The organism is Pedobacter sp. MR2016-24 (genome assembly GCF_026239655.1).
Lineage (GTDB): Bacteria > Bacteroidota > Bacteroidia > Sphingobacteriales > Sphingobacteriaceae > Pedobacter.
In genome coordinates this window covers 230,686-288,356 of the sequence record NZ_JAPIVO010000003.1, presented here as the reverse complement: position 1 = coordinate 288,356, position 57,671 = coordinate 230,686, and the positions used below count along the sequence as shown (strand labels likewise).

The following is a 57,671-nucleotide window of genomic DNA, read 5'->3' as shown; positions in this document are numbered from 1 at the left end:
GGACCAAGGGAAGCGTTATTAGGGTAACTGGTGATATTATTGTGCCTGTAGATAAGTCCCTGACGATAGAAGAAGGTGTATTGGTAATTATGGATACACTGGCAAGACCAGAGTTTATTGTGAAAGGAAATCTGTACTCAAGAGGGACAGTAGAAAATCCGGTAAAAATTACTATTGAGGAGAACTATAGAAATGAGGCACATAAATTAGGTAAAATGTGGGGTGGTATCCTGGGTGCACCAACATGTAAGGAATTATTGTTAGACCATACCATTCTTGAATACGGTGGTTCAACTGTCACTGAAGCCTCTATGTCATTAAAATTGGGTCTGTATAAAGCAGCAGCTGGTGAAAACCTGCCCGCGCTTTGGTTTTCTAATGTAAAGGGTAAATTAGTAGTTAATGGTAGTACTATCAGACATTTTCAGGAAGACTGTACTTATATCGAGGGTGGACAAATCATCTTCACAGGAAACAGGTTTTATGCTACTGGCTTAACGGGTGGAGAGGGAATAAACATTAAATCCGGGTGTATAGCAGATGTATCTTATAATTTATTCTATTCAAATAATACCAATGCGCTAAAACTTTCAAACGCGGGAGACCGTGTACCACAGGCACATGTTATCGCTTTTAACAATACGATGTTAAATACTGGCTGGAGAAGACCAACTGCAAAAGGCGGATCGGTATGGGTTGAAGCATCAGTATTTGTAGAAATGTATAACAATCTTTTTGCCAACACACGTTTCGGTATTAAAAGAGATGTAAAGAAACTAGAGGATGCCAGATCTAAATTCAGGAATTCACTATATTATGGCGAGACACAAACCATTGTAAATCAGTTTCAGCCAACTGCTGAAATTGTGGGGGGTGTAAACGATGTGATCAGTGCAACCGTTAAGGCCAATGATCCTTTATTTGTTAACTATCCACTATCCACATCAACAGACAATGTAACTTTTAATGAAGGCTGGGACTTCCACCTACAAGCAGGTTCTGCGGCATTGAATAAAGGTACTAAGGATTTTGTACGTAATTTTCCTAATGGTATCACCATTAATGGTGAACTGTATAGTTCTCCTGAGCCATCATCATATATCGGTGCTTACGGAGCTAAATAGCTAATGTTTTAAAATTATAATATCAAACACATCTTTGGTTCATCACTGAAGGTGTGTTGTTTAAAGATTCATATGTTACATAAAAAAATATTACCGCTTTTAATAATTCCGGTTCTTTTTGCCGGCTGCAGTAAACGCATTAACCCTTCAACTGTGGTAGCTGAAAATGTCGTAGCTATCAAACCCGTATACATCTCTGAAAAAGTAGGATTTGATTCTGATGATCCCGCTATCTGGGTCAACCCAAAGGATGCCTCAAAAAGTCTGGTTATAGGCACGGATAAATCCGCAACAGGCGGGTTGTATGTATTTGATCTGGAAGGTAAAATACAACATGCTTTAGTGGTAAAGGGGTTAAAGCGCCCGAATAATGTAGATATTGCCTATGGCTTAAAACTTAACGGGAAATCAACAGATATGGCTATCACGACTGAACGCATCAGCCACAAACTCCGTATTTTTTCTTTACCGGACATGAAAGCGGTTGATGGAGGAGGCATTGCTGTATTTGAGGGGGAAACCTTGCCTGAATACCGCGATTTGATGGGGATATCGGTGTATACCAGTAAATCCGGTAAAGTCTATGCTATCGTCGGTCGTAAAACTGGTCCTAAAGATGGCTCCTATTTGTGGCAATACCTGCTGACTGATAATGGATCAGGACAGGTGAAAGCTGAGCTTGTCAGAAAGTTCGGTATGTATAGCGGAAAAAAAGAAATCGAAGCCATAGCGGTAGATAATGAACTGGGCTATGTTTATTACTCCGATGAGCAGCATGGTGTACGTCAGTATTATGCCGATCCGGAAAAGGGAAATGCAGAGCTGGCTTTATTTGGCACAACGGGTTTCTCAGAAGATCATGAAGGAATATCAATTTATAAAACTTCTGCCAGCAAAGGATATATTTTAGTGTCTGATCAGGGCGCTAACCGCTTCCGGATCTTTAGCAGGGAAGGTACTGCTCAAAACAAATTTGAGCATCAATTACTAAAAATTGTTAAAGTGGAAGCGAATCATAGTGATGGCTCAGATGTAGTAAATATGCCGTTAAACAGTACCTTTAAGCATGGATTATTTGTGGTGATGAGTGATGACAAAACATTTCACTACTATCGCTGGGAAGATATTGCAGGTAAAGACCTGAAAGTAAAATAATATAAAATGATAAAAAAATATTTGGTCTTTTGCAGTTTAGCTGTACTGTTGTTTTCAGCAGCAGGCTTTGCTCAGGAAAAAAAGGAAAAAGGTGCTGCTACTGAACCAGTAAGACTCATACGCGGACCGTATTTGCAGGTGGCCAGCAGTACGGGTATTATGATTCGCTGGAGAACAGATGTCTCTTCCCGGAGTAAAGTAAATTATGGTACAGTCCCGGGTAAACTTGACCGGTCGGCCGAGGACCTTAATCTCCTGACAGAGCACAAAATAAGCTTAACAGGGTTGAAGCCTTATACTAAATATTACTACAGTATTGGTGAATTGAAAACTGTACTTCAAGGCGATGAACATAATTCATTCGTTACCCTGCCTGAACCGGGTAAGCCAGGACACTATCGCATTGCAGCTTTAGGTGATTGTGGTGATAACTCTATTAATCAGCGTAATGTGAAAAAAGAATTATTGAAGTATCTGGGTGATGGAGAGCATGCATTAGATGCCTGGATACTATTAGGTGATAACGCCTACCAGGATGGCACTGATTCTGAATTCCAGAGTAAATTCTTCAATATTTACAAAGATGACCTGTTAAAAAAGTATCCCATGTATCCTGCGCCTGGAAATCATGATTACCATGATACGGACCTGACCGCTAAACATGCACAGGAAACACATGAAACAGCATATTACCAGAATTTCTCGATGCCTGCTGAGGCTGAAGCTGGTGGTGTGCCTTCTCATACACAGGCTTTCTATTCCTTTGACATCGGTAATATCCATTTTTTATCTCTGGACTCTTATGGCAAAGAAGACAAATCGTACCGCTTATATGATACAATCGGTCCGCAAGTACAGTGGATTAAAAAAGACCTTGCTGCCAATCAAAATAAAGGCTGGGTAATTGCTTTCTGGCATCACCCTCCTTATACGATGGGTTCTCATAATTCTGACGAAGAAGAAGAGCTGGTAAAGATCAGAGAGAATTTTATACAGATTATTGAGCGTGCTGGCGTTGATGTTGTGCTGAATGGTCATAGCCATGGCTACGAACGCAGCAGACTGATGAAAGGACATTATGGTATGGAAAACACCTTTGATCCAAAAAAACACAACCTGAGTTCCTCGTCTGGAAAGAATGACGGCAGCAAAAATTCCGCCCCATATACTAAAACTTCAAAAAACAACAATGGAACGGTGTACGTACTGAGCGGCTCTGCAGGAAAACTAGGAGGGAAACAAGCCTCTTATCCGCATAATGCAATGTATTTTTCTGACGCTGATCATGGAGGCTCATGCGTGCTGGACGTAAAAGGTAACCGGTTGGAATTGAAATGGATCTGCGCTGATGGCCTGATCCGCGATCAGTTTACTATGGTGAAAGAGCTAACGAAAAATGCCTCAAAATAAGCTGAAAGTATTTTTATTATGTACGCTATGGCTGACTTGTATCTGTATTGTACTCGGTCTTAAAACTGAAGAACATAGTCCGGGTATCAAAAATGCAATACAATATTTTAAAGAAAATGCTATCCTATTCAGCAGTTCTTCACTTGAATTAAAAAAAGCGGTATCTCTATTAGACAAGGGAGACACCGCTACTCTTTTCAGGGCTAAGATGGCACTAAAAAAGAGCAGGAGCAGCTACAAAAGAATTGCTTTTTTTATGGATTACTTTTTCGCAAGTTCTGCTATGATTTATAACAGACCTGCAAAGGTTGAGGTTGACGAGCCCTACATGGAATATCAGGAGCCAGCGGGTTTTCAGGTAATAGAATCACTTCTTTTCGATAGTCATCCCTATCAGCAAAAGGATGAGCTCATCGCACAGTGCGACGTAATTTCTTACTCTGCTGCAGATCTGAACTCCTTATTGTATCGTTTTTCCGGAACTGATGCAGAACTGCTGGAAAGCGTGCGCCTGGAATTGATCAGCATAATTACTTTGAGTATTACAGGTTACGATGCCCCGGAATTAAAAAGTGGAATTGTAGAGTCATACCAATCCTTATATGCGATCAAAGCTGTTTTGAAACCTTTTTTGGCTGATCGCTCCAGCGGTGAAATTCAACTTACATCCAATATTAACGCCACACTTGATTACCTCCGGGCGCATCCTGATTTTGATAGTTTTGACAGAATGGAATTTATGACTACATATGCTTTGCCGCTGCAGGAAAAGCTAAGCAGATTCATTTCGTCGCTGAATATGAATATCAACCGTAAAAGCGCACTCAACTATGAGGCTAAAAACATTTTTAGCGGGGATGCAATACCGGTTAGTTCATTTTCTGGCCTGAAGGTAAAAGATAGCATATTGGCAGCATTAGGTAAAAACCTGTTTTTTGAAAAAAGACTTTCAGGCAATCTTCGGAGGAACTGTGCAGACTGTCACCGTCCCGACCACTTTTTTGCAGAGGAATTGAAAACCAGCCGCACTTTTGATGGCAATGGAAATGTGCAGCGCAATGCACCAACACTGTTATACAGTGCCTTTCAGTATTCACAATTTTGGGACGGCAGGGCGAAAACCCTGCAGGAACAAGTCAAAGCAGTAATCGCTGATCCACAGGAAATGAATGGCAATCATCAGGTAGTAATTAACCTGTTAAAGAAAGATGAGCAATATTACCGGCAGTTTTCTACTGCTTTTCCAGAGACAAAGGAATCTGTCAATATAGATTACCTCGCTGATGCATTGGCTGCCTATATTGCTACGCTCACCCCTTATAATTCTCCCTTTGATCAATACATTTCCGGAAATAAAGAAGCAATGTCGTCCTCACAACTTAAGGGTTTCAATTTATTCATGGGTAAGGCACAGTGTGGCTCTTGTCATTTTGCACCATTGTTCAATGGATTAATACCTCCTTTTTATAAATTAACAGAATATGAAACATTAGGTATTCCGGCAAATGATGACTTCAAACATTTGAAGAATGATATGGATCCCGGCAGGTTTGGTTATTTCCCCATCAGTTATTATCAGGCTGCTTTTAAGACGCCTACGGTTCGTAATACAGCACAGACGGCACCTTATATGCATAATGGTGTATTCAACAGTCTGGAGAAAGTATTGGAATTTTATAACCAGGGTGGTGGAGCGGGGCTTAAAATGGATGTTCCTCAACAGACACTAGCTTCAAAACCGTTGCATTTATCGGATCAGGAAGTTAGAGAGATTATTGAATTTATGCAATCTTTAACAGATAAAGTGGAATAAAATGGTAAGGGTTGTATATTTGTATCAGTTCCTCTAATCTGAACGAATGACCTGTTTTACCGTTAATGACATAGTAAGAAAATCACTGATTTTTCTAGCCTTTCCCCTCATATTCAGCTGTACGGCACAAAAAAATGTCAGCATAAAACAGACGGAGACAACCAATATTGGTCATCTTAGATTTATTAATGAATACACGGTGCCCCACAACCTTATTTTTCAGCACACCACAGTAGGCGGACTCTCCGGTATCGATTACGATGCGGTGCGCAATATTTACTACCTGATCTGCGATGATCGTTCACATTTGAATCCCTCCAGGTTTTATACGGCACAGATTTCATTTTCTGCCGCAGGAATTGATAGTGTAGCGATTAATGGCGTTCATTATTTAAGACAGAAAGATGGTGCCACTTATCCTGAAATGACCAGGCATGCCACAAAAACAACTGATCCTGAGGCCATGCGTTTCAATGCAAAAACAGGGAAACTGTACTGGACAAGTGAGGGGGACAGAGTTATTAATACGAAGGATACCATCCTGATAGATCCTACCATAAATGTGGTGAATACTAACGGCTATTATGCAGATTCTATTCCACTACCGGCAAATCTGAGCATGCAACTGGCCGATCATGGACCGAGGAGAAATGGCGTATTGGAAGGTTTAACTTTTGCCAATAACTACCAGAGTTTATATGTCAGTATGGAGGAACCTATGTTTGATGATGGACCGCAAGCTGCGCTGATTGAAAACGAAGCCTATGTAAGGATTTTTAAGTTTGATGTTAAGTCCGGGAAGAATGTTGGACAATATGCTTATAAACTCAATCCGATTCCTTTTCCCTCACCAGATAATGGAGATATGAATAACGGAATTCCTGATATATTATGGCTTGGCAATGATAAAATGCTGGTTACTGAAAGAGCCTATTCTGCCGGTAAAGGAGGTTCTAATATTAAGGTTTTTGAAGCAGACTTTAAAGGCGCTGATAACATCATTGATGTCAGCTCGCTTATTAAAAATCCTGTTACTCATCCGGTAAAAAAAAGATTGGTGTTAAATATGGACGACCTGGGGATGTATATTGATAATATAGAAGGAGCGACGTTTGGCCCTGTGCTACCTAACGGACATCAGAGTATAGTATTTGTTGCTGATAATAATTTCAATCCGGAGGAGAAAGCGCAATTCCTGCTTTTTGAGGTGATACCAGATTAAAATAGTTCCAGCTGATCGGGATCTGCATGTCTGCTGAATAATGCATTTCCAAAATTACTAAGGGAGATACCTAACAATCGTACGCCTACATCGACAAGCTCTTCCTTTAGCAATAAGCTTTTAGCGGCGTTAATAATTGCATGATAGTCAGATATAGGTTGTGGTAAAGACTGATTTCGGGTGATCTGTTTAAAGTCGCTGAATTTTATTTTCAATGTTAGCGTCCTGCCTTTCAGGCTGTTTTTTTGAAGACGGCCGGCAACTTTTTCTGCTAACAATTCCAGTTCTGTAAACATTTCTTCTGTGCTTTCGAGATCCTGTGAAAAGGTATCCTCAGCACCCAATGACTTTGTCAAACGGTGCGGCTGAACAGCCCTGTAATCTATTCCTCTTACAATATTGAAATAGAATTTGCCAGTTTTTCCAAATTTCCTGATGAGCTCCTGTTCTGAAAGTTTTTTAAGATCCGCTCCATTGTGCAGACCCATTTTCTTCATCTTATCAGCCGTTACCTTTCCCACACCATGAAACTTTTCGACAGGTAGTTTCTCCATGAAAGCGGCTATTTTAGAAGGGCCAATAAAGGTCAAACCGTCAGGTTTGTTCATATCTGAAGCTATTTTAGCAACAAATTTATTGCTCGATACGCCCGCGGAGGCAGTAAGATCTAATTCCGTTTTTATCGCATCCTTTATCTGCTTTGCAATTTCAAGAGCGGAGCCGATATTTAATTTGTCTTCTGTTACATCCAGGTAAGCCTCGTCAAGAGAGAGTGGTTCTATCAGGTCGGTATAGCGACTAAAAATCTCGCGAATGTGAACCGAAACGCTTTTGTAGGCATCAAATCTCGGGCGTACGAAAAGCGCATGCGGGCATAACTGAATTGCCCTTCTTGCTGACATTGCAGAATGGATACCAAATACACGGGCCTCATAACTTGCAGTGGCAACAACTCCCCGGCCATCTGGAGATCCGCCCACAACCAGTGGTTTCCCCTTGTATTCAGGGAAATCACGCTGCTCAACAGCCGCATAAAATGCATCCATATCGATATGGATTATTTTACGCTGAGGAGGGGGACTATCGTTTACAAGCATATGGATTTTTTAGTTTTACAAATCTCAGAATTATAGCGCAGATTTTTATGAGATTCTATCCTTATATTTGATCCTGATTAAATTATTAACGCTCGCAGATGGCCGAAAAACAAGTATTTCAAACCGCAAGAAAAAGTCGTTGGATTACTTTTCAGTGGTTAACCTGGAGTATCATTATCATATTTATTATTGCTTCGGCCTGTGTAGCTTACACGTTATTGTCTAACCATTACCCGGCACTGCCTGTCATTAATTCTGCTTCAACTTTAAGTAAGAAGCAGATAGAACAGATTAAACGGTCAACTCCATACAAGGATTTCAGCATTTCTAAAAAGAAACTGTTAAAGATCCGGAACGACCAGAAATTACATCGGTTGAAACATCCCAATAACAAGGTAAGGATTAACGCTGGTTTTTATGTGAATTGGGATCCGCAATCCCTCACCGATCTGAAAGACCACATTAAGCAGCTGGACATGGTGCTCACCGAATCCTTCTTTATTAAAAACGGTGCCGATACGCTGATTGACCAGGTTGATAAGGATGCATTGAAAGTTATCCTCCAAAATAAGAAAACTCCAATCGCTATGGTATCTAACTTTAGTGAGGATCATTTTGATGGTGATGCAATTCATAAGTTATTAATAGATAAAGATTTACAGAACCGTTTTATAAAAAATTTAATATCAAAGCTCAAACATTACAGGTATCAGGGAGTTAACATCGATTTTGAAGAGATCAAAGAACGTAGTGATGCACCCCTGGCTCAATTTCAGCAGAATCTTTATGAGCAGCTGCATCGTGCCAACCTGATTGTTTCGCAGGATATTTCGCCTGATAATGATGATTATAATCTTGATTTGCTGAATAAATACAATGACTATATTTTTGTGATGGCTTATGATCAGCATAGTGAAAATAGTAATGCCGGGGATGTATCACACCAGGAATGGGTAGAAGAGCAGCTGGATAAAATATGTGCAAAAATATCTTCTGATAAGGTAGTTCTGGCTCTGGCATGTTATGGATATGACTGGCCTGTGAATGATGTAGGCACTACGATCACCTATCAGCAGGCAGTTGCAAATGCAGCCAGATATAAAAGCAGGATCAATTACAATAAGGTATCTGCTAACCTGAATTATAATTATACAGATGAATCTGGTATGGCACATCAGGTGTTTTTTACCGATGCCGTAACTAATTTTAACCTGATAAGAAGGGCTGACGACTGGGGCATTGCGGGTATTGCCATCTGGCGAATGGGTGCGGAAGACCCGAGATTATGGACCTTTATTTCTAAAAACCTCAGTATCGATTCAGTACGTAAAAGTGGTGTTGATTTAAAGCGGTTAACGCATATAGGCTTAAATGACAGAATTGATTATTCCGGAGAAGGTGAAATCCTGGATCTTGTTTCTGTTCCAAAAGCTGGTAAGATTGACGTTAAGATGGATACGTCTGACTATTTTATTTCTGCTCAGGATTACGTAGATCTGCCAACAAAATATAGTATCAGAAGATACGGACATGCAGATAAAAAGATAGTGCTGACGTTTGATGATGGCCCGGATCCGGTATATACTCCCCAGATCCTGGATATTTTACAACGCGAGAAAGTTCCCGGTAGTTTTTTTGTGGTGGGTATTATGGCAGAGCAGAATATGGGTTTATTACTGCAGGAGTTTAAGATGGGTTACGAAATAGGTAACCATACTTTTTTTCACCCAGACATGTCTAAAGCTGGACCTGAACGTGTGAAATTTGAATTAAATGCCACAAGAAAACTTATTGAATCCATCACCGGGCATAGTACTATTTTATTCAGGCCTCCTTATAACGCAGATGCTGAACCAAGTACTTCGGCTGAGATCCTTCCCGTAGCGCAAAGCAGGGCTGAAAATTATATCAATATTGGCGAGTCTATCGATCCTGAAGACTGGCAACCTGGCATTTCTGCGGATGAGATTTTTAAGGCTGTAGTGAAACAGCAGGATCTGGGTAACGTATTATTACTGCACGACGCAGGGGGGAACAGGTCAGCCACTGTTGAAGCCTTACCAAGAATTATTAAATACTTTAAAGACAAGGGCTATAAATTTGTAACTATTGGTAGTCTGATAGGGAAAAGTAAGGCTGAACTGATGCCTGCGGTGACAGCTGATGGAAATGGTTTCGTCAGCTCGGGAGATACCTTATTTCTGCGGGTGTTCTCATATGGTACATTATTCTTAAATTATGTATTTATTCTTGCCATAATCCTGGCAATGCTGAGAAGCATTTTTATTGCAATCCTCGCCGTAAAACAAAAGATATCAGCGCGAAAAGAGAAAGGTCTGCTGCTTAAAAACCCTGATTATAAGGTGAGCATCATTATCCCTGCATATAATGAAGAGGTAACTGTGGTGCAGACAATCAATAGCCTTTTGAAAACAACGTACAAAAATGTAGAGTTTATTTTTGTTGATGACGGTTCAAAGGACAGCACTCTTGAAAAGGTAAATGATGCATTTGCGGGCAATAAAAATGTCCGTTTGTTCACCAAGCCTAATGGAGGCAAAGCATCAGCACTAAACTATGGAATTTTGCAGTCTTCGGCAGATTTCGTGATTTGTATTGACGCAGATACCCAACTTAAATCAGATGCAATAACCGAACTGATGCGTTATTTCTTTGAGGATGACATTGCTGCTGTCGCAGGAACGGTAAAAGTGGGAAATGCAAACAATATGATTACCAATTGGCAGTCGATAGAATACATTACTGCTCAGAACATGGATCGCAGGGCTTTTGATATTTTAAATACGATAACTGTTGTACCAGGTGCCATTGGAGCTTTCAGAAAAGAAGTCCTTTTAAATGTGGGCGGTTTCATGACGGATACACTGGCGGAGGATTGCGACCTGACAATGCGTATCCTAAGGGCTGGCTATACTGTTCGTAATTGTGATAGTGCAGTAGCTTATACGGAGGCTCCTGAGACGGTCGATATGCTATTGAAACAGCGGCTCAGGTGGAGCTTCGGGGTGATGCAGAGCTTCTGGAAAAACAAAAATACGCTTTTCAACAAAAGGTACGGCTATTTTGGAATGGTGGGTATGCCCAATATCCTTATTTATCAGATTATCCTGCCGATATTTTCCCCGCTGGCCGACTTTTTCATGCTGCTTTCAATCATTACTGGTTTGTTCTCTTTATCTTCCGTAAATTCGCTGACGCTAACTGGAATAGGTAGTTTATTTAGCCTTAACAACGGTTTTGGACAGGTCTTTTTTTATTATTGTATGTTTATACTTGTAGACCTCTTATTTGCTGCAATAGCTTTTAAGATGGAGAAAGCATCCTATAAAAAATTGATTTATGTGATTCCACAAAGATTCTACTGGCGACAGTTGATGTATATAGTCCTTTTCAGGTCACTGAAAAAAGCGCTTAAAGGAGAGTTGGAAGGCTGGGGAGTGCTGAAACGGACCGGAAATGTGAAAACCGAAAACTTTTAATGGCAAGTTCGTAAAGAATCAAATACTTTAGACAATATAAGTTCAAACAACAAGATAAATAAAAAATAACATACAGAAAGACAAAAATATGAGCGAGAATAATTCAAAACAAACATTTTCAGATTTTAATGAGTTTTATACAAAAGGCGTAGAGCCTTTAAAAAAAGCAAATCCATCTTTTATCAGGTTAGATGGAAAACTTAAAGGTAATACCAGGGTTGTATTCGGATACTTTATGTACCAGAATAAAAAATGGAAAGTAAACGCAGATACACACATTGACAGAATCAAAATTGCATTTGATCAATTAGCAAAAGGGAATGACCCCTTCGTCATCAAAGCATTGAGAGATAACCGTGGCGAATACCTTGCTATTAAAGGTCAGCCAGTAAGGGACAGTAAGTTTTACGTATTTGCCTAAGCTTTATAAATGTTGAGATGGGAGGGTAGTTGAATAAATCAGCTACCTTTTCTTTTTTCTCAATGTGATTAATGTAACCTCTGGCCAGATGCCGATTCTGCCAGAGAATCCTAAAAAACCAAAACCACGGTTGATATTCAGTACCCTGCCATTTTCTGATTTAATTCCTGCCCAGTGTGCATAACGGTATTTCACCGGACTCCATTTGATCCCGAAAGCTTCCAGTCCGAATTGCATTCCATGTGTATGACCAGAAAGTGTAAGGTGGATTTTCGGAAGGAAAGTTTTTACCTGAGCTTCCCAATGTGAAGGATCATGTGAAAGTAAGATCTTAAAATCCTGGTCTTTTACGCCCGTCATCGCCTTCCTGAGATCACCTCGTTCTCCAAAACCAATGCCCCAATTTTCTATGCCCGCGAGGATAATCTTCTGGTCACCTTTCACAATTTCAACATGTCTGTCTAATAATAAGTCAAAACCAAGTTCTAAATGATATCTTTTCAGTTGCTGCAGGTTGGCTATCTTATCAGTCTCCGCAGGCCATTGTACGTAATCTCCATAATCATGATTACCTAAAATTGAAAACTGACCATAGGGTGCTTTAATCTGGGAAAACAAACTGATCCAGGGCAGAATCTCTTCCGCTTTATTGTTGACCAAATCTCCCGTAAATACAAACAGATCAGCATGCTGACTATTAATTAGTTCTATTCCCCGTTTCACAGCAGAAGGGTTGTTGAAACTGCCGGAATGGACATCGGATATCTGGCTGATCGTAAATCCGTCAAATGCATCGGGCAGGTCATCAAATTCCAGTTCATGTCTGATTACCCTATAATTATATTTACCGAATACCATTCCGTATAAAAATATACATACGGTAAGAAAGAACATAAAGAATGCGAATTCCACCCAGTAATAACTCCTCATCCCATTGTTGAAAATGCTGTAAATATCTCCTGGAATAAGGATTAGAGAGACTACCAATTCAGCAGCTAATAAAATAAGGGTGATATGAACCACAGATTTAAAAAACAAATCCATTCCATTTGATGCCATTCTGCGAAGCGCGAGAAAAAAAGATGCGGCTAATGCAGTGAGGACAAGCCAGAAACCAGGTACAATGAAGTGATTTGAAGTCAACACCAATAATCCGGATAACACATACCAGTTTAATAAAAAAATAAAAAGCGCTATAATAACAAAAGGTAAAAGGTTGATTTTTCTTTTCATGCGTATGAGGACAACGTAGCGTTGAGTTGCAAACTTATAATTTAAATTGGAGAGTGTCTGCTTCAGGCTGAATAATGACAAAACGAATAAGATTGAAGTCCGATTTGATATCTTTTCTTATCCTGTCAATGGCTTCATTGATCTCCGCAGTATCCTGATGTGCTTTAAAGGCTACAATTAGCATAAGTATAACTTCTTCCGGAGATTGATAAGTGGATAAAATATGTAATACTTTCAGGACTGCCGGATCTTTTTCCGCCAGTAAAGTTATTTTTTGCTTGGATACTTCTGAGATTCCCTCTCCAAGTAACAGACTTCTGCTTTCCCTGGCCAGAATTAAAGAAACGGCAACAAGCAGCAGTCCGACTAACAGCGATGCCACACCATCGAGTTGCGGAATCTGGTAATGGTGGCTGAAAACCATACAAATAATAACTGTTATCAAGCCTAAAACAGCAGCACCATCTTCAAAAAGTACCAGGAAATTGGAGGGGTCTTTACTGCGAACAATTGCGGTCCACCAACTGTCTTGTCCACGTACCAGGTTAAACTCTTTTGCGGCAATAACAAGAGAAGCACCCTCAAAAATAACAGATACTGCAAGTACTACATAATTCCAGGTAGGGTCACCCAATGGCTCGGGCGCTACAATATGGATAATACCCTGATAAATTGAAATCCCTCCCCCTAATCCGAAAATCAGGATTGATACAATAAATGAATAAAAATATAACTCCTTGCCATAACCGAATGGTCGAAGCGCATCCGCTGGTTTTTTACTCCTTTTTAATCCGAAAAGCAACAGCAGCTGGTTTACCGTATCTACCATGGAGTGTATACCTTCAGAAATCATTGCTGCACTGTTACTAAATGCTCCCGCAACGAATTTTGTAATGGCAATAAGAAGGTTTGCTGCTAAAGCACTATATATTGATTTGTTTGAACTAGCCATATGTAGCGAGCACTAGTCAAACCTCATACCAAAATCAAACGATTTTGCTGTTAAAAAAAGGTCCTTAATGTAAGTATGGCTGTGCGTATTCTTGTTTTTACAGTTCCTATTGGTAATTCCAATTCTTCGGCTGCCTCAATATGGGTATACCCTTCAAAATAAACAAGATTTAAGATTTTGACCTGAATTGGCGTCAGGAAAGATAACAAAGCCTTTATATCAATGATTTCCGGATTATACAGGATCTGATGTGTCTGGTCAATTTCTATAATAAGGTTTTGGAGATTTTCGTTTTTTGCACTGTTTAATTCTCCACGACTTCTTAACTGATCTATAGCGGTATTTTTTGCTAGTCTTGCCATCCAGGTAAATAAGCGGCCTTTAGCAGCATCGTACTGACCAATTGATCTCCATATTTTTAAAAAAGATTCCTGCAGTACATCCTGTGCAACATCTTCGTTTTTAATCACCTTACAGATGATCCCCAGCAAAGCAGGTGCATAAAGCTTATATAGTTTCGCAATTGCAGATGCCTGTCCGATTTTGAGAGATCGTACTAGTTCTGTTTCGAAACTGTTTTGTCGCTCCGGTAATGGTATAGGAGTCATTTCGGTTGATGTGCCTGGCAGAGCGTTCATATTGCAAGAGTGGTTGGTTAACTGTCTTGAAAACAAATTTCAAGCCCCAACACCACTTTATTCCTGACAGGAATGCGAATTTTTAATTAAACTATCTGACTGGAAACTAGAAACTTTGTCTTCTTTTGAAACCTGAAGAATAAAAGGATTGAGGCGGTGAGTAAACCAAATGTTAATCCATACCAGATGCCATTTACGCCTAGTTTTAAGGTGATACCTAATAAGTATGCAAGAGGTATTCCAATGATCCAATAGGCTATAAAAGTGATAAGGGTCGGAACATTTACATCTCCGATACCTCTCAATACACCAAGACCTACCACCTGAGTACCATCAAAAAGCTGGAAGAAGCCTGCAATAATCAGCAATTGTGCAGCAATCTGTACAACAGCCGTATCTTCTGTATAGATAAATGGAAGAATATTGTTTGCGCAGATAAAAAATATGGCCGTAACAGACATGAATGCGATAATCACATGATAACTCGCTATAGCAGAACGTCTCAAATCCAGCAGGTCATTTTTACCCAGATAAGTTCCTGTTTTGATGGTTGCAGCTGATGCAATCCCGCTTGCCAGCATATAGGTCGTTGAAGCCAGATTGATCGCTACCTGGTGTGATGCCTGTTCCACTGCACCAATGGTACCGATAAGAATTGCGGCACCACTAAACGCGCTGATTTCGAAAGAGTATTGCAATGCCACGGGTGTTCCGATTTTCAGGATTTTTATACTCCTTACTTTATCTGTCAAAGTTAAACTGAAAGTTTTCAGGTACTTCTTAAAGTTAACAGACTTGAAAACGTAGAAAGACATCACCGTGGCCATTAACATACGGTCTATCAATGTACTTATTCCAACACCTTTAACGCCCATAGGAGTGATGCCAAACATTCCTTTTACCAGGATTATACCGACTATGATATTGATTGCATTACCCCATATGGAAATATACATTGCCTGTTTGGTAAAGCCCAGACCTTCGGCAAACTGTTTAAATGTCTGGAAGATCATCAATGGTAAAATTGATAATCCAAGATAAGAAAGGTATGGTTTAGCATAGGCAACAACATCCGGCGACTGCCCTATATGGTCTATAATTAATAATGTACCGAAGTGTATAAACAAGTAAAGTACAATTCCCATGAGAATGTTAATAAGCAGACTATTGGAGAGCAGTCTACCGCATTCATCATAGTTTTTACGTCCGTTTTCCTGTGCAATTAGTGGCGTTAAGCCATAAGAAACACCCAGCCCCAAAACAAGAACCAGCATGAAAAGACTATTTACCAGAGAGACTGCCGCAAGTTGTACGGTTCCGGCAAAATGGCCAACAATTACACTGTCTGCAAGATGTACCAGCGTATGGCCAAGTTGCGAAACCACTATCGGCATTGCCAGTCTGAGATTATCTGCGTAGTAAGGTTTATATTTTGTGTATAGTGAGCTGAACATGATTTTTTTAATGGGGGCGTAAAGGTAGAATATTTAAGGCTCTAAGAGGCTAAAATATTCTTCTTTTTCTGATAAGTTAGGACGAAGGAGTCCTGCCAGGATGAGGCTGACCAATATTTTCTGTGCCTGTTTATGCGAACACCTGGTTAGTTTGCAAAATTGTTTCAGCGTTATTCTTCCTTCCTCTGCTAAAAACTGCATTAGTTTTTTCTCATGATCAGAATAGGTAATCAGCTGTCCAGTATGCGTATTGTCTTTTTTTAATACATCTACAATAATTTTGCTGGCCAGGATACTTTTGTCTTTCACCCTAAAATAGGCCCACCATTTTTTATTTTCATCCAGCGCATAGTGTGGCTTTGTATCACTTTGTGCGATTGTTGCTACCAAAACAAGTTTACTATCTACGTATACTTCTTCAAATTCCGGCTCTATTGCCGGTTTGCAAAACTGGTGTGCAGATTTTATGATCATATATTTTTCTTCTTCCTCCGATTTCACCCCTTTAATACTTCCATCATCTGCTACGCCTATCAATAATCTTCCCCCCCGGTTATTGGCAAAAGCAACCAGACTCTTTGCTATTTTCTCATTGTTGGAAATGGTTTTTTTAAAATCAAGCGTTGTTCCTTCACCTTGCAAAATTAGTTTCCTGATATTCATGTCCCGTTGTGTTAAAAGCGAAAATTAGATCTAATAAGCTACATGGCCTTTTTCGCCACTATGGAGATTTCTTACATACACCTCATTCATAATTGTAGCACATATTTCTCCCTGTTTATTTACGATTTCCATCGGATATGCCTTCACAAATTTTCCTGTGGTATTTAACGCTTCAATGGCATCATTCAGCATCTCATCAGTTACGTTAATCGTAAAATAAAGATGAGAACGTCCCGGTTTGAGGTATTGTATACTTGCACTTTTCAGCCACACTCTAACCTTAAAGCCTTCCCTCTGGAGTAACTGGTCAAATAATAAGGCATAGAAGGGATCTGTTGCAGCGTAAATCGTTCCGCCGAAAATTGATCCGTTGTAATTTTTATTAAATAAACTTTTATTAATTTTCACGTCGACACCTCTGAATCCCCTGTGAAAGCGGCGTACCCGGATTCTTTGGAAGAGCAGGGGCGGATACAAACAAAGCGCCCATTTTAATGTTTTTTCTGATACGATCATGCCGTTTAAATATCAGAAAGATTATTCGAAAAATAACAGGATATGCAGAAACTTAAAGTAATATTTAAGTAATTTGCTGTATGTATATATATGACACCTTAACAGCTGCAGTAGAAGATCTTGATAAAAGAGGTTATGAGTACGATTTTAATCTTGCAGAGGATTGTATAGTATGTAAGTCGCTGGATTTGCAGTTAATGCCTGAAGAATTTGAGATTGAGGAATTCTATCGTTTCGAAGGAATGACCGATCCGGGAGATAGTGCAGTAATTTATGCAATTTCCTCGCCTGTAGGTAATCTCAAAGGAGTGTTGATTGATGCCTATGGAGCCTATTCAGAAAATATCTCGCCTGAATTGCTGAATAAATTGAAGATGCATCAGGATTAAAAATTAAATTTATTTAATTGGATAGGTGGATATAAAACCGGCCGCTGAATTATTACGTTAGTTACCACAACAACAAAATATTATATCTAACGAATAAATTCAATTATGAAAAAGCAATTTCTTAACGTGGCAATGTGTTTGTCTCTACTGGCATTAGTATCTGCCTGCAACTCTTCAAAAAGTACTTCTGCAACAGATAGTACAATGACTGATACAAGCATGACCATGGCTGATACCACCACAATGAATACTCAGGAAGGTGTAATGGTTGGCGGAGCGCTAATGGTGCCAACTAAAAATATTGTAGAAAATGCAGCAGAGTCTAAAGATCATACCACATTGGTTGCTGCTGTTAAAGCGGCAGGTTTAGCCGAAACATTGAGCGGTAAGGGACCATTTACTGTGTTCGCACCTACAAATGAAGCATTTGATAAATTACCTGCCGGTACAGTAGATAAGTTGTTGAAACCAGAGATGAAAAAAGATCTTTCGGGAGTACTGACTTACCATGTGGTAGCAGGAAATTACAAAGCTGCAGATTTAAAGGATGGTTTAGAGCTGTCGACAGTGCAGGGACAAAAAATAAAATTTTCTTATAAAGGCGGTCAGTGGTATGTCAATGATGCTAAAATCACGATTACAGATGCAGTTTCAAATAACGGTGTTACACATGTTATAGACGGTGTATTAATGCCGAAAAAATAATCCCGGAATAATTAGTTAATTTTTTTTTGAGCAGCCCCGGTTTAGGTTCCGGGGCTCTTTGGTGATAGGTGTAAGTTTACGAGAGCTATTCCAGGAGAAGACAAGTTGTTATATTGGTCACACATTGGTTTGCCATTGACCAGACATTGGTTTGGTATTGGTCTGATACTGGTTTGGTTTAACGAACTAATGTTACTTAAATGCCATGTTATTATAAGGCGAAGATATCATCTTGACCTTAGTTTACGATTAATCTGATACACGGTAGGACAGTGCAGGCTGATAATCATTTTTCACTGAAAGGGTAAAACCAACATATATAATTCAAACATTGTTATCTTTCAATGTGTTATAGGGCAAAACAGAAAACTATGAAAAAGATAATCTTAAGTCTTGCGTTAGCTGGTTCACTGATGATAGCCGCAACAGCATGCAACTCAACCAAAAATGTGTCCAATTCAACAGATAGCACAACTGTAGATACCACAAGTACAACAACACCTGCAGATACTACCGCTACTGACACGACAAAAACAACACCACCTGATACTACAAAAACACCAGCAATGTAGGATTGTTGGGATAACGAATCAGAAGGCCGTCATCACGACGGCCTTTCTTGTTTTAGTGTAAAATTGAAGAAACATTATTCCATCACGGAGCAGGTTATTTTTATAAAACCTAACTTTGGATACAGATGATGGAAGAGATGTTAAAAGATAAAGTTGTAGCAGCATACAAAAAGATCCAGGATGAGATTTGTCAAAGTTTGGAGTTAGCAGATGGTAATATAAAGTTTGAAGAAGAACTGTGGACAAGAGCAGGTGGTGGTGGCGGACGTACCCGTATTTTTCAGCATGGAAATGTGATTGAGAAAGGTGGTGTTAACTTTTCTGCCGTTTATGGCAAATTACCTGACAAAATCAAAGAAGCTTTCAAAGTAGAAAATGACGAATTTTTTGCCTGTGGTGTTTCCATCGTTATCCATCCCGTTAATCCTTTTGTACCTATCATACATATGAATATCCGGTATTTTGAAATGGATGAGCAGACAAGATGGTTTGGAGGCGGTATTGATTTAACTCCTCATTATGTAATTGATACAGATGTAAGATATTTCCACCATATCCTTAAAAATACATGTGACGAATTTGACGCGTCCTTTTACCCTAAATTCAAAAAGCAGGCAGATGACTACTTTTTCATCAAACACCGAGAGGAGACAAGGGGAGTTGGCGGTATTTTCTATGATCGTTTGAAACCCGAAAATACAGGGCTGGACTGGGATCAGCTTTTTGACTTTTCACTTGCTGTAGGTAACTCATTTATACCGGCTTATACAGAACTGATAGATAGAAACAGGGACACAGCATATTCCGAAAATGAACTGGAATGGCAGTCGCTCAGAAGAAGCCGTTATGCAGAATTTAATCTTGTATATGATTCTGGTACAAAGTTCGGTTTAGAGACAAATGGAAGGATCGAATCTATACTAATGAGCTTACCGCCAATGGCTAAATGGGTATATAATCACAAACCTGCTGAAAACAGTTTAGAAGCTATATCTCTGAGTAAGTTGATAAAAGGTATAGACTGGGCTTAATTTTTTTCCACAATACCCTAAAACAGCAATATTTTCGTAAATTCGCAAGGTTATAACATTACCTTATTAAAATCGTTTTTAACGAACATTACATTATATGGCAGAAGATTTAGAAAATCAGGATAACGACAAAATAATTAAGATTGATATAGACGAGCAGATGAAGTCTGCTTACATCGACTATTCGATGTCTGTTATTGTATCAAGGGCATTACCTGATGTACGTGACGGATTGAAACCAGTGCACAGACGTGTACTATACGGTATGCTCGATTTAGGGCTTGCCAGTAATAAGCCTTATAAAAAGTCTGCCCGTATCGTCGGTGAAGTATTAGGTAAGTATCACCCGCATGGTGACTCATCAGTATACATGACCATGGTAAGGATGGCGCAGGAGTGGAGTTTACGCTATCTGCTCGTAGAAGGACAGGGTAACTACGGTTCAATAGATGGAGATTCTCCGGCAGCAATGCGTTATACTGAAGCCAGATTTCAGAAAATTGCTGAAGACATGCTGGCAGATATCAATAAAGATACTGTAGACTTCCAGCTGAATTTTGATGATTCCCTGCAGGAGCCGACAGTATTACCTGCTAAGGTTCCGAATTTATTAATCAATGGTTCATCAGGTATTGCGGTAGGTATGGCAACAAATATGCCTCCTCACAATATTACGGAAGTAATCGGTGCAACCATCGCCTACATTGAAAATAACGAAATCACTATTCCTGAGTTGATGAAATTTGTTAAAGGACCAGATTTTCCTACTGGTGCTATAATATATGGATATAACGGTGTTCAGGAGGCTTTCGAAACCGGAAGAGGACGTATCGTAATGCGTGCTAAAGCGGAAATCGAAACTGTTAAAGACAGGGAAACAATTATCGTTACCGAAATTCCTTACCAGGTAAACAAAGCCATGATGATTGAGCGTACTGCTGAATTGGTTGGTGAGAAGAAACTGGAAGGTATTTCCAACATTAAAGATGAGTCTAATAAAGATGGTATCCGTATTGTTTACGAAATCAAACGTGATGCGAATGCTGCTATAGTGCTGAATAACCTGTTTAAACAAACTGCACTGCAAACTTCATTCAGCGTAAACAACATTGCTTTGGTTAAAGGCCGTCCGCAAATGCTGAACCTGAAAGATCTGATCAGGTATTTTGTTGAGCACAGACATGAAGTAATTGTACGTCGTACCAAATTTGAACTGAACGAGGCGCAGAAACGTGCCCATATTCTCGAAGGTTTATTAATTGCGTTAGATCACCTGGATGAAGTAATTAAATTAATTCGCGGCTCAAATACTCCGGAAGAAGCAAGAACTGGTTTAATGGAGCAGTTTGGCCTGAGTGACATTCAGGCACGTGCGATTCTTGATATGACATTGCGTCGTTTGACAGGTCTGGAAAGAGATAAGATCAAAGATGAGTACAATGAGTTGATGAAAACCATCGCTTATTTACAGTCTATTCTGGATGACGAGAGCCTGCGTATGCAGATTATCAAAGATGAGCTTTCTGAGATGCTGGAGAAATATGGCGATGAGCGTAGAACGCAAATCGTACATTCAGCGGAAGATATGAGCATGGAAGACTTCATTGAAGATGAAGAGGTAGTGATTACTATTTCCCATGAAGGATATATCAAACGTACACCAGCTACAGAATACCGTACACAGGCAAGGGGTGGTAAAGGGTCAAAAGGAAGTGATTCCAGAAATGAAGATTTCATTGAGCACTTACTGATTGCTTCCAATCATAACTACATGTTGTTCTTCACGGAGACAGGACGTTGCTTCTGGTTAAGGGTTTATGAAATTCCGGAGGGCTCGAGACTAAGTAAGGGTAGAGCAATCCAGAATATCATCAATATTCCTAAAGAAGAGAAAATTAAAGCTTATATTAAAGTAAAAAATCTTAAAGACCAGGATTACCTTGATAATAACTATATTATCATGTGTACTAAAAAAGGAACGATTAAGAAAACTTCTCTTGAAGCTTACTCAAGACCAAGGGTAAATGGAATCAATGCAATAAACATCAATGAGGGTGATCAGTTGCTTGAAGCAAGTTTAACCAGCGGATCGAGTGAAATTGTAATGGCACTGCGCTCTGGTCGTGCAATCAGGTTCAACGAATCTACTGTAAGACCTATGGGCAGAACAGCTACAGGAGTGAGAGGGGTAACTCTGGCCCATGATAAGGATGAGGTTGTTGGCATGATTGCTGTTGATGATCCAACAGCGACGGTAATGGTAGTTTCAGAAAAAGGTTACGGTAAACGTACTGACATTGATGATTACCGCGTTACTAACAGGGGAGGTAAAGGTGTTAAAACCATTACGATCACTGAAAAGACCGGAGATCTTATTGCTATAAAGAGCGTCACAGATGCGGATGACCTGATGATCATCAATAAATCTGGTATCGTTATCAGAATTGTACTGAGCCAGCTAAGAGTAATCGGAAGAGCTACGCAAGGTGTTAGACTGATCAATTTAAAAGGAAATGATGCAATTGCATCTGTTGCTAAGATTGAACATGAAGACGATCCTGAAGAAGAAGTTGCTGAAGACTTAATCGTTGATGGAATAGTTGAAGAAGGTGCTGAAGGAACAGTTGCCGAAACTACCGAAGAAGCCGAAGAACAGGATGAGGAATCGGATGATGATACTGAAGACGAGTCAGATGACGACACTGAAGAAAAAAATTAATATAAGTAAACAAAAATCAATATGAAAAAAGTACTTTTAAGTATGTTATTATTAGGTGCTGCCACCTATGCTAACGCTCAAAAGGGTGAGGTTTCCAAAGCGAAGAATGCTTGGGCTCTTGCTAAATTTGCAGGCGCTCAAACCCAGCCATTAGAAACGACTTTAAAAACTCTAGCAGAAGGATTGAAAAATACTGATAATGCTATTGCCAACGAAAAGTCTAAAACTATGCCTGAAGCATGGTCTTACAGAGCACTATTTGCTTCCAGGATTTCATTTGTAGATTCGCTGAATGTTCAGAATGCATTAGCTAATGACAAAATTGCTGAAGAAGCAATTGTTAAAGCTAAAGAATTGGATACTAAAGGGGCTGAAAAAGAGAATATCTCTGAAGCAGAACTGACATTATCAAATGCAGCCAGAAACAGAGCTATCTTTGCTTACAATAAAAAGGATTATAAATCTGCTTTAGAGTTTTTCAATCAGGTAACTGCTAAAAACCCTACAGATACAGCAAATTTTGTAAATGCTGGTGTTACGGCAAAACAAATTGAGAACTATCCTGAAATGGTTAGAAATTTCAAATCTGCTATTCAGTTAGGTTATAAAGATGGTGAATCATTATACAGTGAGGTGATCTCTACAACTTTTGAAAAAGTTAAAGACACAGTTGCTGGTACTGCTTTACTGGAAGAAGCAATTGCTAAATATCCTGAAAATCCATATTTCGTGGGAATGCAGACTGACCTTTATATTAAAAAAGGAAACATCGCGAAATCTCAGGAATTATTGGCTAAACTAATTGCTAAAGATGGCAAAAATGCTGCTTACCAGTATGCAATGGGAGATACCTACTACAAACAGGCGCTGGACTTGCAGGGTAAAAGAAATGCAATTGATGCTAAAAAGAAAAAGGAATTTGATGCCATAACAACAAAAATGACCGGATTTATTGATCAGGCATTACCATATTACAAAAAAGCATATGAGTTAGATCCCAAAATGACTTCGGCATTGGAAAATCTAAAGATTATCTATGCATTTAAGGATGATAAGGTAAATTATGAAGCAACAAAAAAATTGCTTGATGCTGCTAAACAATAATCTTTAATATCATGATATTAAAAGAGGGATATTTTTATCCCTCTTTTTTTTTGTATAAATTTGTACCAAAGCCTAACCTCTGAAATATGATAGATAAGAAATATATTTTGCCCGCTGCTCTTTGTGTAATCATGAACGTACAGTCTGCTTATTCGCAAATCACACAATTGCAGATTGCCCGAAATAGCGTCGGTAAACTTCAGATGGCCATTGCAAATAAAAAAGATCAAAACACGCAGATGGCAATTCTGGGAGAGGGGATCAAAGCCAGCGAATCTGCAGAAAAGGATAAAAAGACCAGAAAATGGCCGGAAACATGGGCTATCAAATCATACTTAAGTTCTTATATAGCGATTATGGATCCAAATGAATCTAATGCTGATAAGTATTTTGACCTTGCATTAAATGCGATAGACTCAGCAAAAAGATTTGATAAATTTGAAGACAACTCAGGTTTAATTGCAGCTTCTAATTATAATATAAATATTAAAAAACAGCAGAAGGGAAATTCTGCATATGAAGCTAAAGATTTTGAAGCAGCCTATAATTATTTGAAACAGGTTAGTGATTTTTTTCCAAAAGATACCACATTAGCTATCAACACAGCTTTAAGTGCACAAGGTCTGAAAAGAGATGATGAAGCTTTGACTTATTATAAACGTGCAAAGGAGAACGGAGCCAGAAATCCTGTGATCTTTCAACGTATGGAAAATATTTATGTAGGTAAACTGGATAAAGAAGCAGCACTGAAGATTGTACAGGAGGGTATTGCGTTAAATCCCTATAATACCATGTTAAACAATGATTATATCAATATGTTGCTAGATAACGGAAAGTATACGGAAGCTAGACAAATTATTGAGAGCACACTGAAAGTAGATACCAGAAGTAAGTTGCTGTATTATTTGTACGGTTATCTGCACCAGCAAAACGCGAATCTGGGTACCGCAGAACTAGCTTATAACAAATCGCTTACGCTTGACAAGAATTATTTTGATGCATTATATCAGCTGGGATTAGTATACGTAAATCTTGGTAATCAGGCCTTGAATGCAGATGCACGTGATGCAGCCAAATTCTCATCATCTTTAAACCGTGCTGAAATCATATTATTACAGGCACACCAGGTAAAACCGAAGGATAAGGCAACCATCAATCTTTTAATAGAAATCTATACCAGGAAAAACAGATTTGATAAAGTTCAGGAATTTAAAGCTCAGCTGGACGAATTTTAGTACATAGGGAAAAACCAAAGAATAACCTCCAAAGAAGAGGGTATACAATAACGTACTTAACATAATATTAATTATGTTGTATTATTTATTTATCTTTATAGACCTTCAAATCATACTACCAGGTGTTTCATCATAATGGATCGAAGCCGTTGTTGCTAATTATATTAATATGATTTAATAGCAGATATGCTTTTTGATTAGTGAAAATAAAGTTAGATTTACTTATCAAATATAATTATGGCTTCTCAGAAAAAATCCGCAATCGGTTTTATCTTCATCACACTTTTAATAGATTTTACAGGCTTTGGTATTATCATTCCGGTTCTCCCAAAATTAATTGAGGAACTTACAGGTGGCGGTTTAAGTTTGGCCGCAGTTTACGGTGGCTGGTTAACGATTTCATATTCTGTAATGCAGTTTATCAGTGCACCGGTGCTCGGCGGACTGAGTGATAAATTTGGTCGCAGACCGGTTCTATTAGCATCTCTATTCGGACTTGGTGTCGATTATATATTTCTGGCTTTTGCGCCAAGTATTTTCTGGTTGTTTATAGGCCGTATTGTTGCAGGAGTTACAGGTGCAAGTTTCACAACCGCACAGGCATATATTGCTGACGTGAGCGAGCCTGAAAAACGCGCTCAGAACTTTGGTTTGGTCGGTGCAGCATTTGGCATTGGCTTTATTGTAGGCCCGGTCATTGGCGGTTTATTTAGCCATTATGGATTAAGGATTCCATTTATAATTTCTGCAGGCCTGGCATTGCTGAACTGGTTATATGGTTATTTCATTTTACCCGAGTCTCTGGCCAAAGAAAACAGGCGCTCTTTTGAATGGAAGCGCGCCAATCCGGTAGGCTCCCTCCTGCGCATCAGAAAATTCCCGGCCTTGATTGGCTTACTTTCTACGATGCTGCTTTTATACATTGCAAGCCATGCTGTACAATCCACCTGGACCTATTATACGATGGAAAAGTTTCGTTGGAGTGAAGCATGGGTAGGTTATTCACTTAGTTTTGTCGGCATCGTTGTGGGAATCGTTCAGGGAGGTCTGATCAGAGTAATTATTCCTAAAATCGGTCAGGTCAAAGCAGTTTACTATGGACTGGTTTTATATGTAATCGGTTTCCTGCTTTTTGCCTTCGCTTCTGAGGGCTGGATGATGTTTGTATTTATGCTGCCATACGGACTCGCCGGCATATTTGGCCCGGCAATGCAGGGGATCATTTCAAATAATGTCGAAGCAAATTCACAGGGAGAAATTCAGGGTGTAATCGCAGGCCTGATGAGCGCTGCTGCCATTATAGGTCCTTTAGTAATGACTAATCTATTTGCCTGGTTTACGGATAAAAATCATGGCATTTACTTTCCGGCTGCCCCTTATTTGCTTGCAGCAGGCTTAACGGTAGCAGGTATATTTGTCTGTTCTGCCAGTTTGAAAAAATATCATTCCTGATGGTTTATCGCTGATATTTCCTGCATAAATTCAATGAATACTTAGATTTCCGGTCAGATTATTGTTATGGCAAAGAAAGATCTGTTGTCGATACGAATGAAAATAAATTATACATGTTAAACCGCCCGATCAGAAGCATTCAGGATTTTTTATTAAGCACTTACTTTGCAGACGGATTACGTATAACGGTTGGTGTTTTGTTTCCTTCTTTGATTTTAGCGCAATTCGGATTGCTGAAGTTCGGCATGACGCTTTCACTTGGCGCATTATGTGTGAGTGTTGTGGATACACCAGGCCCTGCTGTGCACCGTAGAAATGCGATGCTGTTAACTACAGCACTCATCACAGTTCTTTCAGTAGTAGTCGGCTTAACTAATAAAAGCCAGTATTTTGTAGGGATTCTTCTCGTCATCTGCAGTTTTTTATTTTCTATGCTATTTCTCTATGGTACCCGCGCCGCAGCTATCGGAACAGCAACCTTGCTGGTAATGGTATTGAGTATAGATGATATAAGGCCCTGGAATGACGTGTTGATTTATTCGGGACTGATTTTTATTGGCAGTATCTGGTACGCTTTTCTCAGCTTTTTCTTCTATACATTGAGACCATACCGTATCGTGCAGCAAACGCTAAGCGAATCTGTACATGAAGTGAGTGAATTTTTAAGGTCGAAAGCTAAATTTTACCACCAGAATGTAAACTATGATGATAATTATGCTGAACTGCTGCAACTGCAGGTTCAGGTGCATGAAAAGCAGGATGCTGTGCGTGAACTGTTATTCAGAACACGGGAAATTGTAAGGGAATCTACGCCGGAAGGCAGATTTTTATTATTGGTATTTGTAGATATGGTTGATCTTTATGAACAGGTAATGTCTACATATTATAATTATCAGCATCTTCATGATCAGTTTGATAGTGTAGGCATATTATCTCGATACGAACTGGTGATCAACAGGATTGCAACTGAACTGGATGAGATTGCCTTCGCTTTAAAAACAGGATGGACCCCTCGCCCACCGACTTATTTGATTGAGGATGTAGACCGCCTTAAAAAGGAAATTTTAGCGCTGGAAAAGGATAATACCGATGGAAAATATAATACGCTGGGTATCATTGCCTTGAAAAATATCGAGGTTAATATCGAAAATATTCTTTCACGTGTTAAAACCATCAACGGATATTTCAATAAAAAAGAAAAAAAGAACCTGAAAAATAGAACTATTGATACAGAGCGTTTCATTACCAGACAAAGCGTTGATAAAAAGCTATTTTTCGATAACCTCACTTTCAGCTCATCAACTTTCAGGCATTCGCTGAGAGTGTCTATAGTGATGCTGATTGGATTTCTTGTGGCAAGAATTATGGATTCTTCACATAGCTACTGGATCTTGCTGACCGTATTGGTTATATCGAAACCAGGCTTTAGTTTAACTAAAGAGCGAAATTACCAGCGTTTGATAGGAACAGTAATTGGTGCTTTTATCGGGATGGGAATACTGGTATATATTCAGGACAGACATACCTTATTTGCAATTCTGCTTTTTTGCATGATCGGAGCCTATAGCTTTCAGCGTAAAAATTATGTAGTAAGCGTACTATTTATGACACCATATATCCTGGTGTTATTCGACTTTCTGGGAATGGGAAGTTTGTCCGTGGCACGTGAAAGGATTTACGATACGCTTATTGGATCTGGTATTGCGTTGCTGGGAAGTTACACTTTGTTTCCTAACTGGGAACACCAGAACCTGAAGGATGCGATGTTAAAAACACTGGCTGCTAACGTAGCCTATTTTGAACAGGTAACTTTTCTTTATTTTAATAAAGAGTACGATATGACCAGTTATAAACTGGCAAGAAAAGAAGTATATGTTTCTTCGGCTAACCTGGCTTCCCTATTTACGAGAATGTTCTCAGAACCAAAAAGCAAACAGGTACTGATGAAGGAGATGCATCAGTTTACTGCGTTAAATCACTTGTTATCATCCTACATAGCCACCTTATCACTTTACAACAAAGAACACTCATTCGTGGTTTCCAATCTGGAAGATTTAAAGCCGGTGATGAACAATACCATCTATCTCCTTAATTTATCCTCGCAGTACCTGGTTAAAAATAATGGGGAAATCAGTAATGTTCCGCTGATTAAAAGTGCGGATAACAACAGGCAGCTCAATTCCGATGAACTCCTCATCATCGAGCAATTTGACTTGATCCAAAAGGTGGCCTATGACATCTTCAAACTGTGTGAGAAGATTAAATTGTAAAACTTTAAGCGGTTTTTTGTGTTGTACTGATATAATAAAATTATAATGGAAAAGCTATATACAGCTGTAGTTACAGCAAAAGGAGGTCGTGACGGACATATTAAGTCGAGTGATAATACTATTGAATTTGATATCAGAACCCCTAAGGAAATGGGTGGTCAGGGTGGCGGTACAAATCCTGAGCAATTATTTGCAGCAGCATGGGGACCTTGTTATTTAGGTGCATTGGGATCTGTAGGTAAAACTGCTGGTGTAGATACGAGTGAAGCAACAGTAGACGTTCAGGTGTCCTTTAACCAGGATGGTAACGCTTATGTATTATCTGCTGAACTGGATGTCCATATTCCTGGAATAAGTCAGGAAGAAGCGCAGGTAATGGCAGATAAGGCACACAAAGCCTGTCCTTATTCTAAAGCTACCCGGGGTAATATTGAAGTTAGAGTAACCGCGATATAAAAAAACTATTTTAACAAAGAAGGCTTCTGATTTTCAGAAGCCTTCTTTGTTAATGAATACAGACAAGCACTACAACAAGAGTTTACTCGCCAGTCCCAGTAAAAAGAGGAAACCGAAAACATCCGTGAACGTCGTAATAATGATAGACGAAGCAATCGCCGGATCAATCCCCACCCGTTTTAAAATCAATGGTATCCCTGCTCCTGTTATCCCCGCTATCAGCAGATTTCCTGTCATTGCAAGAAAAATGACAACTCCAAGCATTAAGTTTTTATCAAAAAATATCGAAAAGATCAGCACAATTAACCCTGTAACAGCTCCGTTAATCAATCCAACGGTGAATTCTTTCAGTACAGTTCTGTATGCCTGATTATCTGTAAGGTCGTACAAAGAGATACGACGTACGGTTACTGCCAATGCCTGCGTCGCCGCATTCCCGCCCATCCCGGCAATAATGACCATATAAGCAGAAAGTACTACAATTTTATGCATAGTAGGTTCGTAGTACCTCACTACCGCAGAGGCCAGAAAAGCTGTACCCAGATTAAGGATAAGCCATGGCAACCTCGACTTTACCGCTTCAATCCAGTTACCACTAAGTTCTTCATCCTCAGATACGCCGGAAATTTTTAAAATATCTTCCGTATTTTCGTCTTCCAGCACATCGATCACATCATCAAAGGTAACCCTGCCCAGCAATTTCATATTCTCGTCGAGAACAGGAATACTGGTAATATTATACTGAGAAATTAGTCTTGCTACTTCTTCCTGATCAGTGTTCGGACTTACCCAGGCTACATCTGTTTTTACCAGTTCAGTAATCTGAACATTTCCCTTAGCCTTGATAATATCTTTTAAAGAGACGATTCCGTGAAAAACGTTATGGTCGTCTATAACGAAGATAGTATAGAACTCTTCAATCTCCTCACTCTGCCTGATGATTTCATCGATAGCATCTTTTTTTGTCAGATGTAAATGTATCCTGATAAACTCAGTATTCATCAGACCACCCGCCGTGTCCTCATCGTAGCGGAGAAGATTTCTGATGCTGGATGCATCATCTTCACTCAGGTCACTTAAAATTTCCTTCTGCTCATGCTCATCCAGCTGTGAGATAATATCAGTAGCATCATCATAGTCGAGCTCTTCTACAATTTCTGTACGTTTATCGGGATGTAGCTGCAAGAGCAGTTCTTCGGGGTGTGCCTCCTCATGCATCTCCGAAATAATTTCAGATGCGATTTCGACAGGAAGCAAATTGATAATCCGCTGTCTGTCTTCTTTAGTCAGACTTTCAAATAATATAGCAATTTCCGACGCATGGTATTCATCCAGTATAAGAGCTAACTGAATATCACTGCTGTTGAGCGCTGATTTAATTTTGGAAACGTCTGATTTGTCAAGTTCGTAGGATTGCATGTTACGCTAAAGGTAAGCATATTTTGCTTTTTACCCCGTAAAATCTACTTAAACCAACCTTTTCTCCAAAAATAGACCATTTGGACAAGGGCAATGATAAACATAATGATCATGGTATATAAATAACCATGCGCCTGATATAACTCGGGCATATTATCTGGCATCAATTTTCCGGTGATAGGATCCTGTTTGGCGAAATTCATTCCGTAAATACCGGCAATGAAAGTAAGTGGTATAAATATAGAGGAAATAATCGTGAGCACTTTCATGATTTCGTTCATCCTGTTGCTCATGATGGATAAGTACATATCTATATTACTGGCAGATATTTCTTTTAATGATTCCACCAGATCAATGATCTGGATACAATGGTCATAGGCATCGCGGATATAAAGTTTAGTCTGTTCTGTAATGAGCAGACTGTCGCTTCTTAACATATCATTCAATTTATCCCGTTCGGGCCAGGCCACACGTCTGATATTGATGAGGTTACGTTTAATCAGCTGGGTATCAAACATAATTGACTTTTCAGGCTTATCCAGTAACCTGTCCTCTATCAGGTCAAGATCTTCACTCCATTTACTTAAAATATCAAAGTAAGTATCAACAATGATATCCATCAGCGCATACATCATATAACTACTGCCGAGCAGCCTGATATTCCCCTTGCCTCCTTTTAGTCTTGTCCTCACCGGCTGCAGACAATCCTGGTAAGTATCCTGAAAGGTAAAGACTATATTTTCCATCAATATAAATGATAGCTGTGTATTCTCGAGATGATTATCACTGTCCATAAACAGCATTCTGCTGACAGCAAATACATAGTTATCATATTCATCCATCTTCGGACGTTGATAGGTCTGGGTAATATCTTCCAGGACAAGGCGGTTAATCTGAAAGTCCCTGTTCAATATTTCAAATAGCTGAGCAGACCTAAATCCCTTAATCTCAACCCAATAATTAAAATGATGATTACTGACTCTCTCGAGCAAATTACTGATGTTGTCTAATGATTTGAGCTCATAGCTATCTGTATTGTAGATGTGAAGTTTAATTTTCGGTTGGAGCGCATTCTCATCAATATAAATGGAACCCGGACTGGCTCCGGCTTTTGCTAAAGCGTAATTTTTCTTCTTCTTCTTAGATTTTATTTTTTTGTCCATAACCGCAACGGGCACTACAAGTAATTTTTTGCCTGCGGGCCCTGGTTGAACAACAGATCTACGATGCTCATGTTTGGGAGAAATCCTATGCGCTCTTCAAAAACCTGATAATAAGGTTTGGCAGGAACAGTATATTCCGGATTCTTAAAATGAAGTTTGTCCCTGAAATCAGATCCCGGATCCGGATCCTTCACATATTCAGCGGTAAATCTCAATTCTTCTTTCCTTTTTAGTTGTTTAAATAGCCATTGTAATAGCTCCAGATTGTAATCGAACAAATAGTCGAATTTCTTTTCGTAAAATGGTGTAAGCTCATCTTCATAATATTCAAAATAAGCGGAATTGCGATAACAGCTTTCGAGACTCAGCCAGTGCAGTCTTTGCCACTTAAAATCATAGCTGATTTTTACATCTTTGATTTTCGTATGAAATTTAGATCCTTTTACTACCGGGATAAAAAGATCGAGCGGACCGTTAGGAGAATAGATTCTTGCCCGGTTACGGTAGGTCTGCTTGGGGAAATGCTCTTCTCTTTCTATCAGAAAATCAAAATCATGATCTTTTAAAGCGGAAAAATAACTAACTGGCGGAAGATAAAAAAGTGGAAATATAGCTGAACTGTGCATTGGTTAATTTATGTTTGCATTCTCAATTCGGCAAAATAAAGATAAAAAAAGTGTTTTTTTGATTACAGACGCTTTTTTTTACAGAAACTTAAAAACAATTATTAGAATAATGTCAGATCCAAGTGTAGCTGTAGTGATACTTAACTGGAATGGTAAGGACTTACTATCACGATTTTTACCTGGTGTGCTTAAATCAAAATATCCTAATCTTCAGGTAATTGTGGGTGACAATGCATCTACCGACGATTCGGTAGAATTTGTGAGACAGAACTTTCCTCAAATTACCGTTATAGAAAATGACCGTAATTATGGATTTGCCGAAGGTTATAACCGCATATTAGATCAGGTAACTGCAAGTTACTATATTTTGCTGAACTCGGATGTAGAAGTTCCTGAAAATTGGATTTCCCCTGTCATCACACTCATGGAAGCTGATGAAATGATTGCCGCTGCACAGCCTAAGATAAAATGGCAATTGGATAAATCAAAGTTTGAGTACGCAGGTGCTGCAGGTGGTTTTCTGGATATCAATGCATTTCCTTTTTGCCGTGGTCGCATATTCGATATCATTGAAAGTGATCTTGGACAGTATAACGACGTCAGGGAAGTATTCTGGGCAAGTGGGGCTGCATTTTTTATCAAGAGTATAATATGGAAAAAAACAGGTGGTCTGGATCCCGATCTTTTTGCGCATATGGAAGAAATTGATCTTTGCTGGAGATTAAAGAATGAGGGTTATAAAGTAATGTACTGCCCTGACGCTGAAGTATATCACGTTGGCGGAGGAACTTTAGATGCGAAAAATCCTTATAAAGTATTTCTAAATTTCAGGAATAATTTGATGATTATGCAAAAGAACCTTCCCTTCTTTGAAGCATTTATTGGGATATCGGTCAGGATGTGTATTGATCTGGTGGCACTGATTCAATTTGCCGTAAAAGGGGAATTTAAATTTGCTTCCGCAGTCAACAAGGCACATTTTCAATTCGTTAAATCGCTCAGCAAAACAGCTTCAAAACGAAGCGGGAAACAATTGTCTTATACCAAACACACCGGAGTCTATCACTCCAGCGTTGTCTGGGGATTTTTTATAAAAGGAATAAAGCACTTTAGCCGGCTTAAATTTTAATCAGGTGCTCCAACGCCAGTCTGTATCCATCCATTCCTAAACCGGTAATTACCCCACGGCAATTTTTTCCGGTCATAGATACATGGCGAAACTCTTCTCTGGCATATATATTTGATATATGTACTTCAACTACAGGTGTATTGATCGCTGCTATTGCATCCGCAATAGCGACTGATGTATGTGTATAAGCCCCACCATTGAGCACAATACCATCAAATGAAAAACCGGTTTCATGCAACTTATTGATCAGTTCTCCTTCAACATTACTTTGATAATAATTGATTTCAACTTCAGGAAATTTCGCTTTTAACTGCACTAAATAATCTTCAAAGCTCATATTTCCATATACGCCAGGTTCACGCGTGCCTAACAGATTTAAATTGGGCCCATTAATAATTTGTATCTTCATCGTTTCAAACATATAGTTTAAAATTTACACTATAAAATTTTTGTGATTAAATACAGCTACCTCAAAGAATTTACCACTCATCTGAAACTCGAACGCGGACTTTCAGAGAACTCCGTTGCAGCTTACGTCAATGATGTAAATAAACTCGTGCAATATTACGAACAGTTTGAAAAGCAGACCAGTATAACAGAGATAGACCATGCCGGCTTACAGCATTTTGTATCCTGGTTAAATGATTTGGGTATGTTGGCGAACACCCAGGCCAGAGTGATCTCAGGAATTAAAGCTTTTTTTAATTACCTGATACTGGAGAACCTGATTAAAGAGGATCCTTCGGCAATGCTGGAATCACCAAAGCATAACCGGAAGCTACCGGATGTACTGAGTTACGGTGAGATCAATGATCTCATCGCTGCAATAGATGCATCAAAACCTGAAGGAATGCGAAATAAGGCCATGCTGGAAGTTTTGTATGGTTGCGGATTAAGGGTCTCTGAATTAATTACTTTAAAAATCTCCGATCTGAATATACAATCTGAATATATCAAAGTGATTGGAAAAGGAAATAAAGAGCGGATTATACCAATCGGACAGACCGCACTGAAATTGATAACGATTTATCTCACCGAAGTAAGAGTTCATTTGAAAATTAAAAAAGGAAATGAAGATTTCGTATTTTTAAACAGATTGGGAACCCTCCTCTCCCGTATATCCGTTTTTACCATGATCAAAGCACTGGCGGATCAGGCTGGCCTAAATAAAACGATAAGCCCGCATACCTTCAGGCACTCTTTTGCAACGCACCTGATTGAAGGTGGTGCAGACTTACGTGCTGTTCAGGAGATGTTAGGGCATTCCAGCATCACCACGACAGAGATTTATACGCATCTGGACAGAGGATATCTGCAGGGTATTATTAAACAGTTTCACTCCCGTAGCTAGCGGCTACAAAGAGCAACATATCATTCTGTCTTTTCCCTGCATGTCTTTTCTAAGGATAATACTACGGAAGCCTTTAGTTTTGAGCATTGCTGCAGTCTCTTGTCCCAGGTACTCATTGATTTCGAAAAACAAAGTTCCGCCTTTCCGCAGATTCCTGTTTGCAAAGTCAGCTATGGCTTCATAAAAGAGCAATGGTCGCTCATTGGTGACAAACAGTGCCAGATGTGGTTCATAATCCAGAACATTCTGATGCATGGCTGCTTTCTCCTCTTCTTTAATGTAAGGTGGATTACTGACTATGAGATCATAATTCTCATCGGCATTATAATGAAGAATATCTTGATTGATAAAGTTGATGGTCACCTCATTTAATGCTGCATTTTTTTGCGCTACAATCAGTGCATCAGCAGAAACATCTAAAGCTGATACCTCAGTCTTTTCCAAATGCTTTTTTAAAGAAATCGCTATACAACCACTGCCTGTGCCAATATCAAGTATTTTATCCGGTTTCTGCGCATCAACTTTTACTGTCTGCAATATCCAGTCCACCAATTCTTCCGTCTCGGGTCTTGGAATTAAAACAGCGGGACCAACATTAAATTTCAAACCATAGAAAATAGTTTCTGCGAAGATATACTGTAGCGGTTTTCCGGTTTTCAATTCGGAGAGTATGTCTTTATATTTATTCGACTGATTTACATCAACTTCTTTTGTGCTGTTCATCAATATATAACTCCTTCCCCATCCCTCTTGCTGTTCTGTAATTATATAAAATAAAGATCTTGCTTCCTCGGTATCGTACAGTGACCTCGCCTGTTCAATAAAGTACTCTTCTAACTCTTTAATATTCATCAGCTGCAAATTAAGTAATAATGTGGCATCTCTATGGTTTAAATATTTCAACATCTCGTAAATTGCAGGTACTTTTGTTGCAATGAGTGATGAATTATACATGAAGCGCTGTATCGAACTTGCCGAAATGGGCAATGGTAGCGTTAGCCCCAATCCTTTAGTAGGCTGCGTTATTGTAAGTGGCGGCAAAATTATAGGCGAAGGGTACCATGAAAAATATGGACATGCCCATGCTGAGGTGAATGCAATCAATGCAGTTCTGAAGCAATTTGGTGATCAGGCTCCCGTATTGTTGAAAGAAGCTACTGTATATGTAAGTCTGGAACCCTGTGCCCATTTTGGAAAGACCCCGCCCTGCGCTGACCTATTGATCAGACATCAGGTAAAAAAAGTGGTGATTGGAACGAGAGATCCTTTTGAAGATGTAAATGGTAAAGGCATTGAACGCTTAGGGGATGCTGGTATCGAAGTGATTTCTGGCGTGCTGGAGAAAGAGTGCAGATATGTAAACCGTCGATTTTTCACACGCGTTACACAACAGAGACCTTATATCATCCTTAAGTGGGCTGCAACAGCAAACGGATATTTTGCTGCCAAAAACACGGTGCAGCAATGGATCAGTGGACCCCTGGCAAAAAAACTTGTGCACAAATGGCGTACAGAGGAAGATGCCGTCCTGGTGGGAAAATATACTGCGATGATTGACAACCCGCAACTGAGTGCCAGGGAATGGCCTGGTAAAAATCCGGTACGACTTTTAATAGACCGGAATCTTGAAGTAGATACCAGTAGCCTGCTTTATAACGATGCAGCCAGGACGATTATTTTTAATGAGGTAAAAACTGATGTGATAAATAATATTCATTACGTTTCTATGGAAGATATGCAATACTATCTGCCACAGAAAATCGCTTATCAGCTTTACCTGATGGATATACAATCTGTCATTATTGAAGGTGGTGCACATATTCTCAACCAGTTTATAGCTTCAGGATTATGGGACGAGGCAAGGGTATTTACATCATCTGCCAGCTGGGATAATGGTATATTTGCCCCTCAGATTAACGGAAAAATAACTGATATCACAACAGTTGATAAAGATAAACTGACCTTATATCAAAACAGGGTAAACGAATGATCTATATATTATTGAGTGTAAGCTGCAGTGTAACGGTTGCAGTACTGCTAAAGCTCGCCAGGCGTTACAAAATCAACGTGCTTCAGGCCGTTTTATGGAACTACCTGGTCGCCATAATTCTCGGTTTTATTTTTTTTAAACCCGAGCTCAATACAGTTTTTCTTAAGCCGTCTTTACTCCAGGTTTCTTTGGGCGTGTTACTGCCCCTGTTGTTTTTAATTCTGGCGAAGTCTGTTCGTAATATAGGTATTGTAAAAACAGATATTGCTCAGCGCTTATCTCTTTTCATTCCGATTATCGCTTCTTTATATTTGTTTGGGGATAAATTTAATGGATTAAAAATTGCTGGGCTGCTTATTGGATTTACGGCTATTATTCTGACGCTGGTCCGGAAGTCAGAAGTGAAAAGTGAACGCGCTAATTATCTGTTTCCGGCAATGGTATTTGTAGGATTCGGAGTGATTGATGTAATGTTTAAGAAACTCGCCACAAACATAGTTGTTCCCTACACTACAGCACTTATTGAGATATTTTGCATCTCTTTTATCGTCTCCCTGTTTGTCATCCTCTACACTATATTGATCAGAAAGCAGAAGGTGGAACTAGTCAATTTTCTTTGCGGGAGTATATTGGGGCTTTTCAATTTTGGTAATATCATATTTTATATGAAGGCGCATCGTGCAATGGCAGATCATCCTTCAACCGTGTTTGCCGCAATGAATATGGGAGTAATTGTTGTAGGCACACTTATTGGTATCATCCTTTTTAAAGAAAAAATAAGCAAGCTTAATTATTTAGGCATTGGCATGGCCCTCCTCGCCATTATCCTGATCACATTATCCTGATTTATGTTATTCGACGATACTTATAAAACTATTGAAGCACCTGCAGAGGGACTTTTCAGAGATAAAGGAAGCAAGTTTATGGCCTTTGCCTATCCGCTTTCAGATGAGAATGAAGTAAAAGCACATCTGGTTAAACTGCGTGCAGAACATACGAAAGCAAATCATTTCTGTTATGCGTACCGGCTTAGTCCCGACAGAAATGTCTTTAGAGTAAATGATGATGGTGAACCATCGGGAACTGCTGGCAGACCAATTCTGAATACCCTATTATCAGCCGATCTGACGAATGTTCTGGTTATTGTTGTACGCCATTTTGGTGGTACGCTACTTGGAGTCCCGGGATTGATTAACGCATATAAAACTGCCACGGCCGAGGCCATCAAACAAGCCAGGATTGTATCGCGAAGTGTAAATGACATTTATGAAGTCAGTTTTGAATATCTGATGATGAATGACGTGATGCGCTTAGTTAAAGAAGAGGATTTGAATATCGTCGAGCAACAGTTTGATAACAACTGTGTGATCAAATTTGAGGTTCGTAAATCGCAGTTAAACAAAGTCCTCCTGCGTATCGAAAAGCAGGAAGGTCTTAAATTAAAATACCTTTATACTGTATAACGCAGTATTGTTTTATCATATTAATTATTTACCATGCAAAAATTATCAGAAGCTGATTTGGTGATCAACCCAGACGGCAGCATATATCACCTCAATCTATTACCGGAAGATGTGGCAAATACCATTATTACCGTTGGTGATCCCGACAGAATTTCGGAAATAACGAAACATTTCGATAGCATAGAACTAAAAAAAGGTAAGCGGGAATTCCTGACGCAGACAGGTTATATCGGAAATAAGCGTATCACAGTTATTTCTACAGGCATTGGTACAGATAATATTGATATCGTGCTGAACGAGCTGGATGCGCTCGTAAATATAGATTTTGATTCCCGTACCGTAAAAAAAGAACTGTGCTCCTTAGCTATTATCAGGATAGGAACTTCCGGCGCTGTGCAGCCCGACCTGCCTATGGGAACAATATTGGCTTCAACTTATGGTTTAGGTCTCGATGCTTTAATGCATTATTATGTACAGGATAATCCGGAAACGGATAGGGAAATACTGGAAGCAGTTAAAAATCACTTTTCTGACTTGCAGGCAGTCCATCCTTATCTCACAGCCGCAGATGAAGGATTGCTGAATACGATTGGTAATGAAATGGAAAAGGGAATTACCGCGACTGCTCCGGGCTTTTATGCGCCGCAGGGTCGACAAGTTCGCGCAAAAAATGCTGTGCCGGCATTTATTCAAAGGCTGAATACTTTTCAGCATCAGGATAACCGTATCACCAACCTGGAAATGGAAACCGCCGGGATCTATGCCTTAGCTAAAATTCTTGGTCATAAAGCACTTTCTGTAAATGCAATACTGGCAAGCAGAGTAAACTTTCAATTTAGTAAAGAGCCAAATATGGTTGTGGATAAGGCAATTAAAATGGTTTTAGACAAAATCACTGCTATTTAATATCATTTCAGGCCCGATTAATATTCGATTTTAAACATGACGAAAACTAAATATTTCTTTCTTATACTTTTACTTGGCTCACTGACAGCACTTGGCCCATTTTCTATAGATATGTACCTGCCTGGTTTCCCTGCTATTGCTAAAGACTTACATACGACCGTAGCTAAAGTATCACTTTCTTTATCGGGATTTTTTATCGGTATATCTATAGGGCAGTTATTATACGGTCCGCTATTGGACCGTTTCGGTAGAAAAAAGCCATTATACATTGGTTTATCGGTTTACATTTTAGCATCACTTGGCTGCGCATTTGCAAATAGTATTGAATGGCTGATTATGCTCAGGTGCGTACAAGCGGTTGGTAGCTGTGCAGCCGCAGTAGCATCAATTGCAATGGTTCGCGATCTTTTTCCTGTCAAGGATAATGCTAAAGTATTTGCCCTGCTCATGTTGGTTGTTGGTGTTTCACCAATGATTGCTCCAACTGTCGGCGGATACGTTACTACAGCATTTGGATGGCATTCCGTCTTCATCATTTTAATGCTGCTTGGTGCGGTGAATTTGTTTGCCAGCATATTTGGTTTACCGGAAAGTTATCAGCCTGATAAAACCCTGTCTCTGAAACCAAAACCTATTCTTATAAATTTCATATCTGTGCTTAAAGAGCCACAGTTTTATACTTATGCTTTTACTGGTGCCATCGCTTTCTCCGGACTATTTGCTTATGTCGCAGGATCCCCACTCCTGTTCATGGATATCTTCGCTGTAAAAGAAGAAACTTACGGATGGATATTTGCTTTTCTGTCGATCGGATTAATAGGTGCAAGTCAGGTCAACACTTTAATGTTACGCAGGTTCAGCAGTGAACAGTTAATTTTCGCTTCTTTAATTTGTCAGTCCATTACTGGCATTGTATTTCTTACAGGCAGTATAAATGGCTGGTTTGGTCTTCCTGAAACTATTGCCTTATTATTTATTTTCCTGAGTTGTCTCGGTTTTGCAAGTCCGAATGCCTCTGCGTTATCTCTTGCTCCTTTTAGTAAAAATGCCGGCAGTGCATCTGCATTAATGGGTGCAGTACAAATGGGACTTGGTGCCCTGGCGTCAGTTTTAGTGAGTATGTTCGATACACGCTCATCTGTTCCTATGGTAGCGATTATGGCATCAACTTCAATTTTTGCATTGCTTATACTGTATACAGGCAGAAAAAATATAAAAAATAAGATTGAGATCGATAAAGAAAATGCAGGTGTTTCTTTTCATTAATGATTACTAGCGGGTTATGAATTTATCAGTATTCCGGCAAACAAAGAAACGCTGAAATGTGTTGAAATAGAAAATCAAATAGAAAAGCACATGTTAAGTAAGATCACACATAATTTAACCATTATTGCCGGAAAAAAGCTGCTTGATAACCTTGATCCGGACAATTTAAATATCGGCAAAAGCCTGCTGTCTATTATAGCCGGTGCATATATTTTTCAGAAAGGAATTAAGAACATATATAAACATCCTGTAATTGGCTTTCAGGAGGCATGTCTGGGCGGATATTTGCTGTACGACTCTATTAAAGGCATCAGAGATGGTTATATCAGGCATCCCACCGAAGTTTATCAGGTGCGTAAAAATCAAATTCAGGGAAATGATCCCAATAGTGCAGTCCCTGCATTCGTATAATTATTAACGCGTAGTATTTATCAGTATATAGATTAATACTACGCGATTTAAATTTGTGGATTCCTAATAATCAATTGTAGCGTCTATTTTCCTTTCTTGTCGTAAAATAATCTTAACTGATTTATCCAGACCCGTAGCGCCTCGTAATTATCCTTTTTAATTTTTTCCTGCTTACTCATCCCGGTCGTCTTTCCGTTAACGAGGATTGATAACTCATAAATAGCGATGAGCATATTGTTCACACAAATCACATGATCTTTAATATACTGATCGGCTGCCTGAACCGATTGTGTCAGTGCTTTATCTGTGCGTTTTTTTAACCTGAGATATTCTAATGCCAGAAAGTTGGAATTCAGGAGGTCTATAGACAAATCCTCCCCGTCTTTCAAAATGACTACTACGCCATTAATCTGTTGCAGATCACTGCAATACCTAATTGAATCGTTATACATTATTTGTTATTTATTGGTTGCTTTATGGATAGTGTTTATTCTGTTTATGGACCTGAGTTTATTTAATCCACTATCTTTAATCTGCCGGATTCTCTCTTTACTCAAACCATAGATTACTGACAGCTCCTGCAGAGACAAGGGTTCCTTGATTCCGATTCCAAAACAGAGTCTGATAATATTAGCTTCCCGTTTAGGGATTTTTTTTAAAATCTGATTGATATCCTCCAGTCTCGAAGCTGGTAATAATAAATGATCGGCTGCAGCCCCACTGTCTGAAATGACATCGTGCAATGTGTGATGAGATTCTTTACCCATAACTGCATCAAGAGAAAAAGACAGTTTGGCTCTTTGCTGATATTCTGCGACTCGCTCCTCTTTCAGTTTTACCTCCAGTGCCAGTTCTTCATTTGTTGGCAAACGTTCATATTGTTGCTCCAGCGCTCCCATAGCATTATTAATTTTAGTGATGCTGGAAACAATGTTCAGGGGGAGACGGATCGTTCTGGTCTGCTCAGCGAGGGCAAGCAATATGGATTGCCTGATCCACCACACGGCAAAGGATATAAACTTAAATCCTTTCGTTTCGTCAAATTTCTTAGCCGCCTTAATGAGTCCCAGGTTTCCTTCATTAATCAGATCACCCATACTCATACCTCGATGCTGGTATTTCTTCGCTACAGAAACAACAAACCGGAGATTCGTTTTGATCAGTCTTTCCAGCGCATCGTTATCTCCTGATCTGATCTTTCTGGTAAGCATAACTTCTTCTTCAGTTGTCAGCAGGACAATCTTTCCGATATCAACCAGGTATTTGTGCAGAGACGCAGCATCTCTGCTGGTAATTGATGATTCTAATTTTAACTCCCTCATGCTGTTAATTTAATACAGATACTTTATTAACAATGGCGCAATAGTGGGTATTAAATTTTTTAAAAACAAAGAAGGATGTAATTCTTACTAAAAAAGTCAAAAACAGACAAATTATGAATGAAATAAGTTTTTTTTAAGGATGTTTATTTATTTCAACTTTAATTAAATCTAATAGATATTTAATTTGTATTTTTGAATTACATGTTACACCATAGAGATAATTCATTGAGCGGACACATAAAGGTACGTGTGCTTTTTTATAGACGGGATTAAACACATATAGCATATAATGGCAGTAAAAATAAGGGCAATTGATATTCAGATCTTAAATCTTTTAATTATAGATGCATCACTGACAAACAAGGAGATTGCTGATAAAATAAAAAGATCTGAAACTACAGTCGCAAAACACAGAAGATATTTAGTGACGTCAGGACTGATCCTGAGTTATACTATCCGGCTGGACAAAAGAAAACTAATCAAAGCGGTAGACAGACTTCATCATATCGATCCGGCAAAGTTTAATGCGGAAGACTACAGGCGCTTAGATACCGAAATTGTAAATAATGACGACATGACAACTTATTCTTTCAGTGTTAACGATAAGATGGTCGAACTGGTCATCAGTACTGATGTAATTTCAACGCACAGGAAGATTGAGCGAAATATCTATGAATTCGGAAAAGCAATGAAGCCACCAAAATAAAGCTCCAGGGTAAAATAATTCATAAAATAAACAGGGGATGCATCTCCTGTTTATTTTATCACCTGATCTGTCCGGTACCTCTGATCACCCATTTGTAACTTGTTAATTCAGATAGTCCCATAGGTCCCCGGGCATGCAATTTCTGTGTACTGATGCCAATCTCCGCTCCCAGCCCAAATTGTCCGCCGTCCGTAAAAGCTGTTGATGCATTGGCATAGACTGCAGCGGCATCTACAGCATTGAGAAAAGAAAGAATTTTTTCTTCATCTTCCGCAATGATGGCTTCACTATGTTTTGAACTGTGCAGCTGTATATGTGTTAATGCCTCCTGCAAATTTTCAACTGTTTTAACAGCCATTTTATAATCCAGAAATTCTGTACCATAATGTTCTTCCTCAGCAGGCTGAAGTAGATTCGGCGGATATTTATCTTTTAAAATAGTATAGCTGCTATGATCCGCAAAGAGCTGAACCTTCTGCTGAACTAAAGGTTCAACTATGTTCCATAAATCGTTTAGCCTGTCCTGATGTATGAGCAGACAGTCTAAAGCATTACACACACTCACTCTTCTGGTTTTAGCATTAAAAATAATATCCCTGCCTTTTACAGGATCACCTGATTCATCGAAATAGGTGTGGACGATACCTGCCCCGGTTTCGATGACAGGTACTTTGCTGTGTTCACGGACATAGTTGATGAGCGACTGACTCCCGCGAGGGATCAACACATCAACGTAGCCAACAGCTTGAAGTAATGCTGCGGTAGACTCCCTTTCTGCCGGAAGCAGGACGACTACAGACACATCTATTCCATGCTGATGCAGAACATCATGAATGACGCTCATAATGGCTTTATTAGAAGCCTCAGCATCACTTCCTCCTTTTAAAATGGCAACGTTTCCTGTTTTAAAACATAGTGCAAATACATCAAGAGTAACATTCGGCCGGGCTTCATAGATTACGCCCACCACGCCAAGAGGAACCCTGATTTTTGAAATGTCAAGCCCATTCGGGAGCTTACTGCTGGAAATAATTTCTGCTAACGGACTTTCTAAATCCACCACATTAAGCACTTCTCTTGCCATGGCTTCCAACCTCGCGTCATTTAATTTCAGACGATCATATTTTGGATCCGTTGCGGGCATTTTCTCCAGATCCTCCTGATTAGCCTTAAGGATATAGTCAGCTTTTAACAACAGGTTATCCGCGATATCCTTCAGGATTTCATCAATAGTGTTTTTGCTGATCTGATTTAGAATTGCACTCCCCTTTTTTGCATTTTCAAAGTATTGCTTGTATCTCATTGCTGCTGGTTTAATCTACTGCATAAAAATAATTATAATGGACCAAAGCTTTATGTCCCTTCTGCCCTATTCTCTCTTTTGCTTTTTCGGAATTATAATCTGCAATCCCCAGACCTATCAGTTTATTCTGCTCATCTAGTAATCTGATAATATCACCTTTCTCAAATGCCGAAATTACAGCAGTTATTCCTACTGGCAGTAAGCTGTGTGCGGCTCCTGAAATCAAGGCCATTTTAGCACCTGCATTTAGCTGAACACTCCCGGTGGCAGATTGCTCTGAGTGAGCTATCCATTTTTTCTTGCCTGAAGTAACCTTTTCAGGCACAAAATAAGTGTTTAATGCATTCCCGAACAATAGGTCGTACACGATATCATCACGCATTCCATTGGTAATATGTACAGGTATACCCAATTTTGCCACTTTCCTCGCCATACCCAGCTTAGTTACCATCCCGCCTCTGCCTAATCCTGATTTTGCCGTGCTGATGAAACTGTCTATCTCTTCCATATTTTTTTTAACTTCCGGAATCAATGCTGAAGTGGCAGATTTTGGATCGCCATTATAGATACCGTCTACGTTAGACAGAATAATCAGCGCATCGGCATCAAGCATTGATGCAATTAATGCGGCAAGTTCATCATTATCTGTAAACATCAGCTCGGTGACAGAAACCACATCATTCTCATTAACTATAGGAATCACATTGTTTTTAAGCAGGATGTTTAAACAGCCTTTTATATTTAAATAATGTTTTCTATCTCTAAAGTCCTCTTTGGTTACCAATACCTGGGAGCATAACAAATCGTATTTTTGGAATAAGGACATATAGTTGTTGATCAGCTTAATCTGACCTATAGAAGCGAGTAGCTGTCTCGCTGCCACAGCATCATGTTTCTCTGATATGCTGAACATACTCCTGCCAGATGCTACTGCACCAGAAGATATTACAATTACACTGATCCCTTGCTTTTTAAGGTTTACAATCTGTTCAACCAGGTTGGCAATCCTGTGCTCATCCGGCAGTCCGTCCGACCGGGTAAGGACATTTGAACCAATCTTTACAACTATCTTTTTATACTTAAAGGGCATAATAAATGAAATTCAATAATGTATTATTTATTTAAAGAAGTGCAATCAGACCTGTCCAGCCTGTCTGGTGGCTTGCTCCCAATCCTTTTCCCGAATCGCCGTTAAAGTATTCATGAAAGAGAATATAATCCTTAAACTCCGGATCATGGTTGAACTTGGTATGGCCACCAAAAACGGGTCGTTCCCCATCACCGTTTCGCAAAAATATAGACTTCAGTCTTTTGCTCAGCAGTCCGGCAATTTCTGCGAGTGAGAAGTACTCTCCCGAACCTGTTGGATATTCTACTTTGAAGTCGTCAGTATAATATTCCTGAAAGTTTTTCAGCGATTCAATAATCAGATAATTCATCGGCAGCCATATTGGTCCCCTCCAGTTGCTATTTCCGCCAAACATGTCAGAATCACTTTCTCCTGGTAGATAATTCACCACATAATCGGCCCCGTCTAATTTGTATTGATAGGGACTGTCCTTATATATTTTGGATAATGAGCGGATACCATACTCTGAAAGAAATTCATTAGGATCTAACATACGGCGCAGCAGAAGTTTCATCCTGTGTCCCCGCAATAATGATAAGAGGTGGATATTGTTGCCATTTGTCGCTTTCCAGTGACTAACCAGCTGAACTAAGTCCGGGCGCTGAGACATAAACCAGTCGAGTCTCTTTTTCAATTCAGGTAATTTTTTCCATTTGAATTCATCAAATACGATAACGGCGAACATGGGAATAAGTCCCACCATACTCCGCAAGCGCAAACGATCCGCCGTGCCATCTGCATTACGCAGCATGTCGTAGTAAAAACCATCTTCATCGTCCCAAAGGCCATTGGCATTTTCTCCCATATCAGATATCGAACCAGCGATAAATAAAAAATGCTCCGAAAACTTGATAGCCATACTTTCAAACACATGGTCATGCAGGGCAAGCTCTATGCTGATCTGCATCATATTTAAAGCATACATGGCCATCCAGCTTGTACCATCTGCCTGTTCAAGAAAACCTCCTCCGGGTATAGGCTCGCTCCGGTTAAAAATACCGATGTTATCCAACCCCAGAAATCCACCCTCGAATATATTATTGCCCTCACTATCTTTTTGATTTACCCACCAGGTGAAATTCAGTAAAAGTTTATTGAACATTTCCACCAGGAAATACAAATCCCCCTCACCCTTATCTTTTTTATCCGATTGATAAACGTGCCATACCGCCATAGCATGAACGGGAGGATTAACATCGCCGAAATCCCATTCGTAAGCCGGCAGCTGACCACTGGGATGTATGAAATTGGCACTAACAAGTAGCATTAGTTGCTTTTTTGCAAAGTCAGGATCCAGCACAGCGAAGCTGATACAGTGAAATGCAAGATCCCAGGTAGCAAACCATGGGAATTCCCATTTATCAGGCATAGATATGATGTCACCAGCCACGAAATGTTTCCAGTGGTTGTTCCTGCCGTTTTTACGACTCAGCGCAGGTACGGCAGAGCCCCCATCACCGTTTAACCAGCGGTTGACGTCATAATTATAATATTGTTTGTTCCATAACATGCCGGCCCAAGCCTGTCTTTGCATCATTTTTTCATCAGCATCTGCAATCAGTGTTTGTTTCAGCTCATAAAATTCGTCTGTTTCTGAGATTCTTAGCTTGAATACTTCATCGAAATCATAAAAGGGGTCCGCTTGCTTGTTTTTAGAAATACGAATCCGGACTTCTTTTGACCCGCCCGCAGGGACAGACAGTTTATGCCAGAGGCCTACCTTAGTTCCGCTTTGCTCGGTATTTACTGCTGATTCAATACCATGTACAATCCTTTCGTGAATACCATCTTTTAAAAAATGAGAAGTATTTTCTGCCCCGTAAATTCGTTGATTATTTGTCTCGTTGTTCGTAAATAAAAGGATTGGATTATCTGCAGTATAAGCGTGATAATCACCTATCTGATCAGATCTTAAAATGAGTTTATTGTGGCCCTGATTTAATATTTCGGGTTTCGTTCCAAGCGCATCGTGTGACCATGTGTTACGGTACCAGATATTAGGAATTACATCAATCTCCGCATCTGTCTTACTTCTGTTAAATACCGTATATTTTATCAGGAAATCATCTTCGTCCTGCTTTGCGTATTCTATAAAGACATCAGCGTATTCATCATTATCAAATATCCCCGTATCAATCAGCTCGTACTCGCCCTGAGTTTTGTCTCTTTTTTTATTCTCGGTAATTAACGCTTCGTAAGGAAATCCATTTAGCGGATACTTGTAGAGCATTTTCATATAGCTATGTGTAGGACTACTATCCAGGTGGTAGTACAATTCCTTTACATCTTCACCGTGATTGCCTTCATTATTCGTGAGACCAAAAAGACGTTCTTTAAGAATACTATCTTTGCCATTCCATAATGCCAGGCCTATACAAAGGAATTGCTGATCATCACTAAAACCACCAATTCCTTCTTCACCCCACCTGTAAGCCTTACTTCGGGCCAGATCATGGCTAATATGATTCCACGCGTCCCCGTTAGCACTATAGTCTTCCCTCACAGTACCCCATTGCCGGTCGGTCAGATATGGACCCCATTTCAGCCAATTTTTTTTAGCCTCATACTGCTGGTCCAGTCTTTCTTGTTCAGGGTTTGAATTGGGATTTTGATTCATTTCCCAATAATAAGAATTTAAAGGTATTTATTCTTCTTTAATAATCGGAGAATCCAGCAGATCGACAACCATCGAAGTCAGCTCTATGCTAAACCATTCTTTAAAGATCCTGTAAGTACGCTGTTGGGGCCAGTCTGACATAGCTGTATGATAGTTCGCCAGTTCATTTGTAAAAATCTGATCAAAGTTTTTCTTCAGCCAGTTCTCAATCTTAACTTTTGTTTTCAATTCTTTGATCAGGTAAACGGTACCCTCATCATCGTCCATTACGGGAAACTCTGGGTCTACATAGTTAATCCAATCGTAAAATGGCTTTTTCGCTTTTACTAAAACCGCGTTGCGGTTGATCATCTCGTAGTCGTATAATGTAGCCTCAATCATAATTATGAATATTGCGCAAACATATTTAAAACTTTCCTGATATAGCTATTCCCATTGCCTGATTCTGATAAACAGGCAACATCGTGAAATTTGACGTCTTTTTCCCGGTCACTATTTTTTGTATGGAAGGATAAATAAAATAAGCAAATTTAGTAGACAATATACCAAGTCCGGCGCCGGCAACCACATCGCTAAACCAGTGTGCATTTTTATACATTCTTAAAATACCTGTTGCGGTGGCAACACCGTAGCCACCCACACTGTACCATATGGAACTTTCACCATATTCCTGATGCAAAAACTCTGCACCTGCAAATGCCATTGCCGTATGTCCGGATGGAAAGGAATAATCATTTAAGCGGCTCGGCCTCATCCTGTTGCTGCTCGCTTTCAATATTTGTAAAGAACCACTGGTTAATGTTGCTGATATTAGTAACAGCGCTGTTTTGTCCCGAAAGTTATTCCTCCCTTTAATACCTAAGAGATCTAGTCCATACACTGCCGCCGCTGGTACATAGCGCATATAATCATCTGCTGCAGTGTGATATCCGGGATGCCTTTCATTCAATTTTTCATAAATATGATAATCCAGTTTTCTAAACCAATTGCTGTTCAACGCTACAAAACCGTAAGTAACCGCTACAGCCCCTGGGATAAAGGCCACAAGTTTTTGGTGTCGCGGATCAGATTTAAAAACCTTAACAGTGTCAGTTTCCTGAGCTGTACTATGCAATGAAAAAGATAGAAATAGAGGGATAATTAACGTAATTCTGGATATTATCATCATTAAAGCTAGAAATAAATTGAGGAACTGCAATTAAAAAGAAATAAATTTTGCTGCTTCAGGGCTGCACAGGCTTTGAATGAGCCCTGGAATGCCTTTCTCCAGTAACAAACTATTTCCTTCCTCCCCCAGACCTTTGAACCGCACTCTAAACGGAATAAAAACCAATATATTTCAAGGTGTGTTGTTTTTTCTTTCTCTCTTTCGGATACTCTTCAGGTGATGAACAGCATAAAAAAGCCTATGCGCTTCGGGCGCCTGAGAATTTTGCCTCTTCAGGCATATGTTCCAGCACGCGAAGCGCATAGGCTTTTTATAATTAAAGAAACTCCCCCCTTTACTTAGCAGCCGGTTTGCCAGACATATAAAATGTCAGCTTACCACCATTGGTAATGTCACTATGTTTAATCGTATGATTGCTAATCACTTTTCCATTCAACAAAACTTTTTGAACATAAACATTTTTCTCGCTCTGATTGATAGCATCAATAGCAAATGTTTTCCCGTTTTCTAATTGAATAGTGGCCGATTTAAGAGCTGGACTACCCAAAGAATATTCATCCGATCCAGGAGCCACAGGATAGAAACCCATAGATGAAAACATGTACCACGCACTCATTTGTCCACAGTCATCGTTTCCACCAAGACCATCAGGTGCATTTTTATACTGCATCTTCAAAATCATGCGTACACGGGCCTGTGTTTTCCAGGGTTGATTGGTCCAGTTGTACAGATAAGCAACATGATGCGCTGGTTCATTACCGTGCACATAACCGCCAATTATTCCTTCCCTGGTAATATCTTCGGTATCAGCGAAAAATTCATCAGGTAAATGCATGGTAAACAGCGTATCCAAACGTTTAGCAAATCTGTCCTTACCGCCCATGCGCTCAATCAGTAATGCGGGATTTTGTGGGACAAAGAAACTGTAGTTCCAGGAATTTCCCTCAATAAAGCCCTGACCATGAGTACTCATCACATCAAATTTCTTTTGAAAAGTACCATCAGCCATTTTTGCGCGCATAAAACCGGTACTTTGATCAAAGTTGTTTTCCCAGTTGCCTGAGCGCTTCATATATTCCTGGTAGATAGCTTGTTTATTTAGTTTTTTAGCAAGCTGAGCAATGCACCAGTCATCATAAGCATATTCTAGAGTATTTGAAATTGAGGTGCCGCTTTTTTCTGCCGGTATAAAACCTTTATCAATATAATCACCTGTACCTTCATAATCTCTGTGGTTAGAGGTTACAATACAGGCCTGTAAAGCCGCTTCCGGATCGCCTTTGTAAACACCTTTTATAATTGCATCAGTCACTACAGAAACACTGTGATAGCCACTCATACACCAGTTATCATTCGCATAGTGCGACCATACCGGCAGCATTTTGTAAGCACTCTGGTCATAGTGGGTAATCATAGATTTCACCATGTCATTACTACGGGAAGGCTGCAGTATATTGAAAAAAGGATGCAGGGCCCTGTAGGTATCCCACAAAGAAAACGTAGTATAGTTGGTGAAGCCATCTGCTTTATGTACGCCCTGGTCAAGTCCTTTATATTCACCGTTCACATCCTGGTAAGTCGTCGGATTGATAAACGCATGATACATGGAAGTATAGAAGTTTACCTTGTTGTCTTCCGAAGTATTGATATTGATTTTGTTCAGCTCCTTATTCCAATCGTCCTGTGCCTGTTTTTTTACCTGGTTAAAGTCCCATCCCGGTAGTTCAGTACGCATATTTTCTACAGCATTTTCCTGGCTTACCGGGGAGATGGCAAATTTAATTTTTACCTTTTCCTGTTCCGTAGTACTAAAATCAAAATACATACGGATCTGTTTTCCGGCTATCTCCGGGAAGTTTTTCGTTTGATCGAATTTTCCCCAGAAACCGCGGTAAGGCTGTTTGGTATCATAATTCTTTTGCCCGTATTGTTTGAATGGCTTCGAGAAAGACATCGCAAAGTATACCGTACGTGTTCTCGCCCATCCATTGGTCTGCCGGTAGCCTGTGATTAAACTATCATTCACTACCCGAACGTAAGTCCACACATTTTTTTCCTGATAATTGTAGATGCCGGACATCAGATCCAGAATGATGTGAGACTGATCTGATTTTGGAAAAGTATATTGATGCATACCTACTCTTTTCGTTGCAGTCAATTCTGCAAGAATATGATCATCATCCAGTTTAACCTTATAATAACCCGCTTCAGCCACCTCATTCTGATGAGAAAACGCAGAGCGAAATCCGCTCTTTGGGTCACTTGCCGTACCGGGGTTCATTTGAAGTTTTCCCTGAGTCGGCATAATCAGAAAATCCCCAAGATCTGAATGTCCGGTACCACTGAAGTGAGTGTGACTGAATCCTACAATTGTTTTATCTTCATATTTATAACCGGCACAATATTTATACACATCCCCATTGTACTTTCCGTTCAGTTCATACGATATCGTATCTGTCTCCGGACTTAGTTGAACGGCACCAAAAGGTACGGTAGCACCAGGATAAGTATGGCCCATCTTTTGGGTTCCGATAATAGGTTTCACATATTTTACCAGATCCTGCTGTGCATTTGCCAGGAAAGGGAGAAAAAGTAAACTGTAAAATAGGTTTTGTTTCATTCGTTGAAAGGTTTGTGTTGTTTTTTTAAACGCCTAATATATAACATAATTGTTAAAAACCCCATTAATGGCTTTGCTATATCGATTAATTGAAAATTCTTAAGAACCTTTTTACAAGAGACTGACTGCGGAAAATACGAATAATTGTAAAAATCAGCTATTTTTGCATCATATTAAAACAAGATGAGTAAAAGAGGTAGAATTTTGGTAGCCATGAGTGGCGGTGTAGATAGTTCAGTTGCAGCAGTGATGTTACATGAACAGGGATATGAAGTTATTGGTTTGACCATGAAGACCTGGGACTACTCTACATCCGGCAGCAGTAGTAAGGAAACTGGATGCTGCAGCCTTGACAGTATCAATGATGCCCGGACCTTAGCGGTGAACTACGGTTTTCCGCATTATATATTAGATATCAGGGATGAGTTTGGTGATTTTGTAATTGATAATTTTGTTGATGAATATCTCGCCGGCCGCACACCAAATCCATGTGTACTGTGTAATACGCATATCAAATGGGAGGCTTTATTAAAACGCGCCAATAAACTGGATTGTGAATTTATTGCTACCGGTCACTATGCGAATGTAAGACAACATGAGAATGGCCGGCACGTAATTTCTAAAGGACTGGACGAAAACAAAGATCAATCCTATGTATTATGGGGGGTTTCTCAGGAAAATTTAGCACGTACGCAGTTTCCTTTAGGCTCATTTGCTAAAGCAGATATCAGACAGATGGCTTTAGATATGGGACAGGAAGAGCTGGCTAAAAAAAGTGAGAGCTATGAGATTTGCTTTGTGCCGGATAATGACTACCGTGCTTTTCTAAAACATAAAGTGGGTGACCTGGAAGACAGAGTAGCTGGTGGTAACTTTATCACTAAAGATGGTATGGTGATTGGTCAGCATAAAGGTTATCCTTTTTATACCATAGGTCAGCGTAAAGGATTAGGAGTAGCATTTGGCGAACCTATGTTTGTTACGCAGATTATGCCGGAAAGTAATACCGTTGTTTTAGGCCGTGCAGACGAACTGGAAAGACGCGAAGCGATGGTGCGTAACGTAAACCTGGTTAAATATGAAAACATATTAGAACCGATGGATAATGTAATCACTAAAATCCGTTACAAAGATGCGGGTATGTTAAGTACTATTGTGCAGGAAAAAGACAGAATGCGTGTGGTATTTGATCACAACGTATCCGCTATTGCCCCGGGGCAATCCGCCGTGTTTTATGAGGGAAATGACCTTTTAGGGGGTGGTTTTCTCTGCTAATTAAATATCAGCATCATTAGAAATGGTATAGGGTGAAGAAGTGATTAACTTCTTTCCTCTGTACTGTTCAAAATAATAATCCAGCCTTCCTAAATTTATTCCTGCAAAACCAACCTGGTTAATGGTGGTTATCCGCCCCGCTTTATTTTTGACATCCTGGGGCTGCTGCAGGAATGTATGTGTATGTCCCCCGATAATCAGATCAATGTGCTCATTCTCCGCCGCCAGTATCTGGTCAGACATTCTATTGTCACTATATTTATAACCCAGGTGTGACAGGCAGATCACCAGATCACATTTCAACTCATTTTTTAATAAAGCTGCTACCTCATTTGCTTTTTGAACCGGATCAAGGTAGACTGTCGCCCCGTAGTTTTTATCGCCAACCAATCCTTTCAGTTCTATACCTATCCCGAATACCCCTATTTTTAAGCCCTGTTTGGTAAAAATTTTATAGGGCTGAGTCGATTGATGCATAATTGTATCCGAAAAATCATAGTTACTGACCAGGATAGGGAAGTTTGCATGCGGCAGCTGCTTATAGAAGCCCTCCAGTCCATTATCAAAGTCATGGTTGCCCATTGTGGCAGCATCATAGCGCATGTCGCTCATCAGCTTAATTTCCAGTTCTCCGCCATAGAGGTTAAAATAGGGCGTGCCCTGAAAAATATCGCCTGCATCAAGAAGCAAAACATTAGCTTCCTCAGACCTTATTTTTTTTATCAGTGCAGATCTGCGGGCCACGCCGCCAAGCCCCTGGTTTCTGGAACCATCCATCGGAAAAGGTTCTATCCGGCTATGCACATCATTGGTGTGGAGAATGGTTAGTTTTTTGACGGATCCGCTGGCAAGTGCATCCAGGGAATCAATACTCAGCGCCGCTGCTGTTGCCGTGATAACCCCGGCTTTAATAAATTTTCTGCGATTAATCATTTGTAACCCTCCTGTCTAATATTGAGTTGATCTTTTTACCTGATGCCTGCTGTTCTTTAATATATTGAATCAGTGCATCCCTAACCTTTAAACCAACAATAGTAGATTTAACGGGGTTTTTAAAACTGTTGACATCATCACCCCCACCGGCGATATAGTCTGATGTGAGTACCCGGTAACTTTTAGACGGATCAAATGGTTTTCCATTGATGAATACCTCTACAGGTTTTCTATCTGTAATTTTTATGGTGATACCTGAAACCGGCTGGCCCTTACTTTTTGCAATCATATTCATCAGCGACTGAACTGAGGAGCCGTTTAGCTCAAAGACGATCAGTTCATTTTCGAAAGGCATCAATTCAAATACATTGGCCAGGGTGATCGCACCTAAAGGAAGATCATTACGCAAGCCCCCATTAGTACTGGGCATCGCAAAATCAATATCAGGATAAGTTTTCCGTGCTTCATGTAATGTCGCATCGGAAAAGAAGTTGCCTAAAAGCGATTCACCCCCAACGGAAGTTTTGGTAAGGGCAATAGCGGAGTAACCTATTACGGCATTCATCTGAGCATCCATCTTCAGCTTGTAAGGAAGATATGTTTTGATGATTGTACTATCTGCAGCTAGACTTGGGCTGATGGGATACAAAACCCGTCTTGCATTTATCAGCTTATAATTTGATGAACAGGAAAATAAAAATACTGACACTGCTGAAAGTACGATTATCCTGAACTGTATAGCTATCCGCATATCTTATAATTAGGCCACAAATCTAGTTTAAAACAATAAAAACGGGGCTAAAAAAAAGAGAAATCTCTGTTAAAGATTTCTCTGATTCATCATAAAAGCCGGTTTAATGGCTATTTATACAATATTGTTACAAGTTTTTTGTCAGTTCAGTACTCATTGGTGTTACTTTGGAACGGAAACGGTGAACAAGCTGACCTTTTTCATTGATCAGGAATTTCTCGAAGTTCCAGTTGATATCACCAGTAAAATCAGGATTGGTTGCGGATGTAAGATATTTGAAAATCGGATTAATGTCATTTCCTTTAACACTTACTTTTTCACTCAATAAAAACGTAACGCCAAAATTCTTTTTACAAAAATCCTGAATCTCTGAATTGGTAGCTAATTCCTGGCCACCAAAATTGCCCGCCGGGAAGCCTATCAATACGACATCTTTCCCATATTGCTGATGCAATTTCTCCAAATCTTCATACTGTGGTGTATAACCGCATTTCGAAGCAGTATTTACAATTAAGATTTTTTTACCTTTAAATTTCGACAGCTTAACTTCTTTACCGTCAATAGTTTTGATAGTGAAATCGTAAATGCTTTGAGGCGGGGTAAATAATAAACTGAATAGAATTAATAATGTATTCATGATTTCTGATTTTTGTTATGACGAATATATGGACAAAATTTTCAGGACTTTATAATCCTACCGTAAACTTAAATAATAAAGCCTGAATTTAGGTGGAAAAATAGGCCTCTGACGTCGTTAATTATGGTTAAAATTACTACACAGGTTTAATCTTTTCATATTAAATCTTGATAGAATTTTGATTTTAGGCTTATTTATAGTTTTATTTGCAGAAAAACGTTCTGAATGGCTAAAAATTTATTAATAGTTGAATCACCTGCGAAAGCGAAGACAATAGAAGGATATTTGGGCAAAGATTTTCTTGTCAAATCCAGCTACGGGCATATCCGTGACTTGATTAAGGGCGACATGGGGATTGATATCTCCAATAATTTCGCTCAAACTTACGAGGTGCCTGCTGATAAAAAGCAATTGGTAGCAGAACTAAAGAAACTTGCGAAAGAAGCCGAAATGGTATGGCTCGCATCCGATGAGGACCGTGAAGGAGAAGCTATTTCATGGCATCTTTATGAAACATTGGGACTAAAAGAAGAGAAAACAAAGCGTATTGTTTTTCATGAGATTACTAAACCTGCTATCCTTAAAGCTATAGATTCTCCGAGAACTATAGATTATAATTTAGTGAATGCTCAGCAAGCCAGGCGTGTGCTTGACCGATTGGTAGGTTTCGAACTTTCTCCGGTATTATGGAAAAAGATCAAGCCCTCACTTTCCGCCGGACGTGTACAATCTGTAGCTGTTCGTCTGATTGTAGACAGAGAGCGAGAGGTAAATAAGTTCAACGCTGCGGCTGCTTATAAGATAACGGCAAAGTTCAGTACCAGCAAAGGCAAAGAACAGGTAAAGGCAGAATTGCCGCAACGTTTCGAAAACGAAGCTGATGCGGAGAAATTCCTGCAGGATTGTGTTGCTGCTTCATTTAAAGTGACCAGTCTGGAAACAAAGCCGGCAAAACGTAACCCGGCAGCACCTTTTACGACCTCTACATTGCAACAGGAAGCTTCGAGAAAACTGGGCTTCCCGGTTTCAAGAACCATGCAGGTTGCCCAGCGTCTTTATGAGAGTGGTAAAATCACTTATATGCGTACCGATTCAGTCAATTTATCTGAGACTGCTTTAACGGCCGCTGCAAATGAAATTAAATCTGCTTACGGGGATAAATATCATTTTCCGCGTACGTATAAAACAAAATCTGCTGGCGCACAGGAAGCTCACGAGGCCATCCGTCCTACTTATTTCGATCAGCATACGGTTACCGGAGACAGTTCTGAGCAGCGTTTATATGAACTGATCTGGAAAAGAGCAATCGCCTCCCAGATGAGTGAAGCTTTGTTCGAAAAAACTACTGCACATATTGCGCCAAGCACGCGAAAAGAACACCTGGTTGCTGAAGGCGAAGTCATGAAATTTGATGGTTTCCTAAAGGTTTACCTGGAATCAAGTGATGATGATGACCATGAGGATGGTGACAATGAAAATATTCTCCCTCCCCTTGCAAATGGTCAGGATTTATCTTTAACCGCAATGCACGCAACGGAGCGTTTCTCTCGTCCGCCTGCAAGATATACAGAGGCCAGTCTGGTAAAAAAACTGGAAGAATTAGGTATCGGCAGACCGTCTACTTATGCACCAACTATCTCCACTATTCAAAACCGCGGTTACGTGGTTAAAGAAGATAGAGATGGCAGACAGCGTTCTTTCGGAGCGATTGTGCTGGAAGGCGGCAAAGTAACAAAGGAAATAAAAACGGAGATTACCGGGGCAGAGAAATCTAAATTATTCCCTACAGATATTGGTGAAGTGGTAAATGACTTCCTTGTGGAGCATTTTAAAGGTATCGTAGATTTTAACTTCACTGCAAACGTAGAAAAGGAATTTGACGAAATTGCACAAGGTCTGCAAAACTGGACTAAAATGCTGCATGCTTTTTATACGCCTTTCCATAAAGAAGTTGAGGTAACCACAGAAACGGCTGAACGCGCCAATGGTGAGCGTTTACTGGGAATTGATCCGGTCAGTGGCAAAAACGTTTATGCTAAAGTAGGTAAGTTCGGCCCGCTTGTACAGATTGGCCAGAATGACGATGAAGAAAAACCTCGTTATGCAAGTCTGGCAAAAAATCAGTCCGTTGGTACCGTCAGCCTCGAAGAAGCGTTAGAGCAATTCAGATTGCCTTTCCAGCTGGAAAATTACCAGGATAAAGAAGTTTCAGTTGGTGTAGGTCGCTTTGGTCCTTATGTAAAATGGGGTGAAACCTATATCTCTATCCCTAAAAATGAAGATCCTTTGTCGGTCGGCCAAAATCGTGCGATAGAAATTATATCAGAAAAAATCGTTGCTGATGCACCTGTTGCG

Annotated in this window: 51 protein-coding genes (2 of these 51 only partly in view); 28 read left to right on the top strand and 23 right to left on the bottom strand. The window is 39.6% G+C overall.

Annotated features, from left to right (window positions below):
* From OQX62_RS08925 to OQX62_RS08905, 5 genes are all read left to right on the top strand, one after another.
* A protein-coding gene (locus tag OQX62_RS08925; RefSeq protein WP_265831132.1) for a right-handed parallel beta-helix repeat-containing protein crosses the window boundary here: on the top strand, window positions 1-1,124 show its 3' portion. 142 nt of this gene lie to the left of the window's left edge; the window shows 1,124 of its 1,266 coding nt (coding positions 143-1,266); its start codon lies off the left edge, out of view; the stop codon is at window positions 1,122-1,124.
* A gap of 72 nt (window positions 1,125-1,196) precedes the next feature.
* Window positions 1,197-2,279, top strand: coding sequence for a phytase (locus OQX62_RS08920; RefSeq protein WP_265831131.1), 1,083 nt, complete (start codon window positions 1,197-1,199; stop codon window positions 2,277-2,279).
* A 6-nt stretch (window positions 2,280-2,285) separates the two neighbouring features.
* Window positions 2,286-3,689, top strand: coding sequence for a purple acid phosphatase family protein (locus OQX62_RS08915; protein WP_265831130.1), 1,404 nt, complete (start codon window positions 2,286-2,288; stop codon window positions 3,687-3,689).
* Entirely contained in the window at window positions 3,676-5,502 is a 1,827-nt protein-coding gene (locus tag OQX62_RS08910) for a cytochrome-c peroxidase (RefSeq protein ID WP_265831129.1), read from the top strand. The genes OQX62_RS08915 and OQX62_RS08910 overlap by 14 nt, the downstream gene beginning before the upstream one ends.
* Before the next feature lie 199 nt (window positions 5,503-5,701).
* Entirely contained in the window at window positions 5,702-6,724 is a 1,023-nt protein-coding gene (locus OQX62_RS08905; protein ID WP_265831128.1) for an esterase-like activity of phytase family protein, read from the top strand.
* On the opposite strand, the gene dinB is transcribed toward OQX62_RS08905, so the two are convergent.
* Window positions 6,721-7,821 carry a DNA polymerase IV gene (gene dinB / locus OQX62_RS08900; RefSeq protein ID WP_265831127.1) on the bottom strand — a complete coding sequence of 367 codons (1,101 nt, stop codon included), beginning with the start codon at window positions 7,819-7,821 and terminating at the stop codon, window positions 6,721-6,723. The two genes, OQX62_RS08905 and dinB, sit on opposite strands and share 4 nt — an antisense overlap.
* 98 nt (window positions 7,822-7,919) lie before the next feature.
* On the opposite strand from dinB, the gene OQX62_RS08895 reads away from it, so the two are divergent.
* Both OQX62_RS08895 and OQX62_RS08890 read left to right on the top strand, forming a co-directional pair.
* Window positions 7,920-11,321, top strand: coding sequence for a glycosyltransferase (locus OQX62_RS08895; RefSeq protein WP_265831126.1), 3,402 nt, complete (start codon window positions 7,920-7,922; stop codon window positions 11,319-11,321).
* Window positions 11,322-11,409: 88 nt separating this feature from the next.
* Window positions 11,410-11,742 carry a hypothetical protein gene (locus tag OQX62_RS08890; protein ID WP_265831125.1) on the top strand — a complete coding sequence of 111 codons (333 nt, stop codon included), beginning with the start codon at window positions 11,410-11,412 and terminating at the stop codon, window positions 11,740-11,742.
* Between the two features lie 42 nt (window positions 11,743-11,784).
* On the opposite strand, the gene OQX62_RS08885 is transcribed toward OQX62_RS08890, so the two are convergent.
* The 6 genes from OQX62_RS08885 to OQX62_RS08860 form a co-directional block, all read right to left on the bottom strand.
* A complete protein-coding gene (locus OQX62_RS08885) occupies window positions 11,785-12,975 on the bottom strand; it encodes a metallophosphoesterase (protein ID WP_265831124.1) in 1,191 nt (396 codons plus the stop codon).
* A gap of 34 nt (window positions 12,976-13,009) precedes the next feature.
* Window positions 13,010-13,927: a cation diffusion facilitator family transporter gene (locus OQX62_RS08880; RefSeq protein WP_265831123.1), complete on the bottom strand. Its 918-nt coding sequence runs from the start codon at window positions 13,925-13,927 to the stop codon at window positions 13,010-13,012.
* Window positions 13,928-13,977: 50 nt separating this feature from the next.
* Window positions 13,978-14,565: an RNA polymerase sigma factor gene (locus OQX62_RS08875; protein WP_265831122.1), complete on the bottom strand. Its 588-nt coding sequence runs from the start codon at window positions 14,563-14,565 to the stop codon at window positions 13,978-13,980.
* A gap of 86 nt (window positions 14,566-14,651) precedes the next feature.
* Window positions 14,652-16,019, bottom strand: coding sequence for an MATE family efflux transporter (locus OQX62_RS08870; protein ID WP_265831121.1), 1,368 nt, complete (start codon window positions 16,017-16,019; stop codon window positions 14,652-14,654).
* Between the two features lie 33 nt (window positions 16,020-16,052).
* Window positions 16,053-16,682 (bottom strand): helix-turn-helix domain-containing protein, encoded by a 630-nt coding sequence (locus OQX62_RS08865; RefSeq protein WP_265831120.1) that lies wholly within the window; start codon window positions 16,680-16,682, stop codon window positions 16,053-16,055.
* A 30-nt stretch (window positions 16,683-16,712) separates the two neighbouring features.
* A complete protein-coding gene (locus OQX62_RS08860; protein WP_265831119.1) occupies window positions 16,713-17,198 on the bottom strand; it encodes a DUF4442 domain-containing protein in 486 nt (161 codons plus the stop codon).
* Window positions 17,199-17,278: 80 nt separating this feature from the next.
* Between OQX62_RS08860 and OQX62_RS08855 the strand changes: the two genes are divergently transcribed.
* From OQX62_RS08855 to OQX62_RS08810, 10 genes are all read left to right on the top strand, one after another.
* Window positions 17,279-17,587 carry a phosphoribosylpyrophosphate synthetase gene (locus tag OQX62_RS08855; protein WP_265831118.1) on the top strand — a complete coding sequence of 103 codons (309 nt, stop codon included), beginning with the start codon at window positions 17,279-17,281 and terminating at the stop codon, window positions 17,585-17,587.
* Window positions 17,588-17,791: 204 nt separating this feature from the next.
* A complete protein-coding gene (locus OQX62_RS08850; RefSeq protein WP_265831616.1) occupies window positions 17,792-18,292 on the top strand; it encodes a fasciclin domain-containing protein in 501 nt (166 codons plus the stop codon).
* 371 nt (window positions 18,293-18,663) lie between these two features.
* On the top strand, window positions 18,664-18,864 hold the full coding sequence (locus OQX62_RS08845) for a coproporphyrinogen III oxidase (protein WP_265831117.1): 201 nt from the start codon (window positions 18,664-18,666) through the stop codon (window positions 18,862-18,864).
* A gap of 125 nt (window positions 18,865-18,989) precedes the next feature.
* Window positions 18,990-19,895, top strand: coding sequence for an oxygen-dependent coproporphyrinogen oxidase (gene hemF / locus OQX62_RS08840; RefSeq protein WP_265831116.1), 906 nt, complete (start codon window positions 18,990-18,992; stop codon window positions 19,893-19,895).
* 97 nt (window positions 19,896-19,992) lie between these two features.
* Entirely contained in the window at window positions 19,993-22,614 is a 2,622-nt protein-coding gene (gyrA, locus tag OQX62_RS08835; protein WP_265831115.1) for a DNA gyrase subunit A, read from the top strand.
* Window positions 22,615-22,635: 21 nt separating this feature from the next.
* Entirely contained in the window at window positions 22,636-23,718 is a 1,083-nt protein-coding gene (locus OQX62_RS08830) for a tetratricopeptide repeat protein (protein WP_265831114.1), read from the top strand.
* An 86-nt stretch (window positions 23,719-23,804) separates the two neighbouring features.
* On the top strand, window positions 23,805-24,953 hold the full coding sequence (locus tag OQX62_RS08825) for a tetratricopeptide repeat protein (protein WP_265831113.1): 1,149 nt from the start codon (window positions 23,805-23,807) through the stop codon (window positions 24,951-24,953).
* Between the two features lie 237 nt (window positions 24,954-25,190).
* Window positions 25,191-26,405, top strand: a complete 1,215-nt coding sequence (locus OQX62_RS08820) for a TCR/Tet family MFS transporter (RefSeq protein ID WP_265831112.1) — start codon at window positions 25,191-25,193, stop codon at window positions 26,403-26,405.
* Between the two features lie 113 nt (window positions 26,406-26,518).
* Window positions 26,519-28,675 (top strand): FUSC family protein, encoded by a 2,157-nt coding sequence (locus OQX62_RS08815; RefSeq protein WP_265831111.1) that lies wholly within the window; start codon window positions 26,519-26,521, stop codon window positions 28,673-28,675.
* Window positions 28,676-28,720: 45 nt separating this feature from the next.
* Window positions 28,721-29,131 (top strand): organic hydroperoxide resistance protein, encoded by a 411-nt coding sequence (locus tag OQX62_RS08810; RefSeq protein ID WP_265831110.1) that lies wholly within the window; start codon window positions 28,721-28,723, stop codon window positions 29,129-29,131.
* A gap of 69 nt (window positions 29,132-29,200) precedes the next feature.
* Here the strand turns inward: OQX62_RS08810 and mgtE are convergent, their stop codons facing one another.
* Genes mgtE through OQX62_RS08795 form a run of 3 tightly spaced genes read right to left on the bottom strand, consistent with a single transcriptional unit; the run spans window position 29,201 to window position 32,339 of the window.
* Window positions 29,201-30,550, bottom strand: coding sequence for a magnesium transporter (mgtE, locus tag OQX62_RS08805; RefSeq protein WP_265831109.1), 1,350 nt, complete (start codon window positions 30,548-30,550; stop codon window positions 29,201-29,203).
* Window positions 30,551-30,594: 44 nt separating this feature from the next.
* Complete coding sequence (corA, locus tag OQX62_RS08800; protein ID WP_265831107.1) at window positions 30,595-31,713, bottom strand: magnesium/cobalt transporter CorA; 1,119 nt, start codon at window positions 31,711-31,713, stop codon at window positions 30,595-30,597.
* A 14-nt stretch (window positions 31,714-31,727) separates the two neighbouring features.
* Window positions 31,728-32,339: a WbqC family protein gene (locus tag OQX62_RS08795; RefSeq protein WP_265831106.1), complete on the bottom strand. Its 612-nt coding sequence runs from the start codon at window positions 32,337-32,339 to the stop codon at window positions 31,728-31,730.
* 109 nt (window positions 32,340-32,448) lie between these two features.
* On the opposite strand from OQX62_RS08795, the gene OQX62_RS08790 reads away from it, so the two are divergent.
* A complete protein-coding gene (locus tag OQX62_RS08790) occupies window positions 32,449-33,468 on the top strand; it encodes a glycosyltransferase family 2 protein (protein ID WP_265831105.1) in 1,020 nt (339 codons plus the stop codon).
* On the opposite strand, the gene aroQ is transcribed toward OQX62_RS08790, so the two are convergent.
* Window positions 33,458-33,877: a type II 3-dehydroquinate dehydratase gene (gene aroQ, locus OQX62_RS08785; RefSeq protein WP_265831104.1), complete on the bottom strand. Its 420-nt coding sequence runs from the start codon at window positions 33,875-33,877 to the stop codon at window positions 33,458-33,460. The two genes, OQX62_RS08790 and aroQ, sit on opposite strands and share 11 nt — an antisense overlap.
* 42 nt (window positions 33,878-33,919) lie before the next feature.
* Between aroQ and xerD the strand changes: the two genes are divergently transcribed.
* The gene (gene xerD / locus OQX62_RS08780) at window positions 33,920-34,819 is read left to right on the top strand and encodes a site-specific tyrosine recombinase XerD (RefSeq protein WP_265831102.1); all 900 of its coding nucleotides are present in this window, start codon (window positions 33,920-33,922) and stop codon (window positions 34,817-34,819) included.
* A 3-nt stretch (window positions 34,820-34,822) separates the two neighbouring features.
* Here xerD and prmC read toward each other — a convergent pair whose 3' ends face one another.
* On the bottom strand, window positions 34,823-35,671 hold the full coding sequence (gene prmC / locus OQX62_RS08775) for a peptide chain release factor N(5)-glutamine methyltransferase (RefSeq protein WP_265831101.1): 849 nt from the start codon (window positions 35,669-35,671) through the stop codon (window positions 34,823-34,825).
* 82 nt (window positions 35,672-35,753) lie between these two features.
* Between prmC and ribD the strand changes: the two genes are divergently transcribed.
* The 6 genes from ribD (at window position 35,754) to OQX62_RS08745 (ending at window position 40,855) form a co-directional block, all read left to right on the top strand.
* On the top strand, window positions 35,754-36,809 hold the full coding sequence (gene ribD, locus OQX62_RS08770) for a bifunctional diaminohydroxyphosphoribosylaminopyrimidine deaminase/5-amino-6-(5-phosphoribosylamino)uracil reductase RibD (RefSeq protein ID WP_322973718.1): 1,056 nt from the start codon (window positions 35,754-35,756) through the stop codon (window positions 36,807-36,809).
* Complete coding sequence (locus OQX62_RS08765; protein WP_265831099.1) at window positions 36,806-37,654, top strand: DMT family transporter; 849 nt, start codon at window positions 36,806-36,808, stop codon at window positions 37,652-37,654. The genes ribD and OQX62_RS08765 overlap by 4 nt, the downstream gene beginning before the upstream one ends.
* A gap of 3 nt (window positions 37,655-37,657) precedes the next feature.
* Window positions 37,658-38,272, top strand: coding sequence for an IMPACT family protein (locus OQX62_RS08760; RefSeq protein ID WP_265831098.1), 615 nt, complete (start codon window positions 37,658-37,660; stop codon window positions 38,270-38,272).
* A 33-nt stretch (window positions 38,273-38,305) separates the two neighbouring features.
* Window positions 38,306-39,178, top strand: a complete 873-nt coding sequence (locus OQX62_RS08755; RefSeq protein WP_265831097.1) for a nucleoside phosphorylase — start codon at window positions 38,306-38,308, stop codon at window positions 39,176-39,178.
* A 36-nt stretch (window positions 39,179-39,214) separates the two neighbouring features.
* The gene (locus OQX62_RS08750; RefSeq protein ID WP_265831096.1) at window positions 39,215-40,444 is read left to right on the top strand and encodes a multidrug effflux MFS transporter; all 1,230 of its coding nucleotides are present in this window, start codon (window positions 39,215-39,217) and stop codon (window positions 40,442-40,444) included.
* Window positions 40,445-40,534: 90 nt separating this feature from the next.
* Entirely contained in the window at window positions 40,535-40,855 is a 321-nt protein-coding gene (locus OQX62_RS08745; protein WP_265831095.1) for a hypothetical protein, read from the top strand.
* Between the two features lie 83 nt (window positions 40,856-40,938).
* Here the strand turns inward: OQX62_RS08745 and OQX62_RS08740 are convergent, their stop codons facing one another.
* Together OQX62_RS08740 and OQX62_RS08735 are read right to left on the bottom strand one after the other, a co-directional pair.
* Window positions 40,939-41,307, bottom strand: coding sequence for a hypothetical protein (locus tag OQX62_RS08740; RefSeq protein ID WP_265831094.1), 369 nt, complete (start codon window positions 41,305-41,307; stop codon window positions 40,939-40,941).
* Between the two features lie 6 nt (window positions 41,308-41,313).
* A complete protein-coding gene (locus tag OQX62_RS08735) occupies window positions 41,314-42,177 on the bottom strand; it encodes a sigma-70 family RNA polymerase sigma factor (RefSeq protein ID WP_265831093.1) in 864 nt (287 codons plus the stop codon).
* Window positions 42,178-42,466: 289 nt separating this feature from the next.
* Between OQX62_RS08735 and OQX62_RS08730 the strand changes: the two genes are divergently transcribed.
* Window positions 42,467-42,883 carry an Lrp/AsnC family transcriptional regulator gene (locus OQX62_RS08730; RefSeq protein ID WP_265831092.1) on the top strand — a complete coding sequence of 139 codons (417 nt, stop codon included), beginning with the start codon at window positions 42,467-42,469 and terminating at the stop codon, window positions 42,881-42,883.
* 58 nt (window positions 42,884-42,941) lie between these two features.
* Here OQX62_RS08730 and OQX62_RS08725 read toward each other — a convergent pair whose 3' ends face one another.
* The 6 genes from OQX62_RS08725 to OQX62_RS08700 all read right to left on the bottom strand — a co-directional run bounded on the left by OQX62_RS08725 (window position 42,942) and on the right by OQX62_RS08700 (window position 51,720).
* Complete coding sequence (locus OQX62_RS08725) at window positions 42,942-44,186, bottom strand: glutamate-5-semialdehyde dehydrogenase (protein WP_265831091.1); 1,245 nt, start codon at window positions 44,184-44,186, stop codon at window positions 42,942-42,944.
* A gap of 10 nt (window positions 44,187-44,196) precedes the next feature.
* A complete protein-coding gene (gene proB, locus OQX62_RS08720; protein ID WP_265831090.1) occupies window positions 44,197-45,276 on the bottom strand; it encodes a glutamate 5-kinase in 1,080 nt (359 codons plus the stop codon).
* Window positions 45,277-45,307: 31 nt separating this feature from the next.
* Entirely contained in the window at window positions 45,308-47,932 is a 2,625-nt protein-coding gene (locus OQX62_RS08715; protein ID WP_265831089.1) for an MGH1-like glycoside hydrolase domain-containing protein, read from the bottom strand.
* A 27-nt stretch (window positions 47,933-47,959) separates the two neighbouring features.
* Entirely contained in the window at window positions 47,960-48,313 is a 354-nt protein-coding gene (locus OQX62_RS08710) for a hypothetical protein (protein WP_265831088.1), read from the bottom strand.
* 25 nt (window positions 48,314-48,338) lie between these two features.
* Window positions 48,339-49,100 carry a phosphatase PAP2 family protein gene (locus tag OQX62_RS08705; RefSeq protein ID WP_265831087.1) on the bottom strand — a complete coding sequence of 254 codons (762 nt, stop codon included), beginning with the start codon at window positions 49,098-49,100 and terminating at the stop codon, window positions 48,339-48,341.
* Window positions 49,101-49,434: 334 nt separating this feature from the next.
* Complete coding sequence (locus tag OQX62_RS08700; RefSeq protein ID WP_265831086.1) at window positions 49,435-51,720, bottom strand: GH92 family glycosyl hydrolase; 2,286 nt, start codon at window positions 51,718-51,720, stop codon at window positions 49,435-49,437.
* Between the two features lie 183 nt (window positions 51,721-51,903).
* Between OQX62_RS08700 and mnmA the strand changes: the two genes are divergently transcribed.
* On the top strand, window positions 51,904-52,995 hold the full coding sequence (gene mnmA, locus OQX62_RS08695; RefSeq protein WP_265831085.1) for a tRNA 2-thiouridine(34) synthase MnmA: 1,092 nt from the start codon (window positions 51,904-51,906) through the stop codon (window positions 52,993-52,995).
* Here mnmA and OQX62_RS08690 read toward each other — a convergent pair whose 3' ends face one another.
* The 3 genes from OQX62_RS08690 to OQX62_RS08680 form a co-directional block, all read right to left on the bottom strand.
* Window positions 52,996-53,928, bottom strand: coding sequence for a bifunctional metallophosphatase/5'-nucleotidase (locus OQX62_RS08690; protein ID WP_265831084.1), 933 nt, complete (start codon window positions 53,926-53,928; stop codon window positions 52,996-52,998).
* The gene (locus OQX62_RS08685; protein WP_265831083.1) at window positions 53,921-54,505 is read right to left on the bottom strand and encodes a 5'-nucleotidase C-terminal domain-containing protein; all 585 of its coding nucleotides are present in this window, start codon (window positions 54,503-54,505) and stop codon (window positions 53,921-53,923) included. Before OQX62_RS08685 ends, OQX62_RS08690 begins: the two co-directional genes overlap by 8 nt.
* A 301-nt stretch (window positions 54,506-54,806) precedes the next feature.
* Window positions 54,807-55,316, bottom strand: coding sequence for a glutathione peroxidase (locus tag OQX62_RS08680; RefSeq protein ID WP_265831082.1), 510 nt, complete (start codon window positions 55,314-55,316; stop codon window positions 54,807-54,809).
* 225 nt (window positions 55,317-55,541) lie between these two features.
* On the opposite strand from OQX62_RS08680, the gene topA reads away from it, so the two are divergent.
* Window positions 55,542-57,671, top strand: partial view of a type I DNA topoisomerase gene (gene topA / locus OQX62_RS08675; protein ID WP_265831081.1) — the 5' portion only. 465 nt of this gene lie beyond the right edge of the window; 2,130 of the gene's 2,595 nt are visible here — the first part of the coding sequence; it begins with the start codon at window positions 55,542-55,544; the stop codon falls past the right edge of the window.

Coding starts and splice junctions, on each gene's coding strand:
- OQX62_RS08755 (WP_265831097.1), top strand. CDS start 38,306: ATGCAAAAATTATCAGAAGCTGATTTGGTGATCAACCCAGACGGCAGC.
- OQX62_RS08830 (WP_265831114.1), top strand. CDS start 22,636: ATGAAAAAAGTACTTTTAAGTATGTTATTATTAGGTGCTGCCACCTAT.
- OQX62_RS08850 (WP_265831616.1), top strand. CDS start 17,792: ATGACTGATACAAGCATGACCATGGCTGATACCACCACAATGAATACT.
- OQX62_RS08735 (WP_265831093.1), bottom strand. CDS start 42,177: ATGAGGGAGTTAAAATTAGAATCATCAATTACCAGCAGAGATGCTGCG.
- mnmA (WP_265831085.1), top strand. CDS start 51,904: ATGAGTAAAAGAGGTAGAATTTTGGTAGCCATGAGTGGCGGTGTAGAT.
- OQX62_RS08680 (WP_265831082.1), bottom strand. CDS start 55,316: ATGAATACATTATTAATTCTATTCAGTTTATTATTTACCCCGCCTCAA.
- OQX62_RS08760 (WP_265831098.1), top strand. CDS start 37,658: ATGTTATTCGACGATACTTATAAAACTATTGAAGCACCTGCAGAGGGA.
- aroQ (WP_265831104.1), bottom strand. CDS start 33,877: ATGAAGATACAAATTATTAATGGGCCCAATTTAAATCTGTTAGGCACG.
- OQX62_RS08710 (WP_265831088.1), bottom strand. CDS start 48,313: ATGATTGAGGCTACATTATACGACTACGAGATGATCAACCGCAACGCG.
- dinB (WP_265831127.1), bottom strand. CDS start 7,821: ATGCTTGTAAACGATAGTCCCCCTCCTCAGCGTAAAATAATCCATATC.
- OQX62_RS08795 (WP_265831106.1), bottom strand. CDS start 32,339: ATGCACAGTTCAGCTATATTTCCACTTTTTTATCTTCCGCCAGTTAGT.
- OQX62_RS08885 (WP_265831124.1), bottom strand. CDS start 12,975: ATGAAAAGAAAAATCAACCTTTTACCTTTTGTTATTATAGCGCTTTTT.
- proB (WP_265831090.1), bottom strand. CDS start 45,276: ATGCCCTTTAAGTATAAAAAGATAGTTGTAAAGATTGGTTCAAATGTC.
- OQX62_RS08920 (WP_265831131.1), top strand. CDS start 1,197: ATGTTACATAAAAAAATATTACCGCTTTTAATAATTCCGGTTCTTTTT.
- ribD (WP_322973718.1), top strand. CDS start 35,754: ATGAGTGATGAATTATACATGAAGCGCTGTATCGAACTTGCCGAAATG.
- OQX62_RS08810 (WP_265831110.1), top strand. CDS start 28,721: ATGGAAAAGCTATATACAGCTGTAGTTACAGCAAAAGGAGGTCGTGAC.
- OQX62_RS08865 (WP_265831120.1), bottom strand. CDS start 16,682: ATGAATATCAGGAAACTAATTTTGCAAGGTGAAGGAACAACGCTTGAT.
- OQX62_RS08815 (WP_265831111.1), top strand. CDS start 26,519: ATGTTAAACCGCCCGATCAGAAGCATTCAGGATTTTTTATTAAGCACT.
- OQX62_RS08790 (WP_265831105.1), top strand. CDS start 32,449: ATGTCAGATCCAAGTGTAGCTGTAGTGATACTTAACTGGAATGGTAAG.
- OQX62_RS08700 (WP_265831086.1), bottom strand. CDS start 51,720: ATGAAACAAAACCTATTTTACAGTTTACTTTTTCTCCCTTTCCTGGCA.
- OQX62_RS08745 (WP_265831095.1), top strand. CDS start 40,535: ATGTTAAGTAAGATCACACATAATTTAACCATTATTGCCGGAAAAAAG.
- OQX62_RS08765 (WP_265831099.1), top strand. CDS start 36,806: ATGATCTATATATTATTGAGTGTAAGCTGCAGTGTAACGGTTGCAGTA.
- OQX62_RS08860 (WP_265831119.1), bottom strand. CDS start 17,198: ATGATCGTATCAGAAAAAACATTAAAATGGGCGCTTTGTTTGTATCCG.
- OQX62_RS08825 (WP_265831113.1), top strand. CDS start 23,805: ATGATAGATAAGAAATATATTTTGCCCGCTGCTCTTTGTGTAATCATG.
- gyrA (WP_265831115.1), top strand. CDS start 19,993: ATGGCAGAAGATTTAGAAAATCAGGATAACGACAAAATAATTAAGATT.
- OQX62_RS08705 (WP_265831087.1), bottom strand. CDS start 49,100: ATGATGATAATATCCAGAATTACGTTAATTATCCCTCTATTTCTATCT.
- OQX62_RS08880 (WP_265831123.1), bottom strand. CDS start 13,927: ATGGCTAGTTCAAACAAATCAATATATAGTGCTTTAGCAGCAAACCTT.
- hemF (WP_265831116.1), top strand. CDS start 18,990: ATGATGGAAGAGATGTTAAAAGATAAAGTTGTAGCAGCATACAAAAAG.
- OQX62_RS08740 (WP_265831094.1), bottom strand. CDS start 41,307: ATGTATAACGATTCAATTAGGTATTGCAGTGATCTGCAACAGATTAAT.
- mgtE (WP_265831109.1), bottom strand. CDS start 30,550: ATGCAATCCTACGAACTTGACAAATCAGACGTTTCCAAAATTAAATCA.
- OQX62_RS08890 (WP_265831125.1), top strand. CDS start 11,410: ATGAGCGAGAATAATTCAAAACAAACATTTTCAGATTTTAATGAGTTT.
- OQX62_RS08685 (WP_265831083.1), bottom strand. CDS start 54,505: ATGGATGCTCAGATGAATGCCGTAATAGGTTACTCCGCTATTGCCCTT.
- corA (WP_265831107.1), bottom strand. CDS start 31,713: ATGGACAAAAAAATAAAATCTAAGAAGAAGAAGAAAAATTACGCTTTA.
- OQX62_RS08845 (WP_265831117.1), top strand. CDS start 18,664: ATGAAAAAGATAATCTTAAGTCTTGCGTTAGCTGGTTCACTGATGATA.
- OQX62_RS08725 (WP_265831091.1), bottom strand. CDS start 44,186: ATGAGATACAAGCAATACTTTGAAAATGCAAAAAAGGGGAGTGCAATT.
- OQX62_RS08915 (WP_265831130.1), top strand. CDS start 2,286: ATGATAAAAAAATATTTGGTCTTTTGCAGTTTAGCTGTACTGTTGTTT.
- OQX62_RS08750 (WP_265831096.1), top strand. CDS start 39,215: ATGACGAAAACTAAATATTTCTTTCTTATACTTTTACTTGGCTCACTG.
- OQX62_RS08870 (WP_265831121.1), bottom strand. CDS start 16,019: ATGTTCAGCTCACTATACACAAAATATAAACCTTACTACGCAGATAAT.
- OQX62_RS08820 (WP_265831112.1), top strand. CDS start 25,191: ATGGCTTCTCAGAAAAAATCCGCAATCGGTTTTATCTTCATCACACTT.
- OQX62_RS08730 (WP_265831092.1), top strand. CDS start 42,467: ATGGCAGTAAAAATAAGGGCAATTGATATTCAGATCTTAAATCTTTTA.
- OQX62_RS08690 (WP_265831084.1), bottom strand. CDS start 53,928: ATGATTAATCGCAGAAAATTTATTAAAGCCGGGGTTATCACGGCAACA.
- OQX62_RS08855 (WP_265831118.1), top strand. CDS start 17,279: ATGTATATATATGACACCTTAACAGCTGCAGTAGAAGATCTTGATAAA.
- OQX62_RS08895 (WP_265831126.1), top strand. CDS start 7,920: ATGGCCGAAAAACAAGTATTTCAAACCGCAAGAAAAAGTCGTTGGATT.
- OQX62_RS08715 (WP_265831089.1), bottom strand. CDS start 47,932: ATGAATCAAAATCCCAATTCAAACCCTGAACAAGAAAGACTGGACCAG.
- OQX62_RS08875 (WP_265831122.1), bottom strand. CDS start 14,565: ATGAACGCTCTGCCAGGCACATCAACCGAAATGACTCCTATACCATTA.
- prmC (WP_265831101.1), bottom strand. CDS start 35,671: ATGAATATTAAAGAGTTAGAAGAGTACTTTATTGAACAGGCGAGGTCA.
- OQX62_RS08910 (WP_265831129.1), top strand. CDS start 3,676: ATGCCTCAAAATAAGCTGAAAGTATTTTTATTATGTACGCTATGGCTG.